This is a genomic window from Bacillus cereus (assembly GCF_002561295.1).
GTDB lineage: Bacteria > Bacillota > Bacilli > Bacillales > Bacillaceae_G > Bacillus_A > Bacillus_A cereus_S.
Genome location: NZ_NTUG01000019.1, coordinates 1 through 57,671, shown reverse-complemented (window position 1 = coordinate 57,671; position 57,671 = coordinate 1). Strand labels below are relative to the sequence as shown.

The following is a 57,671-nucleotide window of genomic DNA, read 5'->3' as shown; positions in this document are numbered from 1 at the left end:
GTGTTTAAAAACATTTTTGCTGATATTGGTGATGAACAATCGATTGAACAAAGTTTAAGTACGTTCTCTTCTCATATGGTGAACATTGTAGATATATTAGAAAAAGCTGATTTTGAAAGCTTAGTATTATTTGATGAATTAGGTGCTGGAACAGACCCGCAAGAAGGAGCGGCACTTGCGATTTCTATTTTAGATGAAGTATATAACCGCGGAGCACGCGTTGTTGCAACGACGCATTACCCAGAGTTAAAAGCGTATGGTTATAATCGCGAGCAAGTGATTAACGCGAGTGTTGAGTTTGATGTAAACACATTAAGTCCAACTTATAAGCTATTAATTGGTGTACCAGGACGTAGTAACGCTTTTGAAATTTCAAAGCGTCTTGGTTTATCTGATCGCGTCATTGATCGTGCTCGTAATCACATTAGTACCGATACAAATAAAATTGAAAATATGATTGCGAAGCTAGAAGAAAGTCAAAAAAATGCAGAACGCGAATGGAACGAAGCAGAAGAGCATCGTAAACAGTCTGAAAAACTTCATCGTGAATTGCAACGTCAAATTATTGAATTTAACGATGAGCGTGATGAAAGATTATTAAAGGCACAAAAAGAAGGCGAAGAAAAAGTAGAAGCTGCGAAAAAAGAAGCAGAAGGTATCATTCATGAACTTCGTCAACTGCGTAAAGCACAGCTTGCAAACGTGAAAGATCATGAGCTTATCGAAGCGAAAAGTCGCTTAGAAGGAGCAGCGCCAGAGCTTGTGAAAAAACAAAAAGTAAAAGTGAAAAACACTGCGCCAAAACAACAATTACGAGCAGGCGATGAAGTAAAAGTATTAACATTTGGTCAAAAAGGACAATTACTGAAAAAAGTAAGCGACAATGAGTGGAACGTTCAAATTGGTATTCTAAAGATGAAAGTAAAAGAATCTGATATGGAATATATTAACTCGCCACAACCTGTTGAGAAAAAAGCAGTTGCGACTGTTAAGGGAAGAGACTACCACGTTTCCTTAGAACTCGATCTTCGCGGTGAACGATTTGAAAATGCAATGGTGCGTGTAGAAAAGTATTTAGATGATGCGCAGCTTGCGAGCTATCCACGCGTATCCATCATTCACGGAAAAGGAACTGGAGCACTTCGCCAAGGTGTACAAGATTACTTGAAAAAACATCGCGGCGTGAAAAACTTCCGTTACGGTGATATGGGCGAGGGAGGCCTCGGCGTAACAGTTGTCGAATTAAAATAGCAAAAAACCAAGCAAAAGGGGTAAACACTATGTTTATGGACAAACTCGCAAAAGTATTGTTAGCTTGTTGCGGCATATTTTTTGTGATTGGGGTTATTTATTTAGTGGTTTTTGCGAAGTAAGGGGGCGTCAATCTCAGCATGTTTATACCGCTTGAGATTGACGCTTTTTCTTTTTGGATAATCTATAGAAAAAAGGAATAGACAATGAAAATTAACCAATTTATAAGCAAAGCATTATCCTGCTCAAGACGAGAAACAGATCGCCTCATTAAAGCGAATCGTGTAGCAATTAACGGTGAAATTTGTACGCACGGTGCGCTTGTGGCAGCAGATGATATTGTATCGATTGATGGCAAAACGATTGAAAAAGAGGCTAAAGAAAAAATCTATATTGCCTTCCATAAACCTGTTGGGATTACTTGTACGGCTGCGGAACATATTGAAGGAAACATTATTGAGTATATCAATCACCCCGAAAGAATCTTTCCGGTTGGTCGCTTAGATAAAGCATCAGAGGGATTGATTTTGCTAACAAACGATGGAGCAATTGCCAACCAAATTTTACACGGAGATCATGAGCACGAAAAAGAGTATATTGTAACGGTTGATAAGCCATTTACAGATTGGTTTATTGACAGCATGTCCCGTGGTGTGAAGATTAAAGATGGAATGACGAAACCTTGTAAAGTGACAAGAGTAGATCACTCGACATTTCGAATTGTGTTAACGCAAGGAATGAATAGACAAATTCGCCGAATGAGCCGTGCGTTTGGATATACGGTAACGAAGTTAAAACGGGTACGAATTATGAATATTACACTTGATGGATTAGAAGTGGGAGAATGGCGAAATGTTTCGGAGCAAGAGTTAATAGAATTAATGAGGCAGTTATAGGGAGAAATTATCTCCCTATATTTTTTTGTCAGAAAAAATAAAACTATTGATTTTTTTGAAAATAGCCCATATAATAAAAAAACAACAAGATTCGACAATATATTTTACAAAAGTAATGATGAGGACATGAGTTATTTTTTACGATTCTCAGAGAGGGAAGCCTTAGGCTGTGAGCTTCCTAATACGAAAAGGTACCTTACCACCTCTAAACTTCAAGAGTGAACTGCATGATGCATTGTAATTCTTGGCGGATAAAACCGTTATCAATTTACACGAGCTATAAAATGAGTTTATTTTGTTATAGATTCATTTTATTAGAATAAGGGTGGAACCACGATTTCAACACTCGTCCCTTTTTTAGGGACGGGTGTTTTTTGCGTTCTTTTATAGGGGAAGTAGGATTGAAAGAGGAAGTATAATAGGTTTTATTATCGGAATATTTTGTCTTTTATTTTTTTAGGAGGTAGATTGAAATGAAGTCATCTTTAAAATTATCTGAGATGTTTGCGATAAGCTTAATGTTATTTGCGCTATTTTTCGGTGCAGGTAATATGATTTTTCCACCAGCATTAGGACAAGGTGCTGGAACAGAGGTATGGATTGCATTGTTTGGCTTTGTGATTACAGGTGTAGGGCTCCCTTTACTAGGAGTTATCGCCATTGCTTTAAAAGGAGATATTAATACACTCGCAGGTCGTGTTCATCCGTTATTTGCACTTGTTTTCATTGTTGCAATTTATTTATGTTTAGGTGTATTTGTTAGTGTACCTCGTACAGGAACTGTTGCTTATGAAATGGCAGTTGCTCCATTTTTACCAAGTTCAGTAGCTGGTGCGGGATATCCGCTTGTGATGTTTACATTTATTTTCTTTGCAGTTACTTTTTATTTAGCATTAAATCCTTCGAAACTAGTAGGGCGTATTGGGAAAGTATTAACACCGATTTTATTAGCTATTATTGCAGTGATTGTAGTGAAAGCATTGATTTCTCCAATAGGCGAGTTTGGTGCACCAACTGAAAATTATAAAGATCCGCTGTTTAAAGGATTTATTGATGGATATTTAACATTAGATGGATTAGCAGCACTTGTTTTCGGAAATGTAGTTATTAATACTTTAAAAGGACAAGGAATTACAAATAAGAAAAGTATTGCGAAAGTGACAATTATTGCAGGAATTATTGCGGCATTTGGTTTGCTTATCGTTTACTTGTCACTTGCTTATCTAGGAGCTTCTAGTGTATCGCTTGGTATGGGAGAGAACGGCGGTGTTATTTTAACAAACGTTGTACATCATTTATTCGGTAGTTACGGTACACTATTACTTGGCGTAGCAATTGCAGCGGCATGTTTAACAACTTCTGTTGGAATCGTCGCAGCTTGTGGAGAGTATTTCTCAGCATTACTACCAAAGCTTTCGTATCAAAAAGTTGTTTTCATCTTCTGCGCATTAGCATTTATGGTAGCAAACCTTGGCTTAACACAGCTAAATGCATTAGCGTTACCAATCTTAATCGCAATCTATCCAATTGGAATCGTATTAATCATATTATCACTTATTGAAAATTACATTCGTATCCCACTGGCAATGTATGTAGGCGGGATTGCATTCGCATTTGTTATTAGCTTTTTCGATGGTTTAAATAATGCTCATATTCAAATTGCGGCATTAGCACCAATTCTTGAAAAAGTTCCATTGTATAGTGTAGGAATCGGCTGGTTGATTCCGGCAATCATTGGTATGTTTGTTGGATATGTTGTATCTGTTTTTCAGAAACAAAATGTTGTTGTAGAGAAGTAGTTAACAGTTCGCTAGGTGACGAGCTGGTTGTACTCGCAAAGCAATAATATGGTATAGTGAAACGAGGCTGTTTTTTCGGTCTCGTTTTTTAAATGCTTCCTATTAGATAGAAAGCATTCAAATGGAAAGGAAGACATTACATGCGATCAGAAGTAACTGTAAAGATAAAACCGAAATTTATAAAAGAGATTAAAAGTGGCTATCCACTTATTTTAAAAGATGCGATTCAAAACTTAAATGATATACGTGAAGAAGGAGCAATTATCAAAATTATTGATGAGAAGAATCAATTTCTTGGTAAAGGCTACTACGGAAAGCAAAATAAAGGATACGGCTGGATTTTAACGAGAAAAGAAAAAGAGAACATTGACCAATCGTTTTTTGAAAGCAAGATAAAATCAGCGTTACATAAGAGAAAAAGTTTTTATAAATCAAATGATACAACAGCATTCCGTGTCGTAAATGGTGAAGGTGATGGGCTTGGCGGTTTAATCATTGATTATTATGATGGCTATTATGTAATAAGCTGGTATAGCGAAGGAATCTATTCATTCAAAGATGAGATCATTGGAGCTCTTCAAAAGGTAGCAAACTTTAAAGGTATTTATCAGAAGAAGCGTTTTGATACAAAAGGAAAGTATATTGAAGAAGATGACTTCGTAACTGGAGAACGCGGTGAGTTCCCAATCATCGTGAAAGAGAACGGTGTAAACTTTGCAGTGTATTTAAATGACGGAGCGATGGTCGGTGTATTCTTAGATCAGCGTAACGTTCGAAAACAAATTCGTGATACGTATGCGAAGGATAAAACAGTATTAAATATGTTCTCTTATACAGGTGCTTTCTCTGTATTCGCAGCGCTTGGCGGAGCGACAAAAACAACAAGTGTTGACCTTGCAAATCGCAGTTTAAGTAAAACAATTGAACAATTTAGTGTGAACGGTATTGATTATGAGGCGCAAGATATTATTGTAGAGGATGTATTCCATTACTTTAAATACGCGGCAAAGAAACAAATGAAGTTTGACATGGTTGTGCTGGACCCACCAAGCTTTGCACGTTCTAAAAAATTTACATTTAGTGCAGCGAAAGATTATAAGAATTTGTTAAAAGAAACAATCGCTATTACAGAAAATAACGGTATTATCGTTGCTTCCACAAATTGCAGTACATTTGATATGAAGAAATTTAAAGGCTTTATCGACACAGCGTTTAAAGAAATGAACGGGAAATATAAAATATTAGAAGAACATGCACTGCCGGAAGATTTCCGTACAATCGATCAATTTAAAGAAGGTAACTACTTAAAAGTAGTCTTTATTGAAAAGATTAAAGGATAATAAAAAAAGAGCTCAATTTAAAATGAGCTCTTTTTTTATTGGATAATATTCTGCACTCTGCCAACTTGTCCATCCTGCAACCTTACTTTAATGCCGTGCGGATGAGACGGTGAGTTTGTCAAAATATCTTTTACAATCCCTCTTGTTAACTTGCCAGTTCGTTGATCTTGTTTTAACACAATATCAACTTCAAGACCTGGTGAAATGTTTGCTCGTTTTTGCCCGTTCATTTACACACCTGTACGTCTACGTTGATTGTTTGTTTTCTTCGTTTGTTGATTTTGTAGTTTTTTCGTTGCTTGACTTTGGTTTTTCGTATTTGCGCCATTTCCATTTCCTTGCTTTTTCTTCTCAAGTTGTTCGCGCATCAAATCAGCTAAGCTTACTTTTTTATTTTCTGACATGGTAAAACTCCTTTATATTAGGTTAATTATAAACATTTATGGTGAATTCCATCATATCATTGTTAAGTGAGGAAGGAAAGTCAGATTGAATTTTCATATAATTCTTTCCAGTTTTATTTACTTCAGTTACAATTGAATTGTTAATGTTTGTAAAAAAGGGGGTGGGATCATGTCACATCATATTTTACTAGTAGAAGACGACATTTCGATTCAAGAAATGGTCGAGACTTATTTATCAAAAGAGGGATTTCAAATCACAATCGCATCCGATGGAGAAGAAGGGGTTCTCGCATTTCTAAAAGGTTCATTTGATTTAATTATTCTCGATATCATGATGCCAAAGCTAGATGGTTTAGAGGTCGTAAGAATCATTCGAGAAAAAAGTGCGGTTCCCATTTTAATGATGTCAGCGAAGGATACAGATGTGGATAAGGCAATAGGTTTAGGTCTCGGAGCAGATGATTATATTTGTAAGCCGTTCTCTATGATTGAACTGGCAGCACGGGTAAAGGCGGGCATTCGAAGATCGACGAAGTATTCAGCTACAGAGCAGAAAGAGGAAAGGATCGCGATTGGTGATTTAAAGATTGATCCAATCAATTTTACTGTGCATAAAAATGAAAAACAATTGAAACTCACTTTGAAAGAGTTTGAGATTTTAAAACTATTTGTAAAGAATCAAAACCGTGTATTTACGAAAGCTCAGATCTATAACTTGATTTGGAGTGAAGAATATTATGGTGATGATAATGTAATTAATGTTCATATGAGAAGGTTACGTGAAAAGATTGAAGATGATCCTTCTAGTCCAAAATATATTAAAACACTATGGGGCATTGGTTATAAGTTGGAAGTGATGTAATATGGTATCTTTTTTAACGATTGTCATTTTCATATTAGTAGGTGTTATTTATTTTCAATATAGAATAGGGAAAAGTAAGAGTGTGAATGTACGATATACATATGAAAAGTTACAAGATATTGTAAAACAACAAACAGGTGAGAATTTATTAGTTATGACGGATGATAAAGAACTACAAAAATTATTAGTAGTGATAAATCATTTATTAGATGCGAAACAAAAAACAAATGCAGATCATGCGAAAGTTGAAATTTCAATGCGAAAGATGCTTTCAAACATCTCGCATGATTTAAAAACACCACTTACTGTTATTCTTGGATATATAGAAATGTTAAATATAGATAAAACGATGAGTGAAGAAGAACGGAAAGAATTATTAGAAAAGGTACATTTAAAAACATTAGAAGTGATGGAACTCATTCATAAATTTTTTGATTTAGCGAAATTAGAGTCAGGGGATAAAGCAATCGAAATGACAAAGGTGAACATGAATGAAGTGTGCCGAGAGAAAATTTTATCATTTTATGATTTATTGACGACGAAGGGATTTGAGGTGCGTATTGATATACTCGAGAAAAATGTATATGCACTTGGAAATGCTGAAGTACTAGGCAGGGTGTTAAATAATTTAATCTCCAATGCGATTGCATATGGATACGATGGTAAAACGCTTGGTATGACATTAAGGGATGATGATAGGTGTGTGTATGTTGATGTATGGGATTGTGGAAAAGGAATTGATGAATCTCACATTGATAAAGTATTTGAACGGATGTATACATTAGAAGATTCAAGGAACCGATTGTATCAAGGGAGCGGCCTTGGACTCACGATTACGAAAAGGCTCATAGAAGCGTTAGGCGGAGAAATTCATCTTTCTAGTAAGCCATATGAGAAAACAGTATTTACAATTGTGCTGAAAAAAATGGAATTTTAGCTTGTAGAAAAGAGGATTCTACAAGCTTTTTTGAATTAAGGAATTTGTAAGGAATGGGTAAGAAAAAAGTGACTTTCATTGACTATGATAAGAATATAAGGTAATGCGAAAGGGGGAAACGGTATGACATATATATTAAAAACAAATCAGTTAACAAAAGTATTTCAGGGGAAAGAAGTAATTTCTGGTGTTAACATGCATGTGAAAAAAGGAGAAATTTATGGGTTTTTAGGACCAAATGGTGCTGGTAAAACAACGATTATGAAAATGATTACGAATTTAATCAAACCGACGAGCGGAGATATTGAAATTTTTGGTGAGAAATTAACAGATACATCTTATGAAGTGTTAAAAAGAATGGGGACAATAATTGAGTATCCGATTTTTTATGAGAAATTAACAGCAAGAGAAAACTTGCATTTACATTGTGAATATATGGGCTACTATGATAAAAAAGCGATAAATCGTGCTTTAGATCTTGTTAACTTGCACAATATCGATAATAAAAAAGTTAAAGATTTTTCATTAGGTATGAAACAAAGACTAGGTATTGCGAGAGCGATTATGACCAAGCCAGAGTTTCTCATTTTAGACGAACCAATTAACGGTTTAGACCCAATTGGCATTAAAGAATTGCGAGAATTATTTAAAATGCTGTGTAAAGAATATGGGATTACTTTATTAGTTTCTAGTCATATTTTAGGTGAAATGGAGCAAATGGCAGATACAATTGGGGTCATTCAAAATGGGAAACTAATTAAAGAAGTTTCAATGAAGAGCATTAACGGAAAACAAACAGAGTACATTGAAATTACTACTCCTAATGTGAAACACGCAGCTTACATCTTAGAAGATAAATTAGATATAAAAAATTATAAAATAATGAGTGGAAACATGATTCGTGTGTATGAAATGACAGTGACACAGCAAGCGATTTCAAAAGTGCTTATTATGAGTGATGTAGAAATTGAGAGTATGAATAAAAAGCATAGTTCGCTAGAAGAGTACTTCTTAAATGTAATGAATGGAGAGGGCATTCATGCTTAGATTAATGAGACTTGAGCTTATAAAATTTAAGGTGTGGCCGATTATTAGAAGTGCGTTCATTGCGATATGTATTGTTTCTATATTTATTCCATTGATTATTTTTGATGGGGAACTGGATAGCTATAAAAGTGCTTTTCAATTTATTGATCGTTTTTCTCGAGGGGTATTTATGATTTTCGGAGCAAGTTTAATTGCAAAATTTATTATTCAAGAGTTTCAAAATAAGACGATGACCGTCATGTTTATGTATCCAATCAATCGAAAGAAAATGATGGCAGCAAAAATTCTTATCATTATTTTGTTTACGCTGTGTGCAATGATAACTTCAGAAATTATTATGTTTAGTTTCGTTTATGTTTTAAATGTATATCATCCGGTAATCATGGAATCGCTAACAATGACAATTCTAGCTCAGAATGTAGCGGAATTATTAGTGAATGCTTTGGCATCAACAGGAATCAGTTTAATCCCACTTTACTTTGGAATGAAAAAATATTCAGTGCGGGCAACACTTGTATCTGCAATTATTCTTACGTTTTTATTTGCTGCTAGTTTGAATGGTGAAATTTCGTTATTCAGCTTTATTGTGATTCCGATCACGATGGCATGTGTTGGTCTATTTATTGCTTATATGGCTATAAGAAAAATCGAACAAGTGGATTTGTTTAAATAGGGGATATGTATCGGAGCAATCTTAGTAATGGGGGCAACTAATATGTTTAAATTAATGAAACTAGAAATGAAAAAATGTAAGCTTGGTTGGTATGTAAAGGGAGCTATTATCGCGAATGTTGTGATGATTACATTGTTAATTTTTGTTAGTTTTGTAGCGCAAATAGAGGGTGAAACAGAAATAAGAAATGCTGAAGCGATTTTGTTGATGGCTAGTACGATGGTAAGAGGGACGTTTATTATATTTGGAGGGGTATTAATTGCGAAGTTAATCATTGAAGAATATAAAAATAAAACAATATTACTTATGTTTTCTTATCCGATTAATCGAAAGAAACTGATTGCTAGTAAATTACTTATTACAGCGATGTTAACATTTATAACAATTATAGTATCAAATATTTTGTTAGTAGGTGTTTACTTCACAATAAATAGCTATTTTTCAATGATCCCCAATTCAGTAACGACAAATCAACTTATACAAGAAGGAATCAAACTCGTGCCTTTTGCAATTGCAGCAGCAGGAACTAGTTTAATTCCGTTATACTTCGGTATGCGTAAATATTCTGTACCAACAACGATTGTCTCATCTATCCTTGTTGTGATGATTGCATGTCAAAGTCAGCCAGAGTTCTCATTAGCAACCTTTTTGCCACTGCAATTAGCGCTTGCAGCTATTGGTATTATGATTGCTTATTATGGAATTAGAAATATTGAGAAGGAAGATGCATTGTAAAGTTTCACATGAAACAAGTTACAGAGAAAGACAAAGTGTTCACTCACCTTGTCTTTTTCTGTTATTACATTTTTGGAGCATCCATCCCCGCAGCAGCCCATTCTTCCTTAGATGGTCCATAAATACCTGGGACCTTTAATCCAGCTTGACGCATTAAGACAGTCATTTGCCCACGGTGATGATTTTGATGGTTAATAAGAGTCATCAAAAAGATAGAGTTCGGCATGGGACGCCCAAAGAAATCATTAATTGTTGCTAGATCTTTATCAGTCCACTCTGTTTGAAGTGCTTCCACAAAAGCCGTGTTTACTTTGCGATAGCCTTCTGCAATCGTCTTCGCAGAAGTTGGAACAGGATAATCTTTCGCTTCCCCCTCAAACTGTAAACCAGTTCCTGATAGCATTACAGGAACTGCAGTAACGATATGCCAAGCCACTCTTCCTAAAGTCCAATGCCCAGGTGCAATTTCTTGTGATAAAGATTCATCCGTTAATGCATCCAATACCTTTTGTGTAGACTCAGATTCGTATTTCCATGTCGTTAGAAAGCCCTCAATTGTTTGATACATGTTATCCCCCCAATGGTTATATTCATAGAGTGAATTCGTGAGAGGAGGTGTTTTTCCTGCTCTTTTTATTTTGTATATGTATATTGATATAATATGGAATAGATATGGAAAAATTTATATTTGTGTCAGAAAACTAACATGATAATTCGTATATTAAGTGAATAGAGAATGATACAAAGAGTGGTGATAGGGATGCGAGAACTGGAAATAGTAGAGGGGTTACGAAAAAAGGATATGTCTGCATTACATGCGGCGATAGATCAATATAGTGATGTAATTTATAAAGTTGTTCATAGTGTATTAGATACTTCGCATAGTAAAGTGTTCGTTGATGAATGTGTGGATGATATTTTATTAATTATTTGGTACAACATTGAGAGTTATGATGATTCGCGCGGGAAATTTAGAAATTGGCTCATATCGGTTGCGAAATTTAAAGCGATTGATTTTAAGAGAAAGAGTAATCAGGCTTATCGATTACAAGAATTTCAGCAGGATATATATGAAGAGATAGAAGATACAAATCAAATGAAGGAGAAACAAGAGGAGAGTTTCTATCTTTTAATTGAAACTTTAAACAGTGAAGATAGGAAAATCTTTATAAAAAGGTATCTAGATGAATATAGTGTGCAGGAGATTGCCTCTGCACTAGGACTGACACCTGATACTGTATACAGCAGACTTTCAAGGGGACGGAAAAAACTAAAAAAGATAATAGGAGGGGGAACTCATGCGTCAAGAGGAGTTGTTACAACGATTAAGTAATTTGCAATATAGTGATGAAGATGTGGCGGAATATGATGTTGAAATAAAAGTTGATAAACAGAAAATAAAACGTGCAAAAATGGTAGTAACTAAAAGTATTTTGATGCAGCGTTGTTATCAGGAAGTACAGGATGACTTACAAGAACGTGAAGAAATTTTATATAGTATGTTTGCAACGAATCCTCGTGTGAAAGGTTCACAAACTGGAACGGCAGCTGTGTCAGGGGTAGGCGTCCTCGCGATGCATTTTGGTATTAATAGTGTTCTTATTGTTACAAATAAAAGATTATATGTTTTCTTTGTAGACCGTTATTATAATGATGTTGATTTAAAAGTGTATCAATTAGATGAAGTTGTATCTATGAAAACGGTATTAGATCGCAAAGATGGAAGTGAGTTTTTATATATAAAATTTACAAATGGTAAAGAGTATGTGTTGTTAGGGATTGATGAGGAGTATCGTGAATTATTTCAAGTGTTACGTAAAGAGAAAAAAGCGGATGACATCTTGTTATCATTACAAGACAAAAAATTAACCTGGGCATTAAGAGGGAAGAGAATGGGATTATATATATTTATGTATTCATTTGTTATATATTTCTTTTATAAAGCTTATGTTAACTTTATGCCGCACTAATAAAAAACGAAGGCTTCTAAAATAACAGAAGCCTTCGTTTTTTATTAATTAACTTTCTTCCCACTCTTCCTCATCAACCAAAGGAAGTACGGTGCTCCAAGTACAGCAACTACAAGCCCTGAGGGGATTTCTTTCGGATAGACAATCGTCCGTCCAAGTAAGTCAGCGATGCAAAGCAGAACAGCTCCAAATAGTGCTGAACAAACAAACAATCTTTGATGGTTCATCCCAACAACGATGCGTGCTAAGTGCGGGGCAACGAGTCCTAAGAAAGCAATCGTCCCAACAGCAGCAATATTTACTGAGGCAAGTAACGTTGCTAGGATAATAAGTGCAAAACGTGTTTTGTTTACACGTTGCCCAAGTCCTGTTGCTAAGTCATCCCCGAGTACGAGAACATCAAGCTGCTTCATCAAGAAGAATATCGTTGGTACGAGAATAAGAGATGGATATAAAAGTATATTTTCTAAGTGATTCCAGCCCCGTGCGTACGTACTACCAGATAACCAAGTTAAGGCAGCAGCTACGTTTAAGTTTGCTCTAACGATAAAGATTTGAATGATTGCTGAGCCGAGTGCGGATACACCAATTCCGATTAACGCAAGTGCTGTTGGGCTAAAGCCTGACTTCCATGAAAAGAAGAGGACAATTCCAACTGCAAGTAGGCCACCAATGAATGCACCGACTGGTAAGAAGATTCCTGGCAGTGCCGGGAAAACATACATAATTGTTAACGCACCGACACCTGCACCAGACGAAATACCAATGATAGATGGATCAGCAAGCGGATTGCGTAATATTCCTTGAAAGACGAGTCCGCTTATTGCAAGACATGCTCCAGCAACAGCAGCAACGAGCATTCTTGGTAAACGAAGGTTCATCATCATGTTTTGATCGAATTGGGTCAGCTGCCCTGTTAAGGCATTTGTTATGCTTTCTATGTAGGCGTTGCTGCCAATTACAACACCAAGAACAATTGTTACAACGCAAAGTGTAATAGAGACGATGAGCACTTTTTTATAAGAGAAATAGCGTGAGCTAGCACCAGCTGCATTTGCTCCGTTATCGTTCATATATTGCTTGGATTTCATCATGCGATAAACTAAGTAAATAAGCCATGGTGAACCGATCATAGCAGTAACAGCACCAACAGGAAGTTCAGCACCTGTTGGGTCTATTAATCTACCGACAACATCTGCTCCAAGTAATAAAATAGCCCCCCACAAGAAAGAGGAGAGAAGTAGTGGGAAATGTTGGCGATAGCCAATCAGGCGCATTAAGTGCGGTGCAACTAAGCCAACAAAACCGATTGGTCCAACAACTGTTACAACGACCGCTGTTAAAAAGATTGCAGCAATAAATGCAATCAAACGTGTTACTTCTGTTTTTTCGCCAAGTGAAACAGCAACATCATCACCTAATAGCAGCACATTTAGTTTACGTGACATAAACAGTACAGCAAGGAAGGCGCAGACAACAAATGGAACCGCAAATTGAACGCCATCCCAGTTGTTTTGTACAAGTGACCCTGCACCCCAAAGGAATAAGCCAGCTGTTTCGTTTTCATAAAACAGTTGCATCGTTCCGGTAAAGGCGGAGAGCATTAATGTGACAACCATACCTGCTAATGCCATACGTAGTGGTGTTCCTTTTCTACCGCCAGAAATCCGATATACGAACAAAGCAGTTACTGCCCCTCCAATAAATGTGAATAGAAGCGAGTGACCTTGTAAGTGTTTCGGTAAAAAGATAGTGGCGGCAATTAAAAAGAAATATGCTCCTGAATGAATTCCCATTGTACTTGCCTCAGCAAGTGGATTTTTCGTTAAAGTTTGTAAAATAACGCCTGATGCAGCGAGTGCACCACCAGCTAAAATAGCAATAGCAGCCCGCGGTAAACGCAACATAAGTAATGTTTGATGCTCAAGAGATTGATTTGGTGAAAAGAGAGCATCCATAATCATGCTGTAAGAAATATTTGCTTGTCCTTGTCCGATATGAATAAAGAAAAGGAGGAGCAAGAGAGCTGCTCCTCCTCCGAATACAAGACTTGCTCGAAGTGTATGTTGTAAGTTATTCATTATGCGATCACTTCTTCGCTGTCATTACATCTGCAACTTGTTTTGCTAATGATTGTGCAGATTCAGGGCCACCGAAGATCCAAGTGTCACCTTTTAGTTTATACATTTTATCTTCTTTCTTGAATTTCAATTCTTCCCATGCTGGGTTCCCTTTTAGTTGCTTATCGAAAATGTTATCGTCATCAGCAACGATGTATAAGAAGTTTGCATCTTGTACATCTTGTAGTGCTTCTACAGTTGTTTGTTTAAAGCCATCCGGCTCAGATTTACCAGGTTCAAATGCATTTGTTAAACCTAGTTTTTTCGTAATTTGTATCGCTGTAGAATTGTCTGTTAATAGACGGAATGTTGGAACATCTTTCGCTGTAAATGATTGTGTTAATACGATATTTTTATCTTTTAAGTTTGCTTTTTCAATTTTTTCTTTTGCATCAGCAAATGTTTTATCCATGTCCGCTAATACTTTTTTCCCTTGCTCTTCTTTTCCAACCGCTTTTGCAATTTGTTTAAATGTTTCTGTCATTTCAGCAAAGTGGTCGTTATTGCTTGTTGATGGATCAAACATAACTGTTGGTGCAATTTGTTCTAACTCATTTTTAATTGCTTTACTACGGAATGAAGCTGTAATAATTAAATCTGGTTTTAGACGATTGATTTCTTCTAAATTTGGTTGTTGACGTGTACCTACATCTACAACGTCTTTACTCGGTTTTGTTTCTGTATTTACCCATTTATTGTAATTTTTAATGTCTGCCATACCGACTGGCTGAACACCAAGTGCTAATAAGTCTTCTGCATATACCCACTCAAGTACAACAACTTTTTTCGCTGGTTTATCTAATTTTGTTTCCCCTTCAGCGTGTTTAATTGTTATAGCTTGTTTTTTGTCATCTGTTTTTACTTCTTTCTTCTCTTCCTTTTGTTGTCCACATCCGACAACGAATAGAAGAATGACCATAAAAATACTAAGAACTTTTTTCATCTTTTTCCCCCAAATGAATTATTTTGCAGTAATCGAAATTGAAAATCGTTATCAATTGCAACAAGAAAATCATACTATGCGAATGTTTTAAGTGTCAATATTTTTCTGAAAATTTTGATGGGAAATAATAACTTTCACAATTTTTTCTTTGGATGCATTTACGAATAGGTGCTGGAGAGAGGGAAAATCAATCTAGAAGGCAAAAGTACAAGCAAAGACAGCGAGTACTGCATGTAATAATTATTGGAATGCAAATAAAAAAATTTATTATAAAGAGCTTATTGTAGAACAAGGACAATTAAATTTTAATTATTTTTATGGCTAGTGAGCGGGGTATCTCGATTTCATTTGTCTAAATTTAGAGAGGTAGACTAAGAGTGTGTTTGAAAGATTAAATAAGGAGGAGGGAATCAGCATGTCTGTAGGACGTTGTGGATGTCAAAATGGGATACATGTTGATTCATGCTGTTTTAGTTGTGATGGGACTGTTCCTAAAGTGTGTCCAACGGGAGCAACGGGGGCAACGGGAGCAACAGGAGCAACAGGAGCAACCGGGGCAATCGGTCCAACCGGTCCAACAGGAGCGACGGGAGCAACGGGAGCAACCGGAACGACCGGAGCAACGGGAGCAACCGGGGCAACGGGAGCAACCGGAACGAGTATAACAGCAACGTATGCTTTTGCAAATAATACTTCTGGTTCAATAATATCGGTTCTTCTCGGTGGAACGAATGTACTGCTCCCAAATAATCAAAATATTGGACCTGGGATTACAGTTTCTGGTGGGAATACAGTATTTACTGTTGCGAATGCGGGAAATTATTATATTTCGTATACCATTAATATAACCGCTTCGTTGTTAGTAAGTTCCCGAATTACCATAAATGGAGCGGCTCTTGCTGGGACGATAAACGCGCCAGCGCTCGCGACAACTTCATTTAGTGCGACAATTATTACAACGCTTGCGGCAGGTGATGCAATTAGTTTGCAGTTGTTTGGTTTGGTAGCGCTCGCGACACTATCAACAGCTACTCCTGGAGCAGTTTTAACAATTATAAGATTAAGCTGATGATAAATAATTCTTCCAGCTATACAAATAGAGTGGAGAATTATACATAGAGAAGTGGGAGAAGTAATGAATAGTTGTTAAAAAGTCAGAATATTATGATTGTAACGTGATTGTGGCTATAATATAATGAAAACAATCATCATGAATGGAAATTCATTTTATTTTTGTAAGAACAGGGAGGGGGAATGAGGATGGAAAAGCCTTGGCTACAAAATTATCCAGAGGAAATTCCACATGCAATTTCTTACGATATTCAGCCGCTGCATGTGTATTTGCAGAAGATGTCTTCTCGGTATCCAGAAAAGAAAGCGCTTCATTTTTTAGGGAAGGATATTACATTTTCAGAACTAGACTGTAAGGTGAAACAATTTGCAAATTATTTACGCAAGCTTGGTGTGAGAAAAGGTGATCGAGTTGCGATTATGTTACCAAATTGTCCGCAAGCTGTAATTGGATATTATGGTACATTGCTCGCAGGTGGTATTGTTGTACAAACAAACCCTCTTTATACGGAGAGAGAACTAGAATATCAGCTTCATGATTCTGGAGCAAAAGTCATTCTTTGTCTCGATTTAGTCTTTCCAAAAGTTAATGACGTTCAGTCTGCTACAAAGATTGAGCATATTATTGTAACGCGTATTGCAGATTTTTTACCATTTCCCAAAAATTTAATTTATCCATTTGTACAAAAAAAGCAAGCAAATCTTGTTGTAAAAGTAACTGAAAGTGAAACAATTCATATTTGGAAGTCAGTAGAAAGAGAAGATGATGAAGTAGTAGAGGTACCTTGTGATCCTGAAAATGATTTAGCGCTCTTGCAATATACAGGAGGTACGACAGGATTCCCAAAAGGAGTCATGTTAACGCACAAAAATCTTGTATCAAATACATTGATGGGTGCGCACTGGTTATATAATTGTAAAGAAGGGGAAGAAGTGGTCCTAGGTGTTCTTCCATTTTTCCATGTGTATGGGATGACAGCTGTGATGAATTTAACTGTTATGCAAGGGTATAAAATGGTAATTGTTCCGAAGTTTGATATAAAAATGGTATTTGAAGCGATTAAAAAGCATAAAGTTACACTATTTCCAGGAGCCCCGACGATTTATATTGCCCTTTTAAATAGTCCGCTGCTTCAGCAATATGATATTTCTTCAATTCGTGCGTGTATTAGTGGTTCTGCACCGCTTCCAGTAGAGGTACAGGAGAAATTTGAAAAGATTACAGGTGGTAAACTCGTAGAAGGATATGGACTGACAGAATCATCTCCAGTTACGCATAGTAATTTCTTATGGGAAAAGCGTGTGCCGGGAAGTATTGGTGTCCCGTGGCCAGATACAGATGCCCGCATTATGTCGCTTGAAACAGGAGAATCGTTGCCGCCAGGAGAGATTGGTGAAATTGTTGTGAAAGGTCCGCAAGTCATGCAGGGATATTGGAATAAGCCTGAGGAAACAGCGGCGGTATTACAGGACGGTTGGTTACACACAGGTGATGTTGGCTATATGGATGAAGAGGGATTTTTCTATATAAAAGATCGCAAAAAAGACATGATTGTTGCTAGTGGATTCAATGTTTATCCACGTGAAATAGAAGAAGTATTATATGAGCATGAACAGGTGCAGGAAGTGGTTGCGATAGGGGTTCCAGATCCATATCGTGGTGAAACTGTGAAAGTTTTTGTTGTACTAAAAGAAGATGAAGTTTGTTCTGAAGAAGAGTTAGATCAGTTTGCTCGTAAATATTTGGCTGCTTATAAAGTTCCAAAAGTATATGAATTTCGGAGTGAGTTGCCAAAAACAACGGTTGGTAAGATTTTACGCCGTGTCCTTATAGATGAAGAGAAGAAAAAGGAAGAGAAAGAGGATGAGCAGACGGGCTAAAGGCCCTTTCTTTTTGGGAATATAAGGTTGACAATTTTTTAAATAGTCAGTATTATTGAGATGTGAATGATTATTCATTCAGTCATTCATTATCTTGAAGGGGACAGTAAAGTGAAAAAAAATCGACCAAAATACAACCAAATTATTGATGCGGCGGTTATTGTAATTGCAGAAAATGGATACCATCAAGCGCAAGTTTCTAAAATTGCAAAGCAAGCTGGCGTTGCTGATGGAACTATTTATTTATATTTCAAAAATAAAGAAGATATATTAATATCCTTATTCCAAGAGAAGATGGGAGAATTTATTGAAACAATTCGTCAAAAAACAGCAGGAATTGAAAGCGCTGTATCGAAGTTGTTTATGTTGGTAGAAATGCACTTCGTGCTGTTGTCGAAAAATGATCCTCTTGCTATTGTCACGCAACTAGAGCTTCGTCAGTCCAACCAAGACCTGCGTCTCAAAATAAATGAAGTCTTAAAAGGGTACTTACAAGTCATTGATGAAATTTTGGAAACAGGTATAAGACAAGGTGAATTTAAGGCGGATTTAAACGTTCGCATAGCAAGACAAATGATCTTTGGAACAGTAGATGAAGTTGTGACCAATTGGGTAATGAGCGATCATAAATATGATTTGGTCGCACTTTCAAAAACGGTACATGGGCTGCTTAGTTCAGCTTGTGGTTATCGTCAATAATGGGAGGGATCATGTTGAAATTCCTATCTGTAACAGTAGAAGACCACATTGCGGTGGCGACATTAAATCACCCACCAGCGAATGCTATGTCTTCACAAGTCATGCATGATGTTACTGAGTTAATTGATCAAGTCGAAAAGGATGAAAATGTGCGCGTTGTTGTTCTTCATGGCGAAGGCCGCTTCTTCTCAGCAGGAGCAGATATTAAAGAATTTACTTCTGTTGAAGAAGCAAAACAGGCGACAGAGCTAGCACAGCTTGGACAAGTTACGTTTGAGCGTGTGGAAAAGTGCTCAAAACCAGTTATTGCGGCAATTCATGGAGCGGCACTTGGCGGTGGCCTTGAGTTCGCTATGTCTTGCCACATGCGCTTTGCAACTGAAAACGCAAAGCTTGGTTTACCAGAGTTAACGCTTGGATTGATTCCTGGCTTTGCAGGCACACAACGTTTGCCACGTTATGTTGGTAAAGCGAAGGCTTGTGAAATGATGTTAACGAGTACACCAATTTCAGGTGCACAGGCATTAGAATTGGGACTTGTAAATGGCTTGTTCTCGGAAGAAACATTCCTAGAAGAAACGCTCAAAATTGCAAAACAGATTGCTAGTAAAAGCCCAGCGACAACTCGTGCTGTGTTAGAACTATTACAAACAACAAAATCATCTCATTATTATGAAGGTGTACAACGTGAAGCACAAATATTTGGTGAAGTGTTCACGAGTGAAGATGGAAGAGAAGGTGTAGCGGCATTCTTAGAGAAACGCAAGCCTTCATTTAGTGGCAGGTAGTCCAAATTATTTTTTTAATACAAATTAACAGAATATTAAAATTGATGGAATCTTTCTGAAAAACAAGGGGGTAAATGGAATGAACATCTACGTACTCATGAAACGAACATTTGATACAGAAGAAAAAATCGTAATTAAAAACGGTGCAATTTACGATGGCGAAGCGGAATTCATCATCAACCCTTACGATGAATATGCAATTGAAGAAGCAATTCAAGTAAGAGACGCACAAGGCGGTGAAATTACGGTTGTAACAGTTGGCGGCGAAGATAGTGAGAAAGAACTTCGTACTGCGCTAGCGATGGGCTGTGATAAAGCGGTATTAATTAATATTGAAGATGATGTTGAGAATGGTGACCAATTTACAACAGCGAAAGTGCTTGCTGAGTATTTAAAAGATAAAGAAGTAGATTTAATTTTAGGTGGGAACGTAGCGATTGATGGTGCGTCTGGACAAGTTGGACCTCGCGTAGCAGAAGCGTTAAATATTCCATATGTAACAACAATCACAAAGCTTGAAATTAACGGTACAAACGTGAAAATTGAGCGTGATGTTGAAGGGGATACTGAAGTGATTGAAACATCACTACCACTTTTAGTAACAGCGCAACAAGGTTTAAATGAACCACGTTATCCATCGCTTCCAGGTATTATGAAAGCGAAGAAGAAGCCGCTTGAAGAGTTAGAATTAGACGATCTAGATTTAGAGGAAGATGATGTGGAGGCAAAAACAAAAACGATTGAAATCTATTTACCTCCTAAGAAAGATGCAGGAAAAGTGTTACAAGGCGAGCTGCAAGATCAAGTAAAAGAACTTGTATCGTTGCTCCATACAGAGGCGAAAGTAATCTAATAAAATACGAAATTATATATGCAGGAGGGAAAATCTATGGCTCGTAAAGTATTAGTAATGGGTGAAGTTCGTGACGGATCACTACGTAACGTTTCATTTGAAGCGGTAGCAGCAGCGAAAACAATTGCAGAAGGCGGTGAAGTTGTTGGCCTTCTAGTTGGGGAGAGCGTTGCATCTTTTGCAAATGAATTGATTCATTACGGTGCAGATCGCGTTGTGACAGTTGAAAGTGATAAATTAAAATCATATACGTCTGATGGATATGCACAAGCATTTTTAGCTGTGTATGGTGAAGAGAAACCAGAAGGTATTGTCTTTGGACATACAGCACTTGGTAAAGATTTGTCACCAAAGTTAGCTGCTAAACTTGAGGCTGGTCTTGTTTCTGATGTTACTGCATTAGAAGTAGCAGGTGGGAATGTTGTGTTTACACGCCCAATTTACTCTGGTAAAGCGTTTGAGAAGAAAATTGTAACAGATGGTATTCTATTTGCGACAATACGTCCAAATAATATTGCGCCACTTGAAAAAGATGAAGCGCGTACAGGTGATGTATCTTCAATTACAGTTGATGTAAAAGATTTGCGTACAATTATTCAAGATGTTGTGCGTAAAACGGCAGAAGGTGTAGACCTTTCAGAAGCGAAAGTTATTATCGCTGGTGGACGCGGTGTGAAAAGTGAAGACGGCTTTAAACCGCTAAAAGAATTAGCTAATGTATTAGGTGGCGCTGTTGGAGCATCACGTGGTGCATGTGACGCAGAGTATTGCGATTACTCATTACAAATTGGACAAACAGGTAAAGTTGTTACACCAGATTTATATATTGCATGCGGTATTTCTGGTGCAATTCAGCATTTAGCTGGTATGTCTAATTCAAAAGTAATCGTTGCAATTAATAAAGATCCAGAAGCGAGTATTTTTAAAGTAGCTGACTATGGCATTGTTGGCGACTTGTTTGAAGTAGTTCCTTTATTAACAGAAGAATTTAAAAAACTAAAAGTACATTCTTAATTTGAATAACCCTTGAGTTCCAGGTGAAATACCCCTATATATATAGAAAAACGAGAGGTCCCCTGCCTCTCGTTTTTTAACATGTATGTCTACCCGATATATAATTGTAGGTTAGAGACTTGCACTCATTTTCTCTTTTTATTTTGACATGGAATGGGGCTAAGAAAGGATCTGACCGCATCTATGCATGGCTAGATGCTCTCTTCCATCTAAAAAAGAAAGGTTTTAGGTTTTTTTATTCGGTATTTATATAGCTTGTATTTTTATATAGTATAAAGGGAACCTTTTTTGTTACAATACATAACGATACATAATATTCGCCACGTATATAACTTAATGATATACTTTTGGTAGAATACACTTGAAGGAGGAAATAAAATGGCAATTGTAAACGCAACTGACAAAAACTTCGCAGCTGAAACAAGCGAAGGTATTGTATTATTAGATTTCTGGGCACCATGGTGTGGGCCTTGTAAAATGATCGCTCCTGTATTAGAGGAAATCGATGCAGAATTAGGCGAAAAAGTAAAAGTAGTTAAAGTAGACGTAGATGAAAACCAAGAAACTGCTCGCAGTTTTGAAGTTATGAGCATCCCATCTCTTTTCGTATTAAAAGATGGTAAAGTGGTTGACCAAGCGTTAGGTTACAAACCAAAAGAAGCGTTAGTAGAACTAGTTTCTAAACACTTCTAATCGAAAAAGCTGCCGTACGGCAGCTTTTTATTTATCCTGTTTTAACGGGCAGTAAGACCCCCACTGATTAAAGTTTCACTTTATCTCATTAAAACCATCTTTGATGCATTTCTTTTAGAAAGCTGTCTGTAACTTTATATCCAGAATTTTCTCCGATAACAGAGTCAATACCACAATAGGGACAAACGGCTGTATGATCATCATCCCACCATTCATTAATTTTAGTTGGGTCAAAAATTTTTAAACAATAAAAGCAACCACATATAGTATCTTTTTCTAAGGAAGCTCTATTATGAGAACTAAAACGGTGTGCATCTCTAAAATGTTTTTCCATTGTTATCCTCCTGTTTGCGCTGTTCTTTGCTTGTCATATTTGAATGTTTTTTGTATTTCATGCCTAAATCGTTTGCATTGTTGTGTATTATGAAAATTTAAAAGGAAAAATCCTAAATTCTATTTTTTAGTTTAACATGGAAATCAATAGTAAAATACGATATGAAAAGATAAAAATATGTATAATAATTTCATTTTTTTGCGCTTTCCGTTACAATGAAAGAACGTATGTTGGGGGAATTGTGTTTGAAAATCATGTAAGTATATAAGAAACGGAGGTATACGAGTGCACGAGCATTTAAAAGAAAAGTTAGCGATTTTACCAGATCAACCAGGTTGTTATTTAATGAAAGATAAACAAGGAACAGTTATATATGTCGGGAAGGCGAAGGTGCTTAAAAATCGTGTGCGCTCGTATTTTACCGGTTCGCATGATGGAAAGACACTCCGCCTTGTTGGGGAAATTGTTGACTTTGAATATATTGTTACCTCTTCGAATTTAGAGGCACTCATTTTAGAATTAAATTTAATCAAAAAATATGACCCGAAATATAATATTCAATTGAAAGACGATAAAACATATCCATTTATTAAAATTACAGCTGAAAAACAACCGCGCTTACTCATTACGAGAAACGTAAAAAAGGATAAAGGAAAGTATTTTGGACCTTATCCAAATGCGCAATCAGCTCATGAAACGAAAAAACTGCTAGATCGTATGTACCCGCTCCGTAAATGTACAAATATGCCGGATAAGGTTTGCTTATATTATCATATGGGGCAATGCCTAGCGCCTTGTGTAAAAGAGATAACGGATGAACAAAATCAAGAAATTGTAGATGGAATTGTTAAGTTTTTGAACGGTGGACATAAAGAAATTCGCTCGGAATTGGAAGCGAAAATGTATGAAGCATCGGAAAAATTAGAGTTTGAACGTGCAAAAGAATTGCGTGATCAAATTGCTCATATAGATGCAATTATGGAAAAGCAGAAGATGATTATGAGTGACTTAGTTGACCGCGATGTGTTTGGTTATGCAGTTGATAAAGGTTGGATGTGTGTGCAAGTTTTCTTTGTTCGAAAAGGAAAGTTAATTGAACGTGATGTTTCCATGTTTCCAATTTATGATGAACCAGAAGAAGGTTTCTTAACATTCATCGGTCAATTTTACGAACAAAACAATCACTTTAAGCCAAAGGAAATTGTAGTGCCAGGAAGTATAGATCCTGAATTAGTAGAGCGTTTTTTAGAAGTGAATGTAACGCAACCGAAACGTGGAAAGAAAAAAGACCTTGTTGAGTTAGCAAGTAAAAATGCGAAGATTGCTTTAGGTGAGAAATTTTATTTAATCGAACGTGATGAAGAGCGGACGATTAAGGCTGTTGAAAATTTAGGTAAGCAGCTTGATATCGAAACGCCATATCGTATTGAAGCATTTGATAACTCGAATATTCAAGGAACGAACCCAGTTTCAGCAATGATTGTCTTTATTGATGGAAAGCCAGCGAAAAAAGAGTATCGAAAATATAAGATAAAAACAGTTCAAGGACCAGATGATTATGAATCGATGCGAGAGGTTGTACGACGCCGATATACGCGTGCATTGAAAGAGAATTTACCATTACCTGATTTAATTGTAATTGATGGTGGGAAAGGACATCTTGCAGCTGCTAGTGATGTGCTGGAAAATGAACTAGGCTTATATATCCCGATGGCTGGACTAGTTAAAGATGATAAGCACCGTACATCGCATTTAATGATCGGTGATCCTCCCGAACCTGTTATGCTGGAAAGGAATAGCCAGGAATTTTATTTATTACAGCGTATTCAAGATGAAGTACACCGATTTGCAATTACATTCCATCGCCAGCTTCACGGGAAATCTGTTATTCAATCTGCTTTAGATGGGATTCCTGGAGTAGGTGAGAAACGAAAAAAGGTATTGTTAAAACATTTTGGTTCGCTAAAGAAAATGAAAGAAGCGTCTGTGACAGAATTTGTCGAAGCGGGAATGCCACAAAATGTTGCAGAAACCATTTATTCGTATTTAACCAATAAAAAGACATTGTAGTTTACAATGTCTTCTATTTTTTGATATAATTTCAGAAGATTAAAAATAATCATAAGTGAATAAAAATACAAAAAATTATCTTTGATATTGTGATACATAACTTGTGGTTACGGATAACCTTATTTTCATAGTGCCTCCATGCGAGGATAGATGCGTTCTCTATCTAAAAAGAAGGATTGTATGTCATTGTTGTTTTTGTATGTATATAGAAAAGTCAACTAAACCTATATGTCTAGTTGACTGTTAATGGGACTCTACACTTCGATAGGATCTTTTACATCCCATTTTACAAGAAATGTGATAGAATCCGAACGCTTTTTTTGTTCTTCATATGACTCGGCAACAACATTTCGTTGTTTTTGAATTTGCTCGGCAACAAACCCTGTTTCTAATTGGTAGGAAGAATGTCTATTTTGTTTTTGACGCTCTGTAATGAGTGGGCTTGTCAATTGAAAATGCATTTCACGACGTTTATGCTCGATGATGTTCAAACGACCCCAGCCAGCTTTCTCAAAAAAGTGAATGACTTCTTCAATTGTCTCAAGCGGATATTTTCGCGCTAGGTTTCTACCAGCCCAATATAAGATGTCATCTAAATCCTTGCCAATTAAATCAGGCAATACTTCTTCACGTAACAGTTCATAAGCGAAGGCGTTCAATGAAACATCTTCCAAAGATGCTATATCGATTGTATTTTTGCTCACAATATTCCCCTCTTTCTATAGGGATTATTATATAACATTTATCATTTATAAAAACAGAACTTTCTTTGGGAAAAGCTGAATATATAGGAAGAAAAAAATAATTGGCAAATTATATGCAAATTATGTACAAATTATGTATACGTTTTCTTGACGCTTCGACAAAAATAGGAGTAAAATGAACTTGGTATCAAATTATGCTGAAATATTTCGAATAATTTTTTCAGTTTTTCTTATAGCAATAGTGAAAAAACATTATTGTTATAAACTAATACTGAAAGCAGCAGTCAAACACTCAAGGGGGGTAATGGGGACATGAAAGGCCGCGAGTATACGTTTCGCAAGTGGCACTCATTAATGGGGGTCATTCCGGTTGGTGTCTTTTTGACGCAACATTTAGTAGTAAACAATTTTGCAACAAGAGGAGCAGAGGCTTTTAACAAAGCTGCTCATTTTATGGAGCTCCTTCCATTCCGTTATGCGCTAGAAATTTTCGTCATCTTTTTACCGATACTGTACCATGCTATATATGGATTATATATTGCATTTACAGCTACGAACAATGCGAAATCTTATAGTTATTTCCGTAACTGGATGTTTGTCTTCCAAAGAATTTCAGGTGTGTTCACGCTTATTTTCATAGCTTGGCACGTTTGGCAAACTCGTATTCAAGCATTGTTAGGCGCGCAGGTAAATTATGATATGATGGCAGATATTTTAAATAATCCAGCTATGTTTGGCTTCTATCTAGTTGGGGTTATATCAACAATTTTCCACTTTGCAAATGGACTATGGACATTCTGCATTAGCTGGGGAATTACAGTATCGCCACGATCACAACGTATCTCTACTTATGTAACATTAGCTATTTTCTTAGGTTTATCTTATGTAGGTGTGAGTGCATTATTAGCGTTCATCGATCCACAGCTAGCAAATCAGTAAGGAGTGGGAGAGCATGAAAGGGAAACTTATAGTAGTCGGCGGTGGCTTAGCCGGCTTAATGGCAACGATTAAGGCAGCAGAAGCAGGAGTAAACGTGGAACTGTTCTCTTTAGTACCAGTAAAACGTTCGCATTCTGTATGTGCACAGGGTGGCATTAACGGTGCTGTAAATACGAAAGGTGAAGGGGATTCTCCATGGATCCACTTTGACGATACAATTTATGGTGGAGACTTCTTAGCGAACCAACCACCAGTTAAAGCGATGTGTGAAGCAGCGCCTGGTATTATTCATTTAATGGACCGTATGGGTGTTATGTTTAACCGTACAGAAGAAGGACTTCTTGATTTCCGTCGCTTCGGGGGAACACAGCATCACCGTACAGCATTTGCTGGTGCAACAACAGGACAACAGTTGCTATACGCGTTAGATGAGCAAGTACGTCGTCATGAAGTAGCAGGACTTGTAACGAAATATGAAGGTTGGGATTTCTTACGTGCTGTTATCGATGATGAAGGTGTATGCCGCGGAATCGTTGCGCAAGACTTACAATCGATGGAGATTAAGAGTTTCCGAGCTGATGCCGTGATTATGGCAACAGGGGGCCCTGGTATCATCTTCGGAAAATCAACAAACTCTATTATTAATACAGGTACAGCAGCGTCTGCTGTATATCAACAAGGCGCATATTATGCAAACGGTGAGTTCATCCAAATTCACCCAACAGCGATTCCAGGAGACGATAAATTACGTCTAATGAGTGAATCTGCACGTGGTGAAGGTGGACGTGTTTGGACATATAAAGATGGTAAACCATGGTACTTCTTAGAAGAGAAATATCCGGCTTACGGAAACCTTGTACCTCGTGATATTGCAACGCGTGAAATCTTTGATGTTTGCGTAGAGCAAAAACTAGGTATCAATGGTGAAAACATGGTATATCTAGACCTTTCTCATAAAGATCCGAAAGAATTAGATATTAAACTTGGTGGAATCATTGAAATCTATGAAAAGTTCACAGGCGATGATCCTCGTAAACTACCGATGAAGATCTTCCCAGCTGTGCATTACTCAATGGGTGGACTGTGGGTTGATTACAAGCAAATGACAAGTATTCCAGGATTATTTGCAGCAGGTGAGTGTGATTACTCTATGCACGGTGGTAACCGATTAGGTGCGAACTCATTATTATCAGCGATTTATGGCGGTATGGTCGCAGGACCAAACGCGATTGAATATATGAAAGGTCTTTCAAAATCATCTGATGCTGTTTCATCAACTACTTATGAGCAAAATGAGTTAATCGAAACAGAGAAATTTAACAATATTTTAACGTTAGATGGTAATGAAAATGCATATGTTCTTCATAAAGAGCTTGGAGAATGGATGACAGATAACGTAACAGTAGTTCGTGAAAATAAAAAGTTACAAGAAACAGATGCAAAAATCGTAGAGTTAATGGAGCGTTATAAACGTATTAACATTAACGATACAGCGAAATGGAGTAACCAAGGTGCTTCATTTACACGTCAACTAGCAAACATGTTTGAATTAGCTCGTGTTATTACAATTGGTGCATATAACCGTAATGAAAGCCGCGGTGCGCATTATAAACCAGAATTCCCTAATCGTGATGATGCGAACTTCTTAAAAACTACAATGGCGAAGTTTGAAGGAGAAGGAAATGCACCAGCATTCCATTATGAAGATGTTGATATTTCATTAATCCAGCCACGTAAACGTGACTATTCTTCAAAACACGATGTAGCTGCTAAGGATGAAAAGGGGGATAAACAAAATGTCTGAGAAAACAATCCGCCTCATCATTACGAGACAAGATGGACCAGATGCACAATCGTTTGATCAAGAATTTGAAATTCCATATCGTCCAAATATGAATATTATTTCGGCTCTTATGGAAATTCGTCGTAATCCTGTTGATGCAAAAGGAAACCAGACAACTCCTGTTGCATGGGATATGAACTGTTTAGAAGAAGTATGTGGTGCTTGTTCTATGGTAATTAACGGTAAACCGCGTCAATCATGTACAGCGCTTATCGATAAATTAGAACAACCAGTTCGCATAAAACCGATGAAGACATTCCCGGTTGTACGTGACTTACAAGTAGACCGTAGCCGTATGTTTGATGCGTTAAAACGTGTTAAGGCTTGGGTTCCAATTGATGGTACGTATGACCTAGGACCAGGACCAAGAATGCCAGAGAAAAAACGTCAATGGGCATATGAGCTTTCAAAATGTATGACATGTGGTGTTTGCTTAGAATCATGTCCAAACGTAAACAGTAAATCTGACTTTATCGGACCAGCGCCGCTTTCACAAGCTCGTTTGTTTAACTCACATCCAACTGGTGAGATGCATAAAGCAGAGCGCTTACGTGCAATTATGGGTGATGGTGGACTTGCAAACTGTGGTAACTCACAAAACTGTGTGCAATCATGTCCAAAAGGTATTCCATTAACAACATCAATTGCAGCATTAAACCGTGATACAACAATTCAGTCGTTTAAAGATTTCTTTGGTAGCGACAATAACTATTAATTTATATTGCCTCTTCGATTCGAAGAGGCAATATTTATATAGGTTTCTATCGTTTTAATTTTCTTTTTATTCCGAAAAATGTATTACTTATTATAAAATACAGATTGAAAAACTGATATAAAATCATTCCTGTTAGTTGGAATAGGGGACCGCTCATAGGTAGAAGCGGTCAGTGCCTCTTTTAGCCCCATGCCATGTGAAAACAGAAGGAGAAGAGGCGTGGAAAACTTCTGTTGTTTACGTAACCGCCACTTGTTGGAAAATTAAAATGAATATATAGAATAAAAGAAAAAGGAGAGAAGAGCATGAAGAAAATTTCTTATATTGAAGACTTTGAGAAATGGGAAAAAGGTTTTTCTTTTTATATTCCTGTGAAAGTTCGTTTTTGTGAAACAGATATGTTTGGACACATGAATAATGGGGTCGCCTTTACATACTTTGAGGAGGCGCGTATTGAATTTTTTAAAGAATTAGGTTTTATGCAAGAATGGACACATGAAGCATCTGAAACTATGATTGTTGTTGCTGACTTACAATGTAACTTTTTGAAACAGATCTTTTTTGATGAAAACTTAAAAGTTTATGTGAAAGCTGAATCTATTGGAAACTCTTCTTTAGATTTGCACTATATGGTGAAAAATGAAACTGGAGAAGTTTGTTTAGTAGGGCGCGGGGCAATGGTACAAGCATCGAAGAAAACGGGAAAAGGAGCACCTTGGCTGGAAGAATGGAAGCAAAAGTTACTACAATAAGGTGAGACATGAATAGGATAGATCGTATGTTAAGTAGAAAGAAATAAAAGTAGAAAACATATTGTATATGGTTAATATGCTTTCTACTTTATTTTTTATGTCTGAATAAGAGAATTCTCTTATTTTTTTGCACCCATCGCTTCTTCTAATGTTAGGTGATGATTATGTAAGTATGTAGCAAATGGATTACCAACGTAGCGAATGTGCCATGGTTCGTATGAGTATTCTGTTATATCTGTTTTATCCTCTAAATAACGAATAATGAATCCAAATTCATGAGCATGTTCCGCTACCCATTTTCCTTCCTCTGTTTCACCAAAAATAGGTTCTAATTGATAATCTGCTGATTTAGAACTAATATCCATTGTAAGGCCTGTTTGATGTTCGCTTGTTCCAGGAGTTGCACTTACTGAATCTGCTTCAGCTTGTCCTTGTTTTTTTATGTACATATTATGTAATGATTGTTGTCGTTTATAAGAGCGGTATCCTGATACAGCAGTAAGCTCTAGTCCTTGCTCTTTTGCTGCCTGGAACATTTTTTCTAGTGCTGCCGCGGCATCTTTACGAAGTAATGTTTTTTCTTTATCTTTTGGATATGCAAATGGAACGTCTGGTCTTATAAGATCATCTGGTGTATAACCATCTGGTAATTTACGATGCTTATTTACTAATACAAGAGGTGAATCTGGATTTGTAACAAGGGAGAAGTTCTCATCTATTTTTTTTGCTGTATGAGCTGCTTTTGGAAATACAGGAATCTCTTCTTTTGGATGTTCAATATGTTTCTTTGTTTCTACAGCTTTCGCTTCATTTTGTAGTGGAGACTTTGAGCCGAAGTAAGCGAAGGATGTGATACCGATTACAATCGTAGTGGCAGAAATAATAATTACCTTTTTCATAACGCTGTGTAATCTCAGTCCTTTCGTATAGTTTGTCTAATAGTCTTTATTATAAGTCTAGTTATTATAAAAAGAAATATAAGAGTCATAACGTAATAGAATTGCAAAGAAAATGTCAAAAAATGTGTGATTTTGTGGAATTATATATAATGTTCGTATATATGTATGATTGAATTTAATGGAATTAGAAATAGAGAAAGGATGCCCTAGGCCATCCTTTTTTTCTATTTTACTTCAAATGATTTTAAGTTATCACGACGAATTTGATCTTTTTCTGCATCAGATCGTTTGAAGTTGTAATCATATAGAGCACCTTCCCAATCACCGTACATTGGGTTAGGGAAAATGATGAATTTCTCACCGAATTGTGCTTTTGTTTCTTCAACTGTTTGATTACGATCTTTTACAGATTTCCCATCAAATCCAGTGAAGTCAGATAAGTTGTCACCGAAGAATAGTAAGATATCGTGTGATTGTGAAACAAGTTCACGACGTTTTTCTTTTCCTTTTTCTTTTGGATCTTGTAATAAAATATGTTCTTTTGTTGCTTGCGGAGCACCAACGCGCTCAAGGTTTTTAATTGTTGCATCTAATTGATTTGTTTTGCGGTTTGAAATGTAGTAGATGTCTACACCTTTAGATTCTGTATATTTTAAGAAGTCAATCGCACCAGGAAGAGCCTCAGCTTCCGCTTTATTAATCCACTCATCCCATTTATAAGGATAGCCCTTTCCTTCTTTCACTGTCATTGCTTGGTGAGGGCTGTTATCTAAAACAGTTTCATCTAAATCTAGTACAATTGCTGGTTTTTTACTTGTACCCTTTGCAAGAGCTGCATCAAGTTTCAATTGTCCAATGTTATACCCTTGATAATACAATGCTTTCGTTTCACCAGCTGTTTGGAACCATAAGTCAGCCATTAGCTGCTGGTCTGTTAGCTTTACGTTTTCTTCTTTTGCTATAGTTTTCTCTGCTGTTCCTGAGCATCCTACAAGCGATGTAGAGAGAACGGCTACAGATAATAATGTGGTAATGCCTCTTTTCATCTTCATATGTATCCTCCTTGATGTAAGTGAATCATATAATATTATATATTAAAATATAATGTTTTATGTAATACTTTTTATGAACTTTTTCATGTTGTTCTTTGTATATATAGTAGTGTGTCCTATTTAAGTATAGTAAGTAAGGAATTATATGATGGCAGATGACAATTTTTTTTGTCAAAGTGACAATTATAATTGACATAAGTTAGGTTTTTATTTACAATTTTAACTAAATAAAACAAATGGTTGAGGAGAAGAATATATGTCGTTGATTTTATAATTTAGTTATAAAAATTAATAGATTTACACATGTTACAATATTTTTTCTATCTTCAACATACCATTTAGAATATTGTAAGAATGCTGAAGAAGGGGAGGGATTATATTTGAGTTTACAAATTAAAAACTTAACGAAAATATTTGGGGAATCAAAAGCAGTCAACCAATTGGAAATCTCATTACCAAAGGGGGAAGTGTTGGGATTACTTGGAAGAAATGGTGCGGGGAAAACGACAACAATTAAAATGCTCCTCGGTTTATTAACTCCTAATGAAGGATCCATTACATGGAATGGGAAAGAAATCTCTCAAAGTGATGTAACAATTGGTTATCTTCCGGAAGAAAGAGGATTATATACGAAAAGTAGAGTGATAGACCAGCTTCGCTATTTCGGTAGATTAGAAGGAATGACGAAAAAAGAGGTAGATCGTGCGATTGATAAATGGCTAGAAAAACTAGCGATACCGGAATATAAATATAAAACGGCTGGAGAACTTTCAAAGGGGAACCAGCAAAAAATCCAATTAATTGCTGCGCTTATTCACGATCCAGAGCTTCTTATTTTAGATGAGCCGTTTAGCGGACTAGATCCAGTGAATGCTAGTATGTTAGCAAACATTATTGAAGAACAAGTGCAAAGCGGAAAAACAATTATCTTGTCCAGCCATCGTATGGAACAAGTAGAAGTGTTTTGCCAACATGTGTGCATTTTGAAAAAAGGGAAAGCGGTTGTAGAAGGGAAATTAAGCGACATTAAGCAAGAATATGGTTTTCGTAATTTAACAATTGAAGATGTGAGTGAAAATGAACAGGCATTGCAAGCTTTACATATTTCGTATGAAAAACAACAAGGACTGCTATATGTAAAAGTCCTTGATGATGCGGAAGCTTTAACAGTTTTACAAAAATTACAAGAGAAAGGTGTAAGCTTAAGACAATTTAAAATGTTAGAGCCGACACTTAACGAAATATTTGTAGAAAGGGCGAAATAACAATGCGTAAATTTTCTCATGTATTTTCATTTTATTTTAGGGAATCATTTTTATCGAAAAAGACGTTAATTACGAGTGGAATTTTATTTTTAATTGTGTTTGGTGTCTTTGCTTTTAACCACTTTACTGCTGATGGAGAGGGAAGTAAGGATAAAGATAAGATCGCAATTGTAGTGGAAACGTCGACTTATAAAGTACAAGAAGATGAGTTAAATAAGTTGTTACCGGCCGCAAAAGTAAAAGTGAGTAAGCAAGCAGAGTACGAAAAATTGCATAAGCAAGTTGAAGAAGGCGATTTAGATGCTTTGTTTCATATAACAGAAAAGAATGGCGTACCGGAAGTGAAGTATATATATAGTGGATTTCCAAGTGAAGTGGAATCTACAGTTATAACAAAATATTTAAAACAACAATATACGCAAATAACGATTACGAATAATAATGTTTCACCGGATGTGGCGCAGAAATTACAAGTGGAAATTCCACTGAAAGAAGAAGCGATAAAAGATCGTGCGAGCATATTTGGTATTGGATATCTTTTTACATTTATACTATATATGTTTATTCTTATGTACGGTAATGCAATTGGAACAAGTATCGCATCGGAAAAGGCTTCTCGCGTTATGGAGGTTATGATTCCGAAAGTAAAACCAATTATATTGATGTATGCAAAAGTTTTAGCAACGATTGCAACGGCCTTAGCCCAGTTATTAATTGCAGCTTGTGGGTTTTTGATTCCATATGCAATTGGTTGGATTGATTTTGACAATTCTGGGATGTTCGGACTGTTTCTAAATTTTGAGGCGTTGAATCCATTTGTCATTAGTATGTTCCTAATTTACTTTGTGGCAGGATATTTATTATATGCAATGCTATACGCAGCTGTGGGAGCAGTTGTATCTAAAACGGAAGATTTGCAAACTGTTGCAACGCCAATTATATTTTTAGCTATGGGTGCGCTTTTCATTAGTATTCAAGCATTGACAGATCCAAATAGTACACTTGTTTTAATTAGTTCTTATATCCCATTCTTTACGCCGATGGTTACATTCTCTCGTATTGTTGCTGGTGAGGCGGGTGCTATAGAGATTAGTACTACATTAGCGATTTTAGTCGTAACGATTGTAATCATTAATTGGATTGCAAGTCGCATTTATGTCAATGGTGTTATGAACTACTCTGATAAAGTGAAATTTAAAGATTTAGCTAAATTTATGAAGCGTCAATAATGATGAAAGCATGATTCTCTAAGGGAATCATGCTTTTTCTTTATGTATGAATGAAATATAGTATATAATGATAAGTATCATCTTTTGATAGAATGAACGTAAAGGAGGGGTGTGCAGATGGGAATTAGTAGCCGTTTTACAGTAGGTGTTCATATGTTAACGTTACTTGCAATAGATCGGAACTCTCGCTGTACCTCTGAATGGATTGCTGGTAGTGTGAATACAAATCCAGTTGTGATTCGTCGCATTACAGGAATGTTGAAGAGAGCGGGACTTGTTGATGTCCAAGCCGGAAAAGGTGGTACGTCGCTTGCTCGTGATTTAGATGAGATTACATTACTTGATGTATATAAAGCGGTAGAAGTAGTGGAAGAAGGACATTTATTTTCTTTCCATGAGAACCCTAACATTGAATGTCCGGTAGGAGCGAATATTCAATCGGTGTTGGAGATTATATTAATGCAAGCACAAGAAGCGATGGAAAATGTACTTGCGAATGTAACCGTTCAGCAACTTGTGACAAACTTACAATCGAAAATCCGGAATTAAAAAAGCGAGCCTCATATCAAAAGGCTCGCTTCTTTTAATTTCAGAAAGAATGAAAGTTCTATTTTTCAGTATTTAACACGAATTTCCCTACAATGGCAGCAACGATACCACCAAGAATTGGAGCAACAATAAATACCCATAATTGAGATAGAGCTTCTCCGCCAGCAAATAAAGCTGGTGCTAGGCTACGTGCAGGGTTAACTGAAGTTCCTGTTAATGGGATGCCTAGTAAGTGAACTAATACTAACGTGAAACCAATTACTAATCCAGCGAACTGTGCGTTACCCTTTTTACCTGTTACAGCAATAATAACTAAAATAAAGACGAATGTTAAAATAAATTCAACTAAGAAAGATCCTGATAATCCAAGTTTTCCAAAACCATTTTGTCCTAAGTTATCTAAAGACAGATTAGCAGATTTTAAAATTGTTACTAATGTTGTAGTTCCTAGTAAACCACCCAAAACTTGAGCTAGTAAGTAACAGCCAAGCTCCTTAGCATTCATTCGTTCGTTTATGAACATGGCAATTGATACGGCTGGGTTTATATGACATCCAGAAATTGTTCCAATGCTATATGCCATAGCAACAATTGATAATCCGAAAGCCATTGCGATGCCTAAAATTCCAATCCCTTCAATACCGCCGCCTAAAACAGCTGTTCCAGTCCCAAATAATACAAGTACAAATGTACCAATAAATTCAGCAATTCCTTTTTTTAGCATAATTTTCCTCCTTTAAATGTGCATGAGAACGTATTATAACATAGAATGATACTGTTCTAATTATAAACAAGGAATGAAAAAATATTCCGATTAAATAAACAATAGAAGTTCGTGCTATTGCGATCACATGAAAAAGCATGGATCTTAGGAAGAACCATGCTTTTTGTTATGCTATTTTCTTTTTCATAGTAAGTGGCACAGAACGATTTAAAATACTATTTGCGACCATTCCAGCCATAATGATACACATCCCAATTAATGAGAGTCCTGTAGGCAATGAACCATTTAAGAAAATGATTTCCCCAAGAACAGTAAATACCATCGTTCCGGCTTGTGTTGCTTCTACAGCACCTAGTAAGGAAAGGTTATTTTTTGCTAAATCTGTGGCGAAGAAAAATGTCATTGTTGCAATAACACCTGAACATAGTGCTAATAAAAATCCTTGGAGCATCTGTCCAGATGTTGGAATCCCTGTTGCCCCAAATCCGTATATTGCGAGAATAATGGTTATAGGCAGACTGCCAATCGCCATTCCTAGTACGCGCTGGAATGTATCAAGTCGCCCACCTACAACTTCCATCATCTTTCGATTGCCAAATGGATATAGGAAAGCAGCGAGAACAACGGGAAGAAAGCCAGATATAAATTGAGTGACCGTAATATGCCCTGCCTCTGTTGCCTGCATACAAATAACACCGATTAAAATAAAAAGTGATATATATAAACTACGAAGGGGGATTTTTCCGCGTACACGTTTTGTACCTGTTGTCGTTTGAATCGTAATAAAAAATAGTGGCGATAGTAATAAACCTGCTAGTATTGTAACTTGCCAAGTTCCTGCAACTAGCCAAGCTGGAGAAAAGACTGCTGCAAAACTTAATAAAGAATAAAATCCAATACCAGCTAAAGATCCCCATCCGAACCAAGCAAAAGGATGCCTTCGCATTTCTATCCATAATTCTCCTAGGTTTTTGCGAAATAATACGATAAGGAATAAAATAGGAAGAGCAAATAAAAAGCGGAAAGAAGCTGTCCAAGCCCAGCTTGTTCCAGATACATTCATCGCTCTATTAATAATAAAAGTTGCAGAGAAAAAAGCTGATGATAAAATACCTAATAATATTGCACGCATGATGTGTAAGCACTCCTTTCGAAATTAGATATCGATATATAGTATAATATATTTATAAACAATAAAAGTAAACTATTATATACTTTAAGGTGGTTTTGTTGCTTATGAAAGAAAAAGAGGATATGCAAACGAAAGAAGTTATTCAACAAGTTGGTCAGTTATTAAGAAAAATTCGCAATGAACAAAAACTAAGTTTAGAAGAGTTGGCACAAAAAACAGGGGTTAGTAAATTAACATTAGGAAAGATTGAAAGAGGTGAAACGAATCCAACATTGGGGGTTATTTGGAAAATTACGAAAGGGCTATCAATCCCATTTTCGAGATTAATGGTAGTTGGGGAGTCAGTGACCATTTCACGATCTGGGGAAGGATTTGCTGTCGATGAAGGCCAGGCGTGGCGGTTAGAAACAATGTTTCGATACACGAAAGAAACGGGCATGGAGATGCATCGTGCTTGTTTAAGGCCGAAGAGTATGTATGAACCAGAGCCTCATCATGAAGGAGCAATTGAACTTGTTACAGTTATGAAAGGTCAAGTTGTGATTCAAGTTGAAAATGATGTGTATGAATTAAATGGATTTGATTCGATTCAATTTGAAGCAAATAAGAAGCATAGCTATAAAAATAATGGAGATGAAATTGCTGTTTTACATTTAACAATGAAATATTCTTCTTAGCTAAAAAAAAGACCGCTTGTAATAAAGCGCTCTTTTTTTTTATGGATTTTAACGCTATTTTTGATAAAATATACTTAAGTTGGAATATTCTGAAAAACAAGGTGAATAAGTAGGATAAGGGATGGAGCAAATGACGAAATTTAGATTATGGAGATGGGTGCAACAAGTTCGAACAAGCCTTCGTTTAAAGTTATTAACATGTTTTTTAGTTGTCGCACTTATTCCGCTTATATTGTTTAGTTGGATGTCATATGAAAAGTCATCTAATCTTGTAAATGAACAGTTTGGGGATTATGGAAATTTTGCTATATCACAGCTTCAAACGCAAATTGAATTAACATTAAGCCATATGCATTTAATTGCTAGTGACATTCAAAAGTATTTATCAGACCCGACATTAATTGTCTTAAAAAAAGAAGCGCCGAAATCGTATTCGGAATTTATTACTGAGAAAAATTTTGAAAGGTTTTTAGAAGCTCATAAAACAGCACAAACGAAAGGGATCTTCTTGATTACACCTAGCGGTTATTATTATGGAGATCGATATTTAGATGTGCAGAAATTAAAGCAAGAAAAATTTTGGGAAGAACAAGGAGATTTATCACAAGGATATTGGAATGGAATTTATGTTCCGAATCATTACCCTGCACTTGATAAAAGTAAAGTAATTGGATTACTTGTTCCAGTCAAAACATCATTTGGTAGCTTGAAAGATAGCCGGATATTAGTGGAAACAGATGCGACGGATTTGTTTAAGTTTATTGATTCATTAGAAACAGATTTGCAGGCATTGATTACGATTCTTGATGAAAAAAAACAGGTGATTTATACGACGGATACAGATTACAAAAAAAACAAGGGGGATATCATTTGGGAAAAACCAATTCCATCAAATAAATGGAGTCTGGAAATTATTATTCCGGAAAAAGAATTTTATCAATCCTCTACAATTATTTTGTTTATTACATTAATTGGAATTGTTGTATCGCTATGCTTAGCTTTTATGTTGGCATTTTTAATATCGGCTAAGCTAACGGAAAATATCACAAATTTGGACCATGCAATATCCCAAGTAAGTAAAGGAGATTTTTATACAAATATACCGGTGAATTCACAAGATGAAGTAGGAAGTTTAACTGTGAATTTTAATAAAATGGTTGTCAAAATTAAATCATTAGTAGAGGAAATATACCAGAAGGAAAAGTTGAAAAAAGAAGCTGAGCTCAAGGCCATTCATTATCAAATTAATCCACACTTGCTCTTTAATACATTAAATTCGATTCAATGGAAAGCAAAGCTTCAGGGGGCAAATGATGTAAGTGAAATGATTTATCATCTTGTTGCTGTGTTAGAAGGGAATTTAAATTTTGCGAACGATCTTATTACACTCCAAAGTGAATTAAAGATTATTGAGCATTATTTAAAAGTACAGGAAATTCGATTTGGGAATCATTTTTCTTATACACAAAACATCTCGGTTTCTATGGAAGGGGAACAGATTCCAAGGATGTCGCTTCAACCTATATTTGAAAACATATTTTTTCATGCTTTCGATGATGGATATGGAACCATTACATTATCGGCATTTGAAAAGGATAATGGTGACTTATGCATACAAATTAAGGATGATGGTCGTGGGATTTCTGATAGGCGGAAACAGACTTTATTACAAGAGCCGTCTGCAGCACAAAGAGGTGGGCTTGGATTATATAATATTGATCAAAAATTCAAACTGCATTTTGGGATAGAGTACGGATTAACGATTCAATCAGAAGAAAAGAAAGGGACTATAGTTCAGATTCTTTGGCCAAAGGGAGGGCTACAGAAATGAAACGCATAAAAGTGCTCATTGCGGATGATGAAACGATTGTCCGGCGGGGCTTGAAAATGGCGATAGATTGGTCGGCGTATAATATGGAAGTAGTAGCGGATGTACCAAATGGTGAGAGAGGGTGGGAGGAGTTTGTACGGCATGAACCAGAAGTCGTGATTACAGATATTGTTATGCCTGTTGTAAATGGTATTGAATTTGTAAAACAGATTAAACAGCATGCGCCAAAAACAAAGGTATTATTATTAAGTTGTCATCGTGATTTTGAATATGCGCAAGAAGGAATTAAACTCGGGGTTTCAGGGTATTTATTGAAAACAGCGTTTCATGATGAGGAGCTGGATCAATATTTACGCGAATTTCAAACAGAGTTGACGATTCATAGAGAAAAGGAAGGGAGTAAGCAGCAAAAATCTCTCTTTTATGAAGACTTTTTTCAATGGTTATGTGGTTTTCAAAACCAGTTTCAAGAGATACTTGTGGATTTATTTCGTAATGAATGGAAATGGATGAATGATGGATATTATGCTTGCTTTATCAGATCAGAATCAAGGTTACAGCTTATATTACAAGAGATTGATCAAAAGTTACCGACGCCATATGTGAAAATTTTATGTGGAAAGGATCAATGTTTCTTATTTCTTAATCAAACATATAAGGAAATAATGGAACAACTATTTATGGATGTAAGGAGTAAGTACGAAGAACTATATTGGATTACGTCAAGGGAGTTGTTCAGCACCGAGCAATGGATGGATTCAGTTAAATCGATGAAGCAATTTGCAGAACTTGAGATTAAGTATAAAGTAACGATTAACAATTGGCCCAAAACAATTAAAGAGGCAATTTTATATACAATGAATCATTTATCAGAGCCAATTGTTGTTTCAGAAGTGGCAGAAATGGTAGGGCTAAGCAGAAGTCATTTTAGTACGCTTTTTAAAAAGATAATAGGTGAAAGTTTTCATTCTTTTACAGAACGAAGAAAACTTGAACTTGCCATGCAAATGCTTCAGACAACCTCGCTTACGATTCAAGAGGTATCAGAGCATATCGGTATTTCAAATAGTAAATATTTTAGTAAATGGTTTAAAAAGTGTACAGGAACAACGCCATCAGAATACCGAGACAAACAATGTGAAACTTTATATAAAACAAATTGACACCTCCCGTTTATGAAACGAACAATTTGATAACAAAAATCGAACAAAACGATGTTTTTAACCGCTTTCATAAAAGGTAAAATGAAAGCGGTTAAATTATTTATTCTGAAAAATCAGAAATAAAAACATTTTGGAGAAGGGGAGTGTGTGTGCATTGAGAAAAATGATACATGTATGTCTTAGTTTTATGCTCGTACTTATTGTTTTTTTAGCTGGTTGTAGCTCAAATGAGACTACAAGTAAAGAATCATCAAAGGGCGATGAAAAGAAAAAAGCATCGAATGGGGAAACGGTGTTGAGATTTGCAACTTGGGATGCTGGAAAGAATTTGAAGATTCAGCAGCAAATTGCAAAGAAGTTTGAAGAGAAAAATCCGGGAGTAAAAGTACAAGTGGAAGCTTATGGTGATGGTTTTGATCAAAAGCTCGCAGCATCTTTCGGAGCAAAAAATCCACCAGATGTTATGTATATGTGGAACTTTCCAGCTTATTATAAGTCGCTTGAACCGTTAGATGAAATGGCAAAGAAAGATCCAGATATGAAATTAGATGATTTTTATCAAGGATTATTTAACTATTCTAGTATTGAAGGAAAATTATATGGTATGCCAGCAGGGTTCACAACGCGAGTTATATATTACAATAAAAAGTTATTCGATAAAGCAAATGTTCCATATCCGAAAGATGGATGGACTTGGGATGAGTTTGTAGACACTGCGAAAAAATTAACAGATGCAAACAATAAACAATATGGATTTGCTTTACGACCTGAGCCAGATACGTATGATTTACAAGGGTTTGTTTGGAGTAACGGTAGTAGTTTTGTAAGTGAAGATGGAAAACAAATAAAAGGACATATGAATAGTCCAGAAACAATTGAAGTTATGAAATCTTTCCAAAGTATGCTAAAGGATAAAACAGCTGTATTAGTAGGTGGGAAAAATCAACAGAGCGGTGATGATATTTTTAAAGCGAATAAGCTAGCGATGTGGGAAAGTGGAATTTGGCCATTAGAAGGATTTAAAGAGGCAAAAGTTGATTTTGGTACAGTGGAACCTCCTGTATTTAACGGAAAACCTGTGAAGGGGCTTGTTGGTACATCAGCGGTTTCGATTGCAAAAGATGCAAAACATAAAGAGTTAGCGTGGGAGTTTGTTAAGTTTTATTCCTCACCAGAAGCGATTAAAATGCGAACTTCTGATTTGCCGGTTCGAATTAGTGTTGTAAAAGAATTGAAGAAAGAAGAAGATGCGCATATTAAACCGTTCTATACAATGCTAGAGCGTTCAACAAATACACCAGCATTTTTACTGAACCCAAAATGGGATGAAGTAAACCGAAATTTATCAGCGGCAATTAATGCAATTATGCTTGGACAAGATCCTGAGAAATTATTAAATAAAGCGGTTCAAGATTCAGAGAAGTATATGGATAAATAATTGTAAAAGCAAAGAGGTGGGGATGTTGAAATCTGGATTATCTATAGAGAATGAAACGAATATAGCCGTTAGAAAAAAGAAAATGCAATGGGAGAAACTCGTTCCTTATGCATTTATATTTCCATGGGTATTTGGCTTTGTAGCCTTTACCCTTGGTCCCCTTTTATTTTCACTGTTTATTAGTTTTTTTGACTGGCCGCTTATTGGAGAAGTTCAATTTATTGGATTAAAAAACTATCAAGATATGTTTCTAAATGATCCGATGTTTTGGGATTCGCTATGGATTACGGTGAAATTTGCAGCGTTATTTGTCCCATTTAATTTAATTATTGCTCTATTTTTAGCGATTTTGCTAAATCAAAAAGTAAAAGGACATGCGTTTTTCCGTACATTTTTCTATTTGCCAAGCGTTATTTCTGGCGTGGCTTTAGCGATGATTTGGGCATGGGTGTATAACGGAGAATATGGTATTTTGAACTATTTTCTATCGCTTGTTGGTATAAAAGGGCCAAATTGGTTAAGTGATCCGAACTGGTCACTTATTGCGATGGTAATTGCTAGTTTATGGGGACAAGGCACGCTTATGCTTATCTTTTTAGCGGGATTGAAAAATATTCCACAAAATTTGTACGAGGCTGCTTCCATTGATGGAGCTGGAAAAGTGCAACAATTTTTCAAAATTACATTACCGATGTTAACACCGACGATTTTATTTAATTTAATTACAACAATTATCGGTGCGTTTCAACAATTAACATTAGCGCTTGTATTAACCGGCGGGGGGCCGTTAAAGTCCACCTATTTTTACGCGATGTATGTATATGAAAATGCATTTAAGTATTTTAAAATGGGCTATTCATCAGCGAATGCTTGGTTTATGTTTTTAATTATTTTAGGGTTAACATTACTTGTTTTTAAATCATCAGCAGCGTGGGTTTATTACGAAAATGAGATGAAGTCAAAGTAGAAAATGAATAAGGAGGATGCAGTGTGAGAACGAAGAAGCGCATACATCGAATTGTAGTGTACGCACTATTAATAGGTTTTTCTATTTTGTTTTTATTGCCCTTCTTTTGGATGATTACAACATCTGTGAAATCACCAGAAGAATTATATTTATATCCGCCAAAATGGATTCCATCTGAGTTTAAATTTAGCAATTTTGCAAAGGCGTGGACGAGTCAGCCGTTTGATACGTTTTTATGGAATTCAATTGTTGTAACAGTGCTTTCAACAATCGGACAGTTAGTATCATCTTCTTTAGTAGCGTATGGTTTTGCACGTTTTAAATTTAAAGGGCGGGATATGTTGTTCATGATTGTACTAGCGACGATGATGATTCCTTGGGAAGTAACAATGATTCCGCTTTATATGGAATTTAATGCTCTTGGCTGGATTAATACGTTAAAACCTTTAATTATTCCCTCTTGGTTTGGCGGTGCATTTTTTATCTTTTTAATGAGGCAATTTATTATGTCTGTTCCAAAGGAGCTAGATGAGGCTGCGAGGATGGATGGTGCGAACGCTTTTCAAGTGTACTACCGTATTTATTTACCGATTATGAAACCAATTTTAATTCTTGTTGCTGTTTTTAATATTTTAGGATGCTGGAACGATTATTTAGGACCACTTATTTTCTTAAATGACCAAAGTAAATATACATTAACGCTAGGTTTAGCACAGTTTAAAGGGATGTTCGGCGTTGATATGGAAGGGATTATGGCAGTGACATTGTTAATTAGTATAGTGCCTCTTGCACTCTTCTTTTTCGCGCAGCGCTATATTGTGGAAGAGTCAGGGCATACAGGTCTTAAGTAATAGAGTGTAGAAATGATATGAGAAAGTGAATGCAAAAAGGAGGATCGATATGGGACTTAACATGTTAGCGGATTTAGAAAATGTTCAAGTAACAGGGCGGAATCGTATGGAAGGGAGAGCGCACTTTATTCCGTTTCAAACGGAACAAGCGGCTCTATCTTTTACGCGTGACAGCTCTTCTTATTACAAATTGCTGAATGGAATGTGGAAATTTTTGCACTTAGAATCCCCGAAGCAACTTCCAGAGAATTTTTTCTTAAGTGAATTTGATTGTAGTGAGTGGGATAGGATTCATGTACCTGGGCATTGGCAATTACAAGGGTATGGAAAGCCACATTATACCGATTTATATTATCCGTTTCCGGTTCAGCCACCCCATGTTCCATTTGAAAATCAAGTTGGTTGTTATAAAAATGAATTTTATATACCAGAAAGTTGGAACGGTGGATGTATTCGTATTCGATTTGAAGGTGTGGATAGTGCCTTTCATTTATGGATAAATGGAGAAGAAGTGGGATATAGCCAAGGAAGTCGTTTGACAGCAGAGTTTGACATTACATCTTTTGTTCATGCTGGAAAGAATACGATGACAGTATGTGTGTATAGATGGTGTGATGGATCTTATATAGAAGATCAAGATATGTGGTGGTTAAGTGGAATTTTTCGTGATGTGTACATTGTGCATGAACCTGCTGTACATATTTACGATATGGCGTTACGTACAACGCTGGATGAGAATTATGAAAATGGTGTGTTACAACTAAGTACAAAGATTTGCAACGAACAATTTCTGAATAAAAATTATGTGCTAGAGTATAAGTTTTGCAATAAGAATGGAGAAGTATTAGATCAACATACGTCGCATTTGGACCTACAGGGGAAGAGTATTTTAGATGATACACATTCGTTTTTTGTCAAAAATCCACAGAAATGGTCTGCAGAAGAACCATATTTATATATCGTGTTGTTTACGATTCGAAATGAAGATGGTGAAGTTGTAGAAGTGGTTTCACAGAAGATTGGTTTCCGTATGATTGAGATGAAGGATAGGAATCTCCTTGTTAATGGTATTCCCATTATATTTAAAGGGGTGAATCGTCATGATCACGACCCAGATACAGGGAGATATGTCACATATGAAACAATGAAGCAAGATGTCATACTTATGAAGCAGCACAATATTAATGCGGTGCGAACGGCACATTATCCGAATGATCCACGTTTTTATGATCTCTGCGATGAGTATGGTCTATACGTAATTGATGAGGCTGATTTGGAATGTCATGGATTTGAGTTAATTGGTAATGCAAACATGTTAAGTGATAATCCTGAATGGGAAAACGCTTATGTAGATCGTGTAGAACGTATGGTGCGCCGAGATCGCAATCATTCTTCCATTATTATGTGGTCACTCGGAAATGAATCTGGGTTCGGTTGTAATTTTATTGCGATGGCGAATAAGTGTAGGGAGCTGGATCAATCAAGAATCATTCATTACGAAGGGGATCGAGAAACGAAAGTCGCTGATATTTTTAGTACCATGTATTCTTCAGTCGAAAAGATTATTGGTTATGCAGAAGAAGAAAAGTGGGAAAAACCTCATATTTTATGTGAGTATGCCCATGCAATGGGGAATGGACCAGGTGGATTAAAAGAATATTGGGAAGCGATTTATAGTCATAAAAGATTGCAAGGTGGCTTTGTTTGGGAATGGATTGATCATGGGTTACGTCAAGTGAATGAAAACGGAGAAGAGTACTTTGCATATGGAGGTAACTTTGGAGATACTCCGCATAATGGTAATTTTTGCATTGATGGACTACTTTTACCAGATCGAACGCCATCGCCAGCTTTGCTGCAATATAAGAAAATAATTGAACCTATTAAAATAGGAGAAATCGATGTACGAAGTGGGAAGATTTCGGTGCAAAATATATATGATTTTCGTTCATTGGAAGGCTACCGCTTGCAGTGGACTGTCAAAAAAGAAGGAAAAGTGATTGCGAGTCATTCTATAGATGCACCGCCTTTGTTACCGAAAGAAAGTTGTGAGATTCAGCTGCCTTTTAAAGAGGATATAGCCCTTCATACAGAGGCGGATTGCTATGTAACAGTTTCGATTGTGTTAGGAGCAGACACAAATTGGGGAGTAGCAGGGCATGAAATAGCTTGGGAACAATTTTGTATTCCAGCTCAGAAAACAATAAGAAGAAAAAGAGATTTGAATGTATATGAGCCAGTCACTTTACAGGAAACAAAGGAAGAAATTCGTGTTACGGGTGAAAATTTTGCTATCTCTTTTCATCCTGTAACAGGGCGAATGAAAAATTGGACCTTTAAAGGACAAACGCTTATGGAGGAAGGGCCTGAATTAAATATTTGGCGGGCAACCATCGATAATGATATGTATGCAGTTGAAAAGTGGAAAGAACAATATGTACATCTCGTAAAGCATGACGTAGCGAGTATAGAAGCTATGCAACTTGAAAATGAGAATATAGAAGTTGTTGTAAAAGGAAATCTTTCTCCGCTTGTTGCGAACTGGACGATTGCGTTTACTTATACGTATGAAATTGAAAGAAGCGGAGCGATGAAAATAGAGACAAAGCTTAATCCGAGCGGTACTTTACCAGAGATGCTTCCGCGAATTGGGCTTGAGATGCGTCTACCGAAACAATATCAAAATGTAAGTTGGTTTGGGCGTGGACCAGGAGAATCGTATGTGGATAGTAAAGAAGCAAACAAAATAGATTTGTATGAAATGACTGTAAAAGATTCATTTTTCCCGTATGTTTTTCCGCAAGAAACGGGAAATCGAACAGATGTAGAGTGGGTTTCATTATGTGATCCATATCAAGTTGGATTTGTTGCGTATAGTACGCAAGGTTTTAATTTTAGTGCGTTGCCTTACACGACAGAAGATTTAGAGAAAGCGAAACATTTATATGAATTAAGAGAAAGGGAGTTTGTTACATTCCATTTAGATTATAAGCAAAATGGTTTAGGAAGCGCGAGTTGTGGACCGGCTCAGCTTCCGGAGTATCAATTAAAGCCAGAGCCATGCCAGTTTGAAGTGTACATTGTTCCTTTCAATGGGGATCATAAAAGAGCTTTTGAGATTGTAAAAGAATCTTAAATTATAAGAGGGACCTTCTATTGGTAGGGCTCTTTCCAAGGGGGATGTAAATGTTTGATCTACAACAAGTTCCATTTAGTCGGTACGGTTCTTTTTTAGTTATTTCTTTAAACTATGATAACGGATTACTGATTCGAAACATTCGTGGTGGTGACGATGATTTTGGTGAAGTGTTTAAAATAGAGGTATTAAATCGAAACGGAGAGGTTTTACCATGTGAAACGAAGATGTCTCCATCCTTACTCACGCTCCAAACTGTAGAAGGTGATGTGAAGGTTTGTTTTTCACACTCTGATACAATTCGCTTTTATTCAGAGAGTCTTCATCTACGTTTTATTGGGATTACAAGTTCTTATGATTACTGTATTCCAAGTGCACAAGGTGGTTGGGAAATTAATAGCTTTTCAAAAGAAATGAGGTTCCATTTATCTGCTATAAAAGGGGTTATGCATATGGATGCCCCGTTTGAAGAACTTCGTTGTAAACATATTATTGTTGATATTTATGCGCAAGATGAAGAATCAGGGATTGATGTGGAGCTAACCGAATATAAAACAGTATTGCGAAAGCCAAAGGAGAAGAAGGCATTTATAGAGGAAGTGGACGCTGTTAGAGCGGATTTTGCAAATTGGTTGCGTCATACATTAGCTGTTCCGGAAGACTTACGGAAAGGAAAAGAGCTAGCAGCTTATATTACATGGTCTTGTATGGTAGAAGCGGAAGGATATTTACCGCGAAAAGCGATGTATATGTCAAAAAACTGGATGACGAATATATGGAGTTGGGATCATTGTTTTAATGCGATGGCATTAGCGATGCATCAGCCGGCAGTGGCGTGGGATCAATTTATGATTTTCTTTGATAAGCAAGATGAGTGCGGTGTATTACCAGATTATATTAACGATAAAAGTGGACTATGGAATTGCTGTAAACCGCCTATTCATGGATGGACGCTGAAATGGATGATGGAACATACAGATTTTATAACAAAAGAGCATTTACAAGAAGTGTATGAACCGTTATGCAAATGGACAGATTGGTGGTTTACATATCGCGATGATGATGGGGATGGGATTCCTCAATATAATCATGGAAATGATAGTGGCTGGGATAATAGTACGATTTTTCACCATGGTGCTCCTATTGAGAGCCCGGATTTAAGCTCATTTCTTATTTTGCAAATGGAAGTATTAGCGGAAGTTGCAGAAAAGCTTGGGTTTGAAGAAGAAGCAAAGAGGTGGGAAGAGCGAGCGAATATAACGCTCGATCGTATGATTCAACATTGCTGGAGAGAAAACCGTTTTATTGCCCCGCAATCTGGGAATCATTCCTATGAATTATCAGATAGTCTTGTGTTATATATTCCCCTCATTTTAGGGAAAAGGTTGCCGAAAGAAATCATTGAAAGCTTACTTACAGAATTGAAAAAAGAAAATCACTTTTTGACAAAGTATGGATTTGCAACAGAAAGTGTAAGAAGTCCCCACTATCGAGATGATGGATATTGGCGCGGGCCAATTTGGGCACCGACAACATTTATTATGACAGAGGCATTACAAGCAGTGGATCAAAATGAATTTGCGAAGGATATTGCTTCTCGTTTTTGTATGATGGCAAATAAAAGTGGGATGGCTGAAAATTTTCATGCACAAACCGGGCAAGGATTGCGTGATTTAGCATTTACGTGGACTTCTAGTGTATTTCTTATTTTAGCAAATAAGTATTTGTTAACACAAAATGAAAATATGATCCATCAAAAAGTAACAAGATGAAAGAAAGGCACCGATTGAGCACCGGTGCCTTTTTAGTAAGAACGTGGCATAAGCAATAAACAAACAAGGTAAGCTAAAAACCCTGTTCCAAAGCATAAAATCGCAATTACCCACAGTATACGAATCATGCTAGCGCTTATATCGAAATATTCTCCTAAACCACCGCATACACCAAATAACATTTTATCCGTTTCAGATTTACGTAACTTTTTCGCCATTTTAAAATCCTCTCCTTTTACGACTCACCATGTTGTTCTTTATGTATTGGTGATTCTTTATACTTTTATCTTACATGGAAAAGAACATGGAAACTATCGAATTATATTACATTTTTCTGAAAGAAGATTACAGTTTTGTAATGTGTTTTAGGGTATACACCTAAAGGGAAATGGATGGAGAAAGTCCCCTTTAGGTGTATATTATTTTTATTTTCGAAAGCGGTAGGGCGTAGTAGTAACAATAACGTTTTGTTTATATAAAAGGTATACGCGTAATAATACACTTGATTGATTGTGTAGAACGTTATGCCAGCTCTTTTTAGTGATGAATTGAGGAATAAGTACCGTAACAAAATGATTCTTCTCCTCTGCCCCATGCTGAATAATTGTAATTAATTTTGCAATAGGTCGCATTAAGCTTCGATAAGATGAGACAAATGTAACAAGCCGGATGTTTGGTCTCCACTCTTTCCATTTTTCCTGCATACGTATTTCGCTTTCTTTATCAAAAGCTACGTATACAGCGATAACTTGATCACCAACTGTTTCAGCGTAATTGATAGATTGCTCGACTACTTTTGTAATACCGGCGATAGGTACGATGACGATATTGCCAGTCATTTTTTTAGGGAGTTTATTGCAATCAATACGTAATTGTTCCCCCACCGCAACGTAATGATTGTGAATACGATGGAAGATGAAAATAATGATGGGTAGGAAAACAATAATGGACCATACGTGTGTAAACTTCGTAAGGAAAAAAATGAGAAGTACAGTTAGCGAAATGAGGGCGCCTAGTAAGTTTGTTAATAATTTTGGTACCCAGCCTTGCGGTTTTTCGCGTATCCACTTTATAATCATCCCCGTTTGTGACAATGTAAAAGGAATAAAAACCCCTACTGCATATAGTGGAATTAATTGTTCGGTTTTGCCTTGAAACGCCATAATTAAAAAGATAGAACCGATGCCTAGTGTAATAATCCCATTTGAATATCCTAAGCGATCTCCGCGCATTAAATACATACGCGGCATATATTTATCTGATGCTAAATTAAATGCTAAAAGTGGAAATGCTGAAAAGCCTGTATTGGCAGCTAATACTAAAATAAGAGCAGTTGTTCCTTGAATAAAGTAATATACAAAATTTCTTCCAAATATATTTGAAGCAATTTGGGACACGACAGTTTCATTATGTGTTGGTGCGATTCCATACCAATATGCTAAAAATGTAATGCCAGTAAATAAAACAGCAAGAATCATGCCCATGATAACTAGTGTTTTTGCTGCATTTTTCGCAGCAGGTTCTTTGAAAATTGGAATTGCATTGGAAATTGCTTCTACCCCAGTTAAAGCGGAACAGCCCGATGAAAATGCCTTTAATAAGAAGAAGAGTGTAATGCCAGGCACGACAGTTCCAATTGGTGTATGTAAATTAGCGGGAGCTTGCCCGGAAGTGATTTTAAATATACCAACAATAATTAAAACAACAAGTGCGAAAGCGAAGAGATAGACAGGATAAGCTAGAATTGATGCCGATTCAGTGACGCCCCGCAGGTTCAAAATTGTAATAAATAAAACGAGTACGACTGCGATAGGAACTGTGTATGTGTGTAAAGTCGGAAAAGCTGATGTAATAGCATCGGTTCCGGCAGAAACACTTACGGCTACAGTAAGGATGTAATCAACAAGTAGGGATCCTCCTGCAATGAGCCCAGCATTTGTGCCTAAATTTTCTTTTGAAACAACATAAGCACCGCCTCCGTGTGGATAGGAAAAAATGATTTGCCTATATGATAAAATGAGCGCTGTTAATAAAATAAGAACCCCTATTGCGATAGGAATGGAATACCAAAAAGCAATCGCCCCAAATGCAGCGAGAACAATTAAAATTTGTTCAGTTCCATATGCAACAGAAGAAAGGGCATCAGAAGATAGAATAGCGAGCGCCTTTAGTTTATTTAATTTTTGTTCTCCTAGTGCTGTTGACTTAAGTGGTCTACCAATTAAAAATCGTTTTAAGCCCGAGAGCATAATGACACCACCAATACGTTTTTTGTATGCAAATCGAATTGTTATGAAATACATACATTGCTATTTCGTAGTATTGGCGGTTTTTCGGTGAATCCTTCCGGAAAGAAAGCGGTAATAAATGGAGGGTGGGAAGTAAATGCAATTATGTTTGAATAAGAAAGGTGAATAACAAAAAAACTCTTGGAAGTTTCCACCTAATATATAAGTCATAAATAACGTGTAGAAATTCGCCCATTTTCATTCACCACCTGCACATTTTATTCATACAATATCTTGACTAAATAAACACCCAACTTACACATATACAGCTCTGGCTTAAGCAAGGAGGGTTATACCAGTTGAAGGAAAAAGCATATCAATCTAAACCGTTACTCACAAAGAGAGAGAGAGAAGTGTTTGAATTATTGGTTCAAGATAAAACGACGAAAGAAATTGCAAGTGAACTATTTATTAGTGAAAAAACTGTACGCAATCACATATCAAATGCAATGCAAAAGCTAGGGGTTAAAGGACGTTCGCAAGCGGTTGTTGAGCTTCTTCGTATGGGAGAACTCGAATTATAATAGGTGAAGCCGACTTTTTATAAAAGGTCGGCTATTTTTCTGTCTTGCAAATTGCGAAGAAAAGGAGCAAAATAAAAAAGTCCCTGGTCTATACAGGTACATATTTAAAAATCTACTAAAACAGGCTATTTTCGTTTATAAAACCTAAAGTATGTAAGATATATGCGTATGCAAAAGCAAGATGATGAATGAGAAGATGGGTGATTATGTTGAATAGAGCGATTGGTGTCATTGATTCGGGAGTAGGAGGGTTAACAGTAGCGAAAGAGTTAATTCGTCAACTTCCGAAAGAGCGTATTATATATTTGGGAGATACAGCGCGCTGCCCTTATGGTCCACGTTCTCGTGAGGAAGTACGTCAATTCACATGGGAAATGACGGAGCATTTATTGGCACTTGATATTAAGATGTTAGTCATTGCTTGTAATACGGCGACTGCGGTTGTACTAGAAGAGATGCAAAAGCAATTACCAATCCCGGTAGTAGGCGTGATTCATCCTGGGTCGCGTACAGCTTTAAAAGTGACGAATACGTATCATGTTGGTATTATTGGGACAATTGGAACAGTAAAAAGCGGTGCATATGAAGAAGCGCTGAAATCTATTAATAATCGTGTAATGGTTGAGAGTTTAGCATGTCCGCCGTTTGTTGAACTTGTGGAAAGTGGAAACTTTGAGAGTGCGATGGCGTATGAGGTTGTTAGAGAAACGTTGCAACCACTGAAAACTACTGAAATCGATACATTAATTTTAGGGTGTACACATTATCCAATTCTAGGTCCGGTTATTAAGCGGGTAATGGGAGATAAGGTGCAGTTAATTAGTTCTGGAGATGAAACGGCTCGGGAAGTGAGTACGATTTTATATCATAGTAAGATGTTGAATGAAGGAGAAGAGCAAAGTGATCATCTCTTCTTAACAACAGGGAAAATTGATTTATTTAAAGAAATTGCATCTAAATGGTTCGGACAACCAATTGAAAATGTAAAGCATATTAATTTGTAAGTAAAATAGTATATTTGTGTGAAAACTCCTAAGAAATTAGGAGTTTTTTTGTTTTATAAATTGTAAGAGAAGTGGTCATTGCTTGTTCTAAAACGATAAAAGGCTCGTATACATAGTACAAACTTAGATTTTAGGGGGGAATAGTATGCCTAAATCCACTTTTAAATGGCTTGTTTGTACTGCAGTAAGCGCAGTGTTATTCACAGGGTGCGGTTTGTTAAATAAGGAGAAAGAGACAGAACAAATTGATCCACCGAAAAAAGTTTCGTATACAGACGGTGAGAAGAAAGATACTGCCAAGAAAGGTAAGCAAGAGCAAACGATGCAAAGGGAATTATACCTTGTTGATAAAAATGGTTATGTTGTGCCTCAAACGTTAGCATTGCCTACTCCAAAACAAAATGAAGTTGTGAAACAAACATTAGAATACTTAGTGAAGGATGGTCCGGTAGAGAACTTACTACCAAATGGGTTTAAGGCAGTTCTTCCAGCAGGTACAACAATGACTATGGATTTGAAAAAGGATGGTACGGCAGTCATTGATTTTTCAAAGGAAATGAAGAGCTATAAAAAAGAAGAAGAACGTCAAATTATTGAGTCGGTTGCTTGGACATTAACGCAATTTAAAGAGATCAAACAAGTTAAGTTTCAAATAAATGGTGAGAAATTGGTGAAGATGCCAGTTGCTGGTACGCCGATTGGTGAAGGTGTGAGCCGTGCTGATGGTATTAACTTTGATGATGAACAAGTGGCAGATGTCACGAACACGAAGCCAGTGACACTTTATTTCTTAGCACAAAATAATAAAAAACAATACTATGTGCCAGTGACACGCCGCGTGACAGAAGGGAAGGAACATGAGGTCGCAACGGTTGTGAACGAGCTTGTTAAAGGGCCGTCAGGTTCAGCTTTAATCAATGATTTTAATCCTGGTGTGAAGCTTATTAGTGAACCGAAAATGCAAGATGGGAAACTTACGTTGAATTTCAATGAAAATATATATACAGATAAGGGAAAAAGTATGATTTCAGATTATGTGTTGCAATCACTCGTTTTATCTTTAACGGAAAAGAAAGGCGTGAAGAATGTCTCAGTTGAAGTAAACGGGAAAGCCAATCTTGTTAATGAAAAAGGTGAAAAACTAACAAAACCGGTTGATCGTCCACAAAACGTGAATACAGGTAGTTTTTAATCGTAAATAATTTGATATAATTGTGTAAGAAAGGGGAATCTTCTTTTTGAGTTCCCCTTCTTCTATTGTTATACATAATCATAAATTGAAAATGGGCTATACTAACAAGTAGTAGTTATTAGGGGGTATTTTATGCGAGTAGATGGTAGAGAAGCGGCAGAACTGCGTCATATACATCTTCATACAAATTATTTAAAACATCCAGAAGGGTCTGTTCTGATTGAAGTTGGAGATACGAAGGTTATTTGTTCAGCGACGATTGAAGAACGTGTACCACCATTTATGAGAGGCGAAGGAAAAGGCTGGGTAACAGCGGAATACGCGATGATTCCACGTGCAACAGAACAGCGTACAATTCGTGAGTCCAGTAAAGGAAAAGTAACAGGTCGTACGATGGAAATTCAACGTTTAATTGGACGAGCTCTTCGTGCAGTTGTTGATTTAGAAGCGCTTGGAGAAAGAACGGTTTGGATTGATTGTGATGTTATTCAAGCAGATGGTGGAACAAGAACAGCGTCGATTACAGGTGCCTATGTTGCCATGGTGTTAGCGTTTGAAAAATTATTACAAGCAGAAAAGGTATCTAAAATTCCAGTGAAAGATTATTTAGCTGCAACATCTGTTGGGATTGTTGAAGACCAAGGTGTAGTATTAGATTTAAACTATGCAGAAGATTCTAAAGCTGATGTTGATATGAATGTCATTATGACAGGGAAAGGCCAGTTCGTTGAAGTGCAAGGAACTGGAGAAGAAGCAACATTTAGCCGTGCAGAGTTAAATGAATTGCTTGATGCAGCGGAACATGGTATTTTGCAACTCGTTGAAAAACAAAAAGAAGCATTAGGCGACATCGTATCTCACATAGAGTAGAGGTGGAAAAGATGAAACAAGTTGTTATTGCAACGAAAAATGTGGGGAAAGTGCGCGAATTTGCAGAGCTATTTGAGAGGTTTGGTTTAGAGGTAAAATCTCTTCATGACTTCCCTCATATTGAAGAAGTTGAGGAAACTGGTGAAACTTTTGAAGAAAATGCAATTTTGAAAGCAGACAGTTTATGTAAACAGTTAAATTCAATTGTGATTGCAGATGATTCGGGTTTAATTATTGATATGTTAAATGGAAATCCTGGTGTGCGATCTGCACGCTATGCTGGTGAACCAAAAGATGACCACGCGAATATTGATAAAGTTTTAACAGAGTTAGATGGCGTTTCAATGGAAAAGCGTAAAGCGCGTTTTTATTGTGCATTAGCAGTTGCTTTTCCAGAGGAAGATAAAGAACCAGTTATTGTAAACGGTACATGTGAAGGGAAGATTTTAGAACAGCGTCGTGGTGAAAATGGCTTCGGATATGATCCAATCTTTTATGTAGAAGAATATAAAAGGGCGATGGCTGAGCTAACTTCAGATGAGAAGAATGAAATTAGTCATCGCGGGCGTGCTCTTCGTAAGTTAGAAGAGAAAATTCCAGCGTGGTTTTTAAACGAAGAATAAGGGGAGAGAGACCGATGAGAGCTTTAATTGTAAGCGATAGTCACGGTTCTACGAAAGAATTACAGCAATTAAAGGATACATATGAGGGAAATGTAGATATTATGATTCATTGTGGTGATTCGGAACTAACACCTGATCATCCTGATTTACAAGGGTTCCAAGTAGTGAAAGGAAATTGTGATTTCTATAATGGTTTTGACGAAGAAATCATTACTGATGTAGAAGGAATCCGTTTTTTTGCTACGCATGGTCATCGGTATAACATTAAAATGAGCTTGCAAACACTTTTGTATCGAGCAAAAGAAGTGGAAGCGAATGTTGTATGCTTTGGACATTCTCATATGTTGGGAGCTGAATTTATTGATGGTATTTTATTCATCAACCCTGGAAGCATTTTACTACCACGTTCCCGTAAAGAAAAGACATTTACTTTGTTAGAAGTAAACGAAAAAGACATCGAAATTCGTTTTGAAACATTAGATGGAAAAGTTGTCGCACATAAAACTTTTCAAAGAGGATAAGAAAAATTATCCTCTTTGAAAAAAGGTGTTGACTTTATCCTTGTGTGCAAATATAATAAACCTTGTCGATAAGACATCAGCGAAAAAATAAAAACAACATATGCGGGTGTAGTTTAGTGGTAAAACAAGAGCCTTCCAAGCTCTGGTCGAGAGTTCGATTCTCTTCACCCGCTCCATGTCCCAGTAGCTCAGCAGGATAGAGCAACGGCCTTCAAGAATAGGAGCCTTTATAGGGAAACAAGAACCTATAGAGTGGACGACACTATATCGGTGAAGCCTTAACAGTACGGCTGATGGTAATACCGAGGAAACTTACGATCTTCCTAAGAAGATTAAGGAGCTTTGAATGATTAAGTGAAAACTTAATGGTAAGGGCTCTGAAGTATGATGAAAATCATCGTGAGGTTCCGTAGAGACTACACGTGTCGCACCTGAAATGGTGAAGATATAGTCCAGACTACAAACAGTAAATACTGGTAGCGAAAGCTATGGTGGTAAGCTAAGCCGTCGGTCGGGAGTTCGAATCTCTCCTGGGACGCTAAAAAAACCTTTTGCGGTGACGTCAAAGTCCGCAATATATAAGCTCTCTAATTCGTAAGTTGAATCGTACAATGTGCGGTCGCTAACGAGTTAGGGGGCTTATTTTTTTATGTCAAAAAGACGTGATTCTTTAACGATTAGCGAAGACTTATCGAATATTTTTAGCGATAGATTGAAAAGTGATCCACGGAAGAAAGAGACCGTAGAGGGTCGTTATACATTTAATTTAACAATCGACAAAGCACTCGAAATAGTTGTGCGTCAAATGAAGGCGACAGGCTTACGTGAGCGTACGATAAATGACTACTATTTACACGTTAATCACTTTATGAAGATAACAGATACGCAGTACTTAGAAGAATTAAACGTTAATCATATTTACGAGTGGTTATCGTCTATGAACGTTAGTAATCAAACGAAATTAACTCGCTTGAAGTGTCTAAAGGCGTTTCTAGGGCGTTGTCATGATAACGGGTGGATTGATATTAACTTTTGGCGCAATGTGAAGATAAAGGTAGATACGCCTGTTAAAGAAGGTGCGACGGATAGAGAAATTAATATCTTGCTATCGGTACTCGATTTAACACGATTCTTAGATTTACGAGACGCTACCGCTATTTTACTTATGTATCAAACGGGAATACGTGTCGGCACATTAGCGCAATTAGAACACAAGCACGTCGATTTAGATACGAAAGTATTAAGTGTTGACGGCGGTATTATTAAGAATCATGAATCAATATATCTACCGTTTGACGACGCTCTTGCACGACTGCTAGATGTTCTTATGAAACAAAACGAAATCATTCGAAGAGAATACAACGTAAAAAATGATTATCTCTTTATTACGAAGAGCGGCGGAAGTGTCTTAACTAGTCCGACGAATAATATTATATCAAAGCGAATGACTAAACATGCGAAAGAATACGGACTTAAAAACATTAATCCGCACGCTATACGTAGAGGTTTTGCAAAGAATCTCTTAAAGAAAGGTGCAAACGTTGCGTTGATATCTAAAGCGCTAGGGCATAGCGATATATCCGTTACAACACGTTATCTACATTTAGATAAGAACGAAGTGGCGGAAAGCCTGCGAAATTTCTTGTAAATAAAAAAAGAGCATCTTGGCGGATGCTCCTCGTAGGGTAGACTGTTGGCGCAGTCTGTGACCCAAAATAATCGACTTAGAACTAAATAGCGGAAATTACCGCATATTCAGTAAACCTAAATAACGGACAATCCGTGCATTCAACAACAATTAAATAACGGACAATCTTGTCTATTCAGTACCTTCATTTTATCGAAAAAATTCGAGGAATGCAAGGCTTCTTAAGTGCTGCCATTTTTAGGTGCTGAGTTACAGGATTTCCGAACGTGGAACTGCCTGTAAACCACGTAAAAAACTGATTACCGTAATTATGGACACGTATAACGAGAGGATAATTACGGCTTGGCTTGCTATCGGTCGTGCGGAAAGTACTTAGTATACTTTTACAAGGATAGCGCCCCGTAGTGTATTCCTATTCGTATGTTGCGGGAAGGTGAGAACTTACCTAGGCGTTTAGTCTAAAAGGTTCGGGTGGTTATCGTTAGCGTTACGGCGCTAGGGAATGCATTCAGTTTGTCGCATAGGGACGATATTATGCGGACAAGCCTACGTAAAAGGGTGCATACGGTGAAAATCGTTAAGCGAATAGGGTCTATACATACGGAACACTGACGAAGCAAGGCATGGCATTAACCGAAGTAAAAACAAAGACGCTTACCCTTTCTGTTCTGTTAGATTGCTTTTTAGCTTTCTCGCAGCATAGGGGATAAGTCCGCCTGCCAGCCGTTTTCCTAACTTCGCTGCGGCATGATAAAAACCGAAAGACCCTAAGGTCAAGACCTTTTTAAGGGATTTAAAAGAAATTACTACCACTAACCGGGGGACGAGGAAAGAATGAGATCCAATTTAAATATAGATTAAGAACTATACTAGAGGATTTCTACTAAATTCCAAATTAAAAAGCACTCTATGAGTGCCTTATCTTATTTCTTAAATTCAACTGACATGAAAACTGAATATGGATAATTTGTTCCATATTTTTT

General features: G+C 36.6%; 54 protein-coding genes, 1 tRNA gene and 1 other annotated feature (1 of these 56 running past the window's edge). Of the genes, 42 read left to right on the top strand and 13 right to left on the bottom strand.

Translation table 11 applies throughout. The annotated features are described in order from the left end of the window. The 4 genes from CN373_RS12980 to CN373_RS12960 all read left to right on the top strand — a co-directional run. On the top strand, positions 1-1,251 hold the 3' portion of the coding sequence (locus CN373_RS12980) for an endonuclease MutS2 (protein ID WP_000893752.1). Its footprint begins 1,110 nt before the window's first position; only the last 1,251 of its 2,361 coding nucleotides appear in the window; its start codon lies off the left edge, out of view; it ends in the stop codon at positions 1,249-1,251. Between the two features lie 206 nt (positions 1,252-1,457). Beyond that, positions 1,458-2,147, top strand: a complete 690-nt coding sequence (locus CN373_RS12970; RefSeq protein ID WP_098359483.1) for a 23S rRNA pseudouridine(2604) synthase RluF — start codon at positions 1,458-1,460, stop codon at positions 2,145-2,147. A gap of 106 nt (positions 2,148-2,253) precedes the next feature. Continuing rightward, positions 2,254-2,504, top strand: a binding site (T-box leader). Between the two features lie 116 nt (positions 2,505-2,620). After that, positions 2,621-3,946, top strand: coding sequence for a branched-chain amino acid transport system II carrier protein BrnQ6 (gene brnQ6, locus CN373_RS12965; RefSeq protein WP_000842685.1), 1,326 nt, complete (start codon positions 2,621-2,623; stop codon positions 3,944-3,946). 140 nt (positions 3,947-4,086) lie between these two features. Further along, positions 4,087-5,286 carry a class I SAM-dependent rRNA methyltransferase gene (locus CN373_RS12960; protein WP_001255951.1) on the top strand — a complete coding sequence of 400 codons (1,200 nt, stop codon included), beginning with the start codon at positions 4,087-4,089 and terminating at the stop codon, positions 5,284-5,286. A 35-nt stretch (positions 5,287-5,321) separates the two neighbouring features. On the opposite strand, the gene CN373_RS12955 is transcribed toward CN373_RS12960, so the two are convergent. After that, on the bottom strand, positions 5,322-5,516 hold the full coding sequence (locus tag CN373_RS12955) for a YwbE family protein (protein ID WP_001014304.1): 195 nt from the start codon (positions 5,514-5,516) through the stop codon (positions 5,322-5,324). Continuing rightward, the gene (locus CN373_RS25565; protein WP_001293587.1) at positions 5,517-5,690 is read right to left on the bottom strand and encodes a hypothetical protein; all 174 of its coding nucleotides are present in this window, start codon (positions 5,688-5,690) and stop codon (positions 5,517-5,519) included. Positions 5,691-5,859: 169 nt separating this feature from the next. Here CN373_RS25565 and CN373_RS12945 point away from each other — a divergent pair, with 169 nt between their 5' ends. The 5 genes from CN373_RS12945 (at position 5,860) to CN373_RS12925 (ending at position 9,944) form a co-directional block, all read left to right on the top strand. Further along, positions 5,860-6,552, top strand: coding sequence for a response regulator transcription factor (locus tag CN373_RS12945; protein WP_000018048.1), 693 nt, complete (start codon positions 5,860-5,862; stop codon positions 6,550-6,552). Position 6,553: 1 nt separating this feature from the next. Further along, positions 6,554-7,489 carry a HAMP domain-containing histidine kinase gene (locus CN373_RS12940; RefSeq protein ID WP_098359482.1) on the top strand — a complete coding sequence of 312 codons (936 nt, stop codon included), beginning with the start codon at positions 6,554-6,556 and terminating at the stop codon, positions 7,487-7,489. Between the two features lie 123 nt (positions 7,490-7,612). Continuing rightward, complete coding sequence (locus CN373_RS12935; RefSeq protein WP_098359481.1) at positions 7,613-8,536, top strand: ABC transporter ATP-binding protein; 924 nt, start codon at positions 7,613-7,615, stop codon at positions 8,534-8,536. Then, entirely contained in the window at positions 8,529-9,209 is a 681-nt protein-coding gene (locus CN373_RS12930; RefSeq protein WP_098359480.1) for an ABC transporter permease, read from the top strand. Before CN373_RS12935 ends, CN373_RS12930 begins: the two co-directional genes overlap by 8 nt. A gap of 42 nt (positions 9,210-9,251) precedes the next feature. Continuing rightward, positions 9,252-9,944 carry an ABC transporter permease gene (locus CN373_RS12925; protein ID WP_000475528.1) on the top strand — a complete coding sequence of 231 codons (693 nt, stop codon included), beginning with the start codon at positions 9,252-9,254 and terminating at the stop codon, positions 9,942-9,944. A gap of 64 nt (positions 9,945-10,008) precedes the next feature. Here CN373_RS12925 and CN373_RS12920 read toward each other — a convergent pair whose 3' ends face one another. Continuing rightward, positions 10,009-10,512 carry a DinB family protein gene (locus tag CN373_RS12920; RefSeq protein WP_000284990.1) on the bottom strand — a complete coding sequence of 168 codons (504 nt, stop codon included), beginning with the start codon at positions 10,510-10,512 and terminating at the stop codon, positions 10,009-10,011. Positions 10,513-10,704: 192 nt separating this feature from the next. On the opposite strand from CN373_RS12920, the gene CN373_RS12915 reads away from it, so the two are divergent. Together CN373_RS12915 and CN373_RS12910 are read left to right on the top strand one after the other, a co-directional pair. Beyond that, a complete protein-coding gene (locus CN373_RS12915; protein WP_002057955.1) occupies positions 10,705-11,277 on the top strand; it encodes a sigma-70 family RNA polymerase sigma factor in 573 nt (190 codons plus the stop codon). Continuing rightward, positions 11,243-11,914 (top strand): hypothetical protein, encoded by a 672-nt coding sequence (locus tag CN373_RS12910; RefSeq protein ID WP_001248470.1) that lies wholly within the window; start codon positions 11,243-11,245, stop codon positions 11,912-11,914. Before CN373_RS12915 ends, CN373_RS12910 begins: the two co-directional genes overlap by 35 nt. 44 nt (positions 11,915-11,958) lie before the next feature. Here CN373_RS12910 and fhuB read toward each other — a convergent pair whose 3' ends face one another. After that, positions 11,959-13,995: a Fe(3+)-hydroxamate ABC transporter permease FhuB gene (gene fhuB, locus CN373_RS12905; RefSeq protein WP_001061682.1), complete on the bottom strand. Its 2,037-nt coding sequence runs from the start codon at positions 13,993-13,995 to the stop codon at positions 11,959-11,961. A 7-nt stretch (positions 13,996-14,002) separates the two neighbouring features. Continuing rightward, positions 14,003-14,977 carry an ABC transporter substrate-binding protein gene (locus CN373_RS12900; RefSeq protein ID WP_098359479.1) on the bottom strand — a complete coding sequence of 325 codons (975 nt, stop codon included), beginning with the start codon at positions 14,975-14,977 and terminating at the stop codon, positions 14,003-14,005. Between the two features lie 415 nt (positions 14,978-15,392). Here CN373_RS12900 and CN373_RS12895 point away from each other — a divergent pair, with 415 nt between their 5' ends. The 7 genes from CN373_RS12895 to trxA all read left to right on the top strand — a co-directional run bounded on the left by CN373_RS12895 (position 15,393) and on the right by trxA (position 21,976). Next, a complete protein-coding gene (locus CN373_RS12895; RefSeq protein WP_098359478.1) occupies positions 15,393-16,046 on the top strand; it encodes a BclA C-terminal domain-containing protein in 654 nt (217 codons plus the stop codon). Between the two features lie 191 nt (positions 16,047-16,237). Continuing rightward, positions 16,238-17,929 (top strand): long-chain-fatty-acid--CoA ligase, encoded by a 1,692-nt coding sequence (locus CN373_RS12890; RefSeq protein ID WP_000414748.1) that lies wholly within the window; start codon positions 16,238-16,240, stop codon positions 17,927-17,929. Between the two features lie 111 nt (positions 17,930-18,040). Beyond that, on the top strand, positions 18,041-18,628 hold the full coding sequence (locus CN373_RS12885) for a TetR/AcrR family transcriptional regulator (RefSeq protein WP_000742215.1): 588 nt from the start codon (positions 18,041-18,043) through the stop codon (positions 18,626-18,628). 11 nt (positions 18,629-18,639) lie between these two features. Continuing rightward, the gene (locus CN373_RS12880) at positions 18,640-19,416 is read left to right on the top strand and encodes an enoyl-CoA hydratase (protein ID WP_000911300.1); all 777 of its coding nucleotides are present in this window, start codon (positions 18,640-18,642) and stop codon (positions 19,414-19,416) included. A gap of 79 nt (positions 19,417-19,495) precedes the next feature. Beyond that, positions 19,496-20,269, top strand: coding sequence for an electron transfer flavoprotein subunit beta (gene etfB, locus CN373_RS12875; protein WP_001029025.1), 774 nt, complete (start codon positions 19,496-19,498; stop codon positions 20,267-20,269). Between the two features lie 36 nt (positions 20,270-20,305). Next, a complete protein-coding gene (etfA, locus tag CN373_RS12870; protein ID WP_000101971.1) occupies positions 20,306-21,283 on the top strand; it encodes an electron transfer flavoprotein subunit alpha in 978 nt (325 codons plus the stop codon). 378 nt (positions 21,284-21,661) lie between these two features. Continuing rightward, complete coding sequence (gene trxA / locus CN373_RS12865) at positions 21,662-21,976, top strand: thioredoxin (protein WP_001018947.1); 315 nt, start codon at positions 21,662-21,664, stop codon at positions 21,974-21,976. 88 nt (positions 21,977-22,064) lie between these two features. On the opposite strand, the gene CN373_RS12860 is transcribed toward trxA, so the two are convergent. Next, the gene (locus tag CN373_RS12860) at positions 22,065-22,310 is read right to left on the bottom strand and encodes a hypothetical protein (RefSeq protein ID WP_000410831.1); all 246 of its coding nucleotides are present in this window, start codon (positions 22,308-22,310) and stop codon (positions 22,065-22,067) included. 285 nt (positions 22,311-22,595) lie between these two features. Between CN373_RS12860 and uvrC the strand changes: the two genes are divergently transcribed. Beyond that, on the top strand, positions 22,596-24,380 hold the full coding sequence (gene uvrC, locus CN373_RS12855; RefSeq protein ID WP_000544291.1) for an excinuclease ABC subunit C: 1,785 nt from the start codon (positions 22,596-22,598) through the stop codon (positions 24,378-24,380). A 254-nt stretch (positions 24,381-24,634) separates the two neighbouring features. Here uvrC and CN373_RS12850 read toward each other — a convergent pair whose 3' ends face one another. Next, a complete protein-coding gene (locus tag CN373_RS12850; protein ID WP_000042210.1) occupies positions 24,635-25,084 on the bottom strand; it encodes a YslB family protein in 450 nt (149 codons plus the stop codon). A gap of 312 nt (positions 25,085-25,396) precedes the next feature. Between CN373_RS12850 and CN373_RS12845 the strand changes: the two genes are divergently transcribed. The 4 genes from CN373_RS12845 to CN373_RS12830 all read left to right on the top strand — a co-directional run bounded on the left by CN373_RS12845 (position 25,397) and on the right by CN373_RS12830 (position 29,333). Continuing rightward, entirely contained in the window at positions 25,397-26,023 is a 627-nt protein-coding gene (locus CN373_RS12845) for a succinate dehydrogenase cytochrome b558 subunit (RefSeq protein ID WP_000678361.1), read from the top strand. A gap of 13 nt (positions 26,024-26,036) precedes the next feature. Beyond that, positions 26,037-27,827 (top strand): succinate dehydrogenase flavoprotein subunit, encoded by a 1,791-nt coding sequence (gene sdhA, locus CN373_RS12840; protein ID WP_098359477.1) that lies wholly within the window; start codon positions 26,037-26,039, stop codon positions 27,825-27,827. Further along, positions 27,820-28,581, top strand: coding sequence for a succinate dehydrogenase iron-sulfur subunit (gene sdhB / locus CN373_RS12835; protein WP_001291832.1), 762 nt, complete (start codon positions 27,820-27,822; stop codon positions 28,579-28,581). The genes sdhA and sdhB overlap by 8 nt, the downstream gene beginning before the upstream one ends. A 305-nt stretch (positions 28,582-28,886) precedes the next feature. Further along, positions 28,887-29,333 (top strand): acyl-CoA thioesterase, encoded by a 447-nt coding sequence (locus CN373_RS12830; protein ID WP_000724336.1) that lies wholly within the window; start codon positions 28,887-28,889, stop codon positions 29,331-29,333. A 119-nt stretch (positions 29,334-29,452) separates the two neighbouring features. On the opposite strand, the gene CN373_RS12825 is transcribed toward CN373_RS12830, so the two are convergent. Together CN373_RS12825 and CN373_RS12820 are read right to left on the bottom strand one after the other, a co-directional pair. Continuing rightward, positions 29,453-30,232: a M15 family metallopeptidase gene (locus CN373_RS12825; protein ID WP_000755745.1), complete on the bottom strand. Its 780-nt coding sequence runs from the start codon at positions 30,230-30,232 to the stop codon at positions 29,453-29,455. A gap of 224 nt (positions 30,233-30,456) precedes the next feature. Beyond that, positions 30,457-31,284, bottom strand: coding sequence for a 5'-nucleotidase, lipoprotein e(P4) family (locus CN373_RS12820; RefSeq protein ID WP_000782789.1), 828 nt, complete (start codon positions 31,282-31,284; stop codon positions 30,457-30,459). 380 nt (positions 31,285-31,664) lie between these two features. Between CN373_RS12820 and CN373_RS12815 the strand changes: the two genes are divergently transcribed. From CN373_RS12815 to CN373_RS12805, 3 genes are all read left to right on the top strand, one after another. Further along, complete coding sequence (locus CN373_RS12815; protein WP_000058100.1) at positions 31,665-32,549, top strand: ABC transporter ATP-binding protein; 885 nt, start codon at positions 31,665-31,667, stop codon at positions 32,547-32,549. Positions 32,550-32,551: 2 nt separating this feature from the next. Beyond that, positions 32,552-33,778 (top strand): ABC transporter permease, encoded by a 1,227-nt coding sequence (locus CN373_RS12810; protein WP_001225007.1) that lies wholly within the window; start codon positions 32,552-32,554, stop codon positions 33,776-33,778. 117 nt (positions 33,779-33,895) lie between these two features. Further along, positions 33,896-34,327, top strand: a complete 432-nt coding sequence (locus tag CN373_RS12805; protein WP_000512994.1) for an Rrf2 family transcriptional regulator — start codon at positions 33,896-33,898, stop codon at positions 34,325-34,327. A gap of 58 nt (positions 34,328-34,385) precedes the next feature. Here CN373_RS12805 and CN373_RS12800 read toward each other — a convergent pair whose 3' ends face one another. Next, positions 34,386-35,051: an aquaporin gene (locus CN373_RS12800; RefSeq protein WP_000913427.1), complete on the bottom strand. Its 666-nt coding sequence runs from the start codon at positions 35,049-35,051 to the stop codon at positions 34,386-34,388. A 166-nt stretch (positions 35,052-35,217) separates the two neighbouring features. Next, a complete protein-coding gene (locus tag CN373_RS12795; protein ID WP_001201620.1) occupies positions 35,218-36,183 on the bottom strand; it encodes a DMT family transporter in 966 nt (321 codons plus the stop codon). A gap of 104 nt (positions 36,184-36,287) precedes the next feature. Here CN373_RS12795 and CN373_RS12790 point away from each other — a divergent pair, with 104 nt between their 5' ends. The 8 genes from CN373_RS12790 to CN373_RS12755 all read left to right on the top strand — a co-directional run bounded on the left by CN373_RS12790 (position 36,288) and on the right by CN373_RS12755 (position 48,018). Next, a complete protein-coding gene (locus CN373_RS12790) occupies positions 36,288-36,860 on the top strand; it encodes a helix-turn-helix domain-containing protein (protein ID WP_000659536.1) in 573 nt (190 codons plus the stop codon). Between the two features lie 121 nt (positions 36,861-36,981). Beyond that, the gene (locus CN373_RS12785) at positions 36,982-38,691 is read left to right on the top strand and encodes a sensor histidine kinase (RefSeq protein WP_098359476.1); all 1,710 of its coding nucleotides are present in this window, start codon (positions 36,982-36,984) and stop codon (positions 38,689-38,691) included. After that, entirely contained in the window at positions 38,688-39,854 is a 1,167-nt protein-coding gene (locus CN373_RS12780; protein WP_098359475.1) for a response regulator transcription factor, read from the top strand. Before CN373_RS12785 ends, CN373_RS12780 begins: the two co-directional genes overlap by 4 nt. Before the next feature lie 187 nt (positions 39,855-40,041). Beyond that, positions 40,042-41,292: an ABC transporter substrate-binding protein gene (locus CN373_RS12775; RefSeq protein WP_002057936.1), complete on the top strand. Its 1,251-nt coding sequence runs from the start codon at positions 40,042-40,044 to the stop codon at positions 41,290-41,292. Between the two features lie 22 nt (positions 41,293-41,314). Next, a complete protein-coding gene (locus CN373_RS12770) occupies positions 41,315-42,259 on the top strand; it encodes a carbohydrate ABC transporter permease (RefSeq protein WP_000920208.1) in 945 nt (314 codons plus the stop codon). Positions 42,260-42,282: 23 nt separating this feature from the next. Next, the gene (locus CN373_RS12765; protein WP_001259327.1) at positions 42,283-43,110 is read left to right on the top strand and encodes a carbohydrate ABC transporter permease; all 828 of its coding nucleotides are present in this window, start codon (positions 42,283-42,285) and stop codon (positions 43,108-43,110) included. A 49-nt stretch (positions 43,111-43,159) separates the two neighbouring features. Continuing rightward, positions 43,160-46,246, top strand: coding sequence for a glycoside hydrolase family 2 TIM barrel-domain containing protein (locus CN373_RS12760; protein WP_098359474.1), 3,087 nt, complete (start codon positions 43,160-43,162; stop codon positions 46,244-46,246). Between the two features lie 50 nt (positions 46,247-46,296). Continuing rightward, entirely contained in the window at positions 46,297-48,018 is a 1,722-nt protein-coding gene (locus CN373_RS12755; RefSeq protein WP_000459965.1) for an amylo-alpha-1,6-glucosidase, read from the top strand. 32 nt (positions 48,019-48,050) lie between these two features. On the opposite strand, the gene CN373_RS12750 is transcribed toward CN373_RS12755, so the two are convergent. Then, positions 48,051-48,236, bottom strand: coding sequence for a PspC domain-containing protein (locus CN373_RS12750; RefSeq protein WP_001085269.1), 186 nt, complete (start codon positions 48,234-48,236; stop codon positions 48,051-48,053). Between the two features lie 207 nt (positions 48,237-48,443). Further along, the gene (locus tag CN373_RS12745; RefSeq protein ID WP_098359473.1) at positions 48,444-50,267 is read right to left on the bottom strand and encodes an APC family permease; all 1,824 of its coding nucleotides are present in this window, start codon (positions 50,265-50,267) and stop codon (positions 48,444-48,446) included. Between the two features lie 338 nt (positions 50,268-50,605). On the opposite strand from CN373_RS12745, the gene gerE reads away from it, so the two are divergent. From gerE to CN373_RS12705, 8 genes are all read left to right on the top strand, one after another. Continuing rightward, complete coding sequence (gerE, locus tag CN373_RS12740) at positions 50,606-50,830, top strand: spore germination transcription factor GerE (RefSeq protein WP_000659494.1); 225 nt, start codon at positions 50,606-50,608, stop codon at positions 50,828-50,830. 188 nt (positions 50,831-51,018) lie between these two features. After that, positions 51,019-51,834, top strand: a complete 816-nt coding sequence (gene racE, locus CN373_RS12735) for a glutamate racemase (protein ID WP_033664287.1) — start codon at positions 51,019-51,021, stop codon at positions 51,832-51,834. Positions 51,835-51,979: 145 nt separating this feature from the next. Next, entirely contained in the window at positions 51,980-53,026 is a 1,047-nt protein-coding gene (locus tag CN373_RS12730; RefSeq protein WP_001126729.1) for a GerMN domain-containing protein, read from the top strand. A 132-nt stretch (positions 53,027-53,158) separates the two neighbouring features. Next, positions 53,159-53,896 (top strand): ribonuclease PH, encoded by a 738-nt coding sequence (rph, locus tag CN373_RS12725; RefSeq protein WP_001261760.1) that lies wholly within the window; start codon positions 53,159-53,161, stop codon positions 53,894-53,896. Between the two features lie 11 nt (positions 53,897-53,907). Beyond that, positions 53,908-54,519 carry an XTP/dITP diphosphatase gene (locus CN373_RS12720; protein WP_425290437.1) on the top strand — a complete coding sequence of 204 codons (612 nt, stop codon included), beginning with the start codon at positions 53,908-53,910 and terminating at the stop codon, positions 54,517-54,519. Positions 54,520-54,533: 14 nt separating this feature from the next. Further along, positions 54,534-55,040, top strand: coding sequence for a metallophosphoesterase (locus CN373_RS12715; RefSeq protein WP_001202054.1), 507 nt, complete (start codon positions 54,534-54,536; stop codon positions 55,038-55,040). Positions 55,041-55,142: 102 nt separating this feature from the next. Further along, positions 55,143-55,216: transfer RNA gene (locus CN373_RS12710), tRNA-Gly, on the top strand. A gap of 473 nt (positions 55,217-55,689) precedes the next feature. Beyond that, positions 55,690-56,688, top strand: a complete 999-nt coding sequence (locus CN373_RS12705; protein WP_098359471.1) for a tyrosine-type recombinase/integrase — start codon at positions 55,690-55,692, stop codon at positions 56,686-56,688. The last annotated feature ends 983 nt before the right edge of the window (positions 56,689-57,671 follow it).

Coding starts and splice junctions, on each gene's coding strand:
- CN373_RS12970 (WP_098359483.1), top strand. CDS start 1,458: ATGAAAATTAACCAATTTATAAGCAAAGCATTATCCTGCTCAAGACGA.
- brnQ6 (WP_000842685.1), top strand. CDS start 2,621: ATGAAGTCATCTTTAAAATTATCTGAGATGTTTGCGATAAGCTTAATG.
- CN373_RS12960 (WP_001255951.1), top strand. CDS start 4,087: ATGCGATCAGAAGTAACTGTAAAGATAAAACCGAAATTTATAAAAGAG.
- CN373_RS12955 (WP_001014304.1), bottom strand. CDS start 5,516: ATGAACGGGCAAAAACGAGCAAACATTTCACCAGGTCTTGAAGTTGAT.
- CN373_RS25565 (WP_001293587.1), bottom strand. CDS start 5,690: ATGTCAGAAAATAAAAAAGTAAGCTTAGCTGATTTGATGCGCGAACAA.
- CN373_RS12945 (WP_000018048.1), top strand. CDS start 5,860: ATGTCACATCATATTTTACTAGTAGAAGACGACATTTCGATTCAAGAA.
- CN373_RS12940 (WP_098359482.1), top strand. CDS start 6,554: ATGGTATCTTTTTTAACGATTGTCATTTTCATATTAGTAGGTGTTATT.
- CN373_RS12935 (WP_098359481.1), top strand. CDS start 7,613: ATGACATATATATTAAAAACAAATCAGTTAACAAAAGTATTTCAGGGG.
- CN373_RS12930 (WP_098359480.1), top strand. CDS start 8,529: ATGCTTAGATTAATGAGACTTGAGCTTATAAAATTTAAGGTGTGGCCG.
- CN373_RS12925 (WP_000475528.1), top strand. CDS start 9,252: ATGTTTAAATTAATGAAACTAGAAATGAAAAAATGTAAGCTTGGTTGG.
- CN373_RS12920 (WP_000284990.1), bottom strand. CDS start 10,512: ATGTATCAAACAATTGAGGGCTTTCTAACGACATGGAAATACGAATCT.
- CN373_RS12915 (WP_002057955.1), top strand. CDS start 10,705: ATGCGAGAACTGGAAATAGTAGAGGGGTTACGAAAAAAGGATATGTCT.
- CN373_RS12910 (WP_001248470.1), top strand. CDS start 11,243: ATGCGTCAAGAGGAGTTGTTACAACGATTAAGTAATTTGCAATATAGT.
- fhuB (WP_001061682.1), bottom strand. CDS start 13,995: ATGAATAACTTACAACATACACTTCGAGCAAGTCTTGTATTCGGAGGA.
- CN373_RS12900 (WP_098359479.1), bottom strand. CDS start 14,977: ATGAAAAAAGTTCTTAGTATTTTTATGGTCATTCTTCTATTCGTTGTC.
- CN373_RS12895 (WP_098359478.1), top strand. CDS start 15,393: ATGTCTGTAGGACGTTGTGGATGTCAAAATGGGATACATGTTGATTCA.
- CN373_RS12890 (WP_000414748.1), top strand. CDS start 16,238: ATGGAAAAGCCTTGGCTACAAAATTATCCAGAGGAAATTCCACATGCA.
- CN373_RS12880 (WP_000911300.1), top strand. CDS start 18,640: ATGTTGAAATTCCTATCTGTAACAGTAGAAGACCACATTGCGGTGGCG.
- etfB (WP_001029025.1), top strand. CDS start 19,496: ATGAACATCTACGTACTCATGAAACGAACATTTGATACAGAAGAAAAA.
- etfA (WP_000101971.1), top strand. CDS start 20,306: ATGGCTCGTAAAGTATTAGTAATGGGTGAAGTTCGTGACGGATCACTA.
- trxA (WP_001018947.1), top strand. CDS start 21,662: ATGGCAATTGTAAACGCAACTGACAAAAACTTCGCAGCTGAAACAAGC.
- CN373_RS12860 (WP_000410831.1), bottom strand. CDS start 22,310: ATGGAAAAACATTTTAGAGATGCACACCGTTTTAGTTCTCATAATAGA.
- CN373_RS12845 (WP_000678361.1), top strand. CDS start 25,397: ATGAAAGGCCGCGAGTATACGTTTCGCAAGTGGCACTCATTAATGGGG.
- sdhA (WP_098359477.1), top strand. CDS start 26,037: ATGAAAGGGAAACTTATAGTAGTCGGCGGTGGCTTAGCCGGCTTAATG.
- sdhB (WP_001291832.1), top strand. CDS start 27,820: ATGTCTGAGAAAACAATCCGCCTCATCATTACGAGACAAGATGGACCA.
- CN373_RS12830 (WP_000724336.1), top strand. CDS start 28,887: ATGAAGAAAATTTCTTATATTGAAGACTTTGAGAAATGGGAAAAAGGT.
- CN373_RS12825 (WP_000755745.1), bottom strand. CDS start 30,232: ATGAAAAAGGTAATTATTATTTCTGCCACTACGATTGTAATCGGTATC.
- CN373_RS12820 (WP_000782789.1), bottom strand. CDS start 31,284: ATGAAGATGAAAAGAGGCATTACCACATTATTATCTGTAGCCGTTCTC.
- CN373_RS12810 (WP_001225007.1), top strand. CDS start 32,552: ATGCGTAAATTTTCTCATGTATTTTCATTTTATTTTAGGGAATCATTT.
- CN373_RS12805 (WP_000512994.1), top strand. CDS start 33,896: ATGGGAATTAGTAGCCGTTTTACAGTAGGTGTTCATATGTTAACGTTA.
- CN373_RS12800 (WP_000913427.1), bottom strand. CDS start 35,051: ATGCTAAAAAAAGGAATTGCTGAATTTATTGGTACATTTGTACTTGTA.
- CN373_RS12795 (WP_001201620.1), bottom strand. CDS start 36,183: ATGCGTGCAATATTATTAGGTATTTTATCATCAGCTTTTTTCTCTGCA.
- CN373_RS12790 (WP_000659536.1), top strand. CDS start 36,288: ATGAAAGAAAAAGAGGATATGCAAACGAAAGAAGTTATTCAACAAGTT.
- CN373_RS12785 (WP_098359476.1), top strand. CDS start 36,982: ATGGAGCAAATGACGAAATTTAGATTATGGAGATGGGTGCAACAAGTT.
- CN373_RS12780 (WP_098359475.1), top strand. CDS start 38,688: ATGAAACGCATAAAAGTGCTCATTGCGGATGATGAAACGATTGTCCGG.
- CN373_RS12775 (WP_002057936.1), top strand. CDS start 40,042: ATGCTCGTACTTATTGTTTTTTTAGCTGGTTGTAGCTCAAATGAGACT.
- CN373_RS12770 (WP_000920208.1), top strand. CDS start 41,315: ATGTTGAAATCTGGATTATCTATAGAGAATGAAACGAATATAGCCGTT.
- CN373_RS12760 (WP_098359474.1), top strand. CDS start 43,160: ATGGGACTTAACATGTTAGCGGATTTAGAAAATGTTCAAGTAACAGGG.
- CN373_RS12755 (WP_000459965.1), top strand. CDS start 46,297: ATGTTTGATCTACAACAAGTTCCATTTAGTCGGTACGGTTCTTTTTTA.
- CN373_RS12750 (WP_001085269.1), bottom strand. CDS start 48,236: ATGGCGAAAAAGTTACGTAAATCTGAAACGGATAAAATGTTATTTGGT.
- CN373_RS12745 (WP_098359473.1), bottom strand. CDS start 50,267: ATGCTCTCGGGCTTAAAACGATTTTTAATTGGTAGACCACTTAAGTCA.
- racE (WP_033664287.1), top strand. CDS start 51,019: ATGAGAAGATGGGTGATTATGTTGAATAGAGCGATTGGTGTCATTGAT.
- CN373_RS12730 (WP_001126729.1), top strand. CDS start 51,980: ATGCCTAAATCCACTTTTAAATGGCTTGTTTGTACTGCAGTAAGCGCA.
- rph (WP_001261760.1), top strand. CDS start 53,159: ATGCGAGTAGATGGTAGAGAAGCGGCAGAACTGCGTCATATACATCTT.
- CN373_RS12720 (WP_425290437.1), top strand. CDS start 53,908: ATGAAACAAGTTGTTATTGCAACGAAAAATGTGGGGAAAGTGCGCGAA.
- CN373_RS12715 (WP_001202054.1), top strand. CDS start 54,534: ATGAGAGCTTTAATTGTAAGCGATAGTCACGGTTCTACGAAAGAATTA.
- CN373_RS12705 (WP_098359471.1), top strand. CDS start 55,690: ATGTCAAAAAGACGTGATTCTTTAACGATTAGCGAAGACTTATCGAAT.